This is a genomic window from Burkholderia sp. BCC1998, assembly GCF_905339875.1.
GTDB lineage: Bacteria > Pseudomonadota > Gammaproteobacteria > Burkholderiales > Burkholderiaceae > Burkholderia.
The window spans coordinates 1-57,671 of sequence record NZ_CAJPHE010000007.1; the positions used below are offsets into that span (position 1 = coordinate 1).

Annotated in this window: 51 protein-coding genes and 1 pseudogene (1 of these 52 running past the window's edge); 43 read left to right on the forward strand and 9 right to left on the reverse strand. The window is 65.9% G+C overall.

Annotation, left to right across the window (positions count from 1 at the left end; translation table 11 throughout):
* The 15 genes from U5A56_RS14295 to U5A56_RS14365 form a co-directional block, all read left to right on the forward strand.
* A partial coding sequence (locus tag U5A56_RS14295; RefSeq protein WP_287780816.1) for a 4Fe-4S dicluster domain-containing protein occupies positions 1-140 on the forward strand: 140 nt, incomplete at its 5' end.
* Positions 141-188: 48 nt separating this feature from the next.
* Positions 189-1,382, forward strand: coding sequence for a beta-ketothiolase BktB (bktB, locus tag U5A56_RS14300; protein ID WP_044848466.1), 1,194 nt, complete (start codon positions 189-191; stop codon positions 1,380-1,382).
* A 38-nt stretch (positions 1,383-1,420) separates the two neighbouring features.
* The gene (locus tag U5A56_RS14305) at positions 1,421-2,275 is read left to right on the forward strand and encodes a 3-hydroxybutyryl-CoA dehydrogenase (RefSeq protein ID WP_124485735.1); all 855 of its coding nucleotides are present in this window, start codon (positions 1,421-1,423) and stop codon (positions 2,273-2,275) included.
* 549 nt (positions 2,276-2,824) lie between these two features.
* On the forward strand, positions 2,825-4,114 hold the full coding sequence (locus tag U5A56_RS14310) for a quaternary amine ABC transporter ATP-binding protein (protein WP_044848468.1): 1,290 nt from the start codon (positions 2,825-2,827) through the stop codon (positions 4,112-4,114).
* On the forward strand, positions 4,111-4,998 hold the full coding sequence (locus U5A56_RS14315; protein ID WP_124521614.1) for an ABC transporter permease: 888 nt from the start codon (positions 4,111-4,113) through the stop codon (positions 4,996-4,998). Before U5A56_RS14310 ends, U5A56_RS14315 begins: the two co-directional genes overlap by 4 nt.
* Before the next feature lie 153 nt (positions 4,999-5,151).
* The gene (locus U5A56_RS14320; RefSeq protein ID WP_124521615.1) at positions 5,152-6,033 is read left to right on the forward strand and encodes a glycine betaine ABC transporter substrate-binding protein; all 882 of its coding nucleotides are present in this window, start codon (positions 5,152-5,154) and stop codon (positions 6,031-6,033) included.
* A 137-nt stretch (positions 6,034-6,170) separates the two neighbouring features.
* A complete protein-coding gene (gene glyA / locus U5A56_RS14325) occupies positions 6,171-7,496 on the forward strand; it encodes a serine hydroxymethyltransferase (protein WP_321922946.1) in 1,326 nt (441 codons plus the stop codon).
* 162 nt (positions 7,497-7,658) lie between these two features.
* Entirely contained in the window at positions 7,659-8,546 is an 888-nt protein-coding gene (locus tag U5A56_RS14330; protein WP_321922948.1) for a dihydrodipicolinate synthase family protein, read from the forward strand.
* Positions 8,547-8,552: 6 nt separating this feature from the next.
* On the forward strand, positions 8,553-9,884 hold the full coding sequence (locus U5A56_RS14335) for an FAD-binding oxidoreductase (RefSeq protein ID WP_321922950.1): 1,332 nt from the start codon (positions 8,553-8,555) through the stop codon (positions 9,882-9,884).
* A gap of 16 nt (positions 9,885-9,900) precedes the next feature.
* Positions 9,901-11,394, forward strand: a complete 1,494-nt coding sequence (locus tag U5A56_RS14340) for an aldehyde dehydrogenase (protein WP_321922952.1) — start codon at positions 9,901-9,903, stop codon at positions 11,392-11,394.
* A gap of 494 nt (positions 11,395-11,888) precedes the next feature.
* A complete protein-coding gene (locus U5A56_RS14345; RefSeq protein ID WP_044848475.1) occupies positions 11,889-12,890 on the forward strand; it encodes a LysR substrate-binding domain-containing protein in 1,002 nt (333 codons plus the stop codon).
* A gap of 30 nt (positions 12,891-12,920) precedes the next feature.
* Complete coding sequence (locus U5A56_RS14350) at positions 12,921-13,850, forward strand: LysR substrate-binding domain-containing protein (protein ID WP_257774876.1); 930 nt, start codon at positions 12,921-12,923, stop codon at positions 13,848-13,850.
* Positions 13,851-14,029: 179 nt separating this feature from the next.
* Positions 14,030-15,286, forward strand: coding sequence for an aromatic ring-hydroxylating dioxygenase subunit alpha (locus U5A56_RS14355; RefSeq protein WP_321922956.1), 1,257 nt, complete (start codon positions 14,030-14,032; stop codon positions 15,284-15,286).
* Between the two features lie 414 nt (positions 15,287-15,700).
* Entirely contained in the window at positions 15,701-15,835 is a 135-nt protein-coding gene (locus U5A56_RS14360; RefSeq protein ID WP_260427395.1) for a hypothetical protein, read from the forward strand.
* A 278-nt stretch (positions 15,836-16,113) separates the two neighbouring features.
* Positions 16,114-19,635, forward strand: a complete 3,522-nt coding sequence (locus U5A56_RS14365) for a pyruvate carboxylase (protein WP_321922959.1) — start codon at positions 16,114-16,116, stop codon at positions 19,633-19,635.
* Between the two features lie 384 nt (positions 19,636-20,019).
* On the opposite strand, the gene U5A56_RS14370 is transcribed toward U5A56_RS14365, so the two are convergent.
* Positions 20,020-20,880 (reverse strand): PhzF family phenazine biosynthesis protein, encoded by an 861-nt coding sequence (locus U5A56_RS14370; RefSeq protein WP_321923291.1) that lies wholly within the window; start codon positions 20,878-20,880, stop codon positions 20,020-20,022.
* Positions 20,881-21,214: 334 nt separating this feature from the next.
* Between U5A56_RS14370 and U5A56_RS14375 the strand changes: the two genes are divergently transcribed.
* Entirely contained in the window at positions 21,215-21,904 is a 690-nt protein-coding gene (locus tag U5A56_RS14375; RefSeq protein WP_321922961.1) for a CoA pyrophosphatase, read from the forward strand.
* A 57-nt stretch (positions 21,905-21,961) separates the two neighbouring features.
* On the opposite strand, the gene U5A56_RS14380 is transcribed toward U5A56_RS14375, so the two are convergent.
* A complete protein-coding gene (locus U5A56_RS14380) occupies positions 21,962-22,933 on the reverse strand; it encodes an AraC family transcriptional regulator (RefSeq protein WP_321922963.1) in 972 nt (323 codons plus the stop codon).
* Between the two features lie 94 nt (positions 22,934-23,027).
* Here U5A56_RS14380 and U5A56_RS14385 point away from each other — a divergent pair, with 94 nt between their 5' ends.
* The 5 genes from U5A56_RS14385 (at position 23,028) to U5A56_RS14405 (ending at position 28,768) form a co-directional block, all read left to right on the forward strand.
* Positions 23,028-23,861, forward strand: coding sequence for an oxidoreductase (locus U5A56_RS14385; RefSeq protein ID WP_321922965.1), 834 nt, complete (start codon positions 23,028-23,030; stop codon positions 23,859-23,861).
* A gap of 330 nt (positions 23,862-24,191) precedes the next feature.
* On the forward strand, positions 24,192-25,028 hold the full coding sequence (locus U5A56_RS14390; protein WP_044848485.1) for an alpha/beta fold hydrolase: 837 nt from the start codon (positions 24,192-24,194) through the stop codon (positions 25,026-25,028).
* Between the two features lie 681 nt (positions 25,029-25,709).
* On the forward strand, positions 25,710-27,215 hold the full coding sequence (locus tag U5A56_RS14395; protein ID WP_321922967.1) for a hypothetical protein: 1,506 nt from the start codon (positions 25,710-25,712) through the stop codon (positions 27,213-27,215).
* A gap of 31 nt (positions 27,216-27,246) precedes the next feature.
* Positions 27,247-27,573, forward strand: a complete 327-nt coding sequence (locus U5A56_RS14400) for a hypothetical protein (RefSeq protein ID WP_321922969.1) — start codon at positions 27,247-27,249, stop codon at positions 27,571-27,573.
* A gap of 139 nt (positions 27,574-27,712) precedes the next feature.
* Positions 27,713-28,768 carry an AraC family transcriptional regulator gene (locus U5A56_RS14405; RefSeq protein ID WP_321922971.1) on the forward strand — a complete coding sequence of 352 codons (1,056 nt, stop codon included), beginning with the start codon at positions 27,713-27,715 and terminating at the stop codon, positions 28,766-28,768.
* 62 nt (positions 28,769-28,830) lie between these two features.
* On the opposite strand, the gene U5A56_RS14410 is transcribed toward U5A56_RS14405, so the two are convergent.
* Both U5A56_RS14410 and U5A56_RS14415 read right to left on the reverse strand, forming a co-directional pair.
* Positions 28,831-30,237, reverse strand: coding sequence for a 3-deoxy-D-arabino-heptulosonate 7-phosphate synthase (locus tag U5A56_RS14410; RefSeq protein WP_321922973.1), 1,407 nt, complete (start codon positions 30,235-30,237; stop codon positions 28,831-28,833).
* A gap of 134 nt (positions 30,238-30,371) precedes the next feature.
* Positions 30,372-31,133: a 2-keto-4-pentenoate hydratase gene (locus U5A56_RS14415; protein ID WP_321922975.1), complete on the reverse strand. Its 762-nt coding sequence runs from the start codon at positions 31,131-31,133 to the stop codon at positions 30,372-30,374.
* A 265-nt stretch (positions 31,134-31,398) separates the two neighbouring features.
* Here U5A56_RS14415 and U5A56_RS14420 point away from each other — a divergent pair, with 265 nt between their 5' ends.
* Complete coding sequence (locus tag U5A56_RS14420) at positions 31,399-31,878, forward strand: universal stress protein (protein ID WP_321922978.1); 480 nt, start codon at positions 31,399-31,401, stop codon at positions 31,876-31,878.
* A gap of 12 nt (positions 31,879-31,890) precedes the next feature.
* The gene (locus tag U5A56_RS14425) at positions 31,891-32,082 is read left to right on the forward strand and encodes a DUF2964 family protein (RefSeq protein WP_124485744.1); all 192 of its coding nucleotides are present in this window, start codon (positions 31,891-31,893) and stop codon (positions 32,080-32,082) included.
* A 487-nt stretch (positions 32,083-32,569) separates the two neighbouring features.
* Here U5A56_RS14425 and U5A56_RS14435 read toward each other — a convergent pair whose 3' ends face one another.
* The gene (locus U5A56_RS14435) at positions 32,570-33,625 is read right to left on the reverse strand and encodes an AraC family transcriptional regulator (RefSeq protein WP_321922980.1); all 1,056 of its coding nucleotides are present in this window, start codon (positions 33,623-33,625) and stop codon (positions 32,570-32,572) included.
* 291 nt (positions 33,626-33,916) lie between these two features.
* Here U5A56_RS14435 and U5A56_RS14440 point away from each other — a divergent pair, with 291 nt between their 5' ends.
* The 9 genes and pseudogenes from U5A56_RS14440 to U5A56_RS37170 all read left to right on the forward strand — a co-directional run.
* The gene (locus tag U5A56_RS14440) at positions 33,917-34,702 is read left to right on the forward strand and encodes an enoyl-CoA hydratase/isomerase family protein (RefSeq protein WP_321922982.1); all 786 of its coding nucleotides are present in this window, start codon (positions 33,917-33,919) and stop codon (positions 34,700-34,702) included.
* Between the two features lie 51 nt (positions 34,703-34,753).
* Positions 34,754-35,995, forward strand: a complete 1,242-nt coding sequence (locus U5A56_RS14445) for a thiolase family protein (protein WP_321922984.1) — start codon at positions 34,754-34,756, stop codon at positions 35,993-35,995.
* A gap of 10 nt (positions 35,996-36,005) precedes the next feature.
* Entirely contained in the window at positions 36,006-37,163 is a 1,158-nt protein-coding gene (locus U5A56_RS14450) for an acyl-CoA dehydrogenase family protein (protein WP_415749150.1), read from the forward strand.
* 23 nt (positions 37,164-37,186) lie between these two features.
* Positions 37,187-37,963, forward strand: a complete 777-nt coding sequence (locus tag U5A56_RS14455) for an SDR family NAD(P)-dependent oxidoreductase (protein WP_222155336.1) — start codon at positions 37,187-37,189, stop codon at positions 37,961-37,963.
* A gap of 74 nt (positions 37,964-38,037) precedes the next feature.
* Positions 38,038-39,630: a class I adenylate-forming enzyme family protein gene (locus U5A56_RS14460; RefSeq protein ID WP_321922988.1), complete on the forward strand. Its 1,593-nt coding sequence runs from the start codon at positions 38,038-38,040 to the stop codon at positions 39,628-39,630.
* Between the two features lie 58 nt (positions 39,631-39,688).
* Complete coding sequence (locus U5A56_RS14465) at positions 39,689-40,438, forward strand: electron transfer flavoprotein subunit beta/FixA family protein (protein WP_321922990.1); 750 nt, start codon at positions 39,689-39,691, stop codon at positions 40,436-40,438.
* A gap of 16 nt (positions 40,439-40,454) precedes the next feature.
* Positions 40,455-41,399, forward strand: a complete 945-nt coding sequence (locus tag U5A56_RS14470; RefSeq protein WP_321922992.1) for an electron transfer flavoprotein subunit alpha/FixB family protein — start codon at positions 40,455-40,457, stop codon at positions 41,397-41,399.
* A gap of 532 nt (positions 41,400-41,931) precedes the next feature.
* Entirely contained in the window at positions 41,932-43,356 is a 1,425-nt protein-coding gene (locus tag U5A56_RS14475; protein ID WP_321922994.1) for a PLP-dependent aminotransferase family protein, read from the forward strand.
* Positions 43,357-43,624: 268 nt separating this feature from the next.
* Positions 43,625-43,813: pseudogene (locus U5A56_RS37170) on the forward strand (helix-turn-helix domain-containing protein); the annotation flags it as partial.
* A gap of 17 nt (positions 43,814-43,830) precedes the next feature.
* Here U5A56_RS37170 and U5A56_RS14480 read toward each other — a convergent pair.
* Positions 43,831-44,856, reverse strand: coding sequence for an AraC family transcriptional regulator (locus U5A56_RS14480; RefSeq protein WP_321922996.1), 1,026 nt, complete (start codon positions 44,854-44,856; stop codon positions 43,831-43,833).
* 291 nt (positions 44,857-45,147) lie between these two features.
* Here U5A56_RS14480 and U5A56_RS14485 point away from each other — a divergent pair, with 291 nt between their 5' ends.
* From U5A56_RS14485 to U5A56_RS14500, 4 genes are read left to right on the forward strand one after another with little or no spacing between them, the layout of a single operon-like run.
* The gene (locus U5A56_RS14485; protein WP_321922997.1) at positions 45,148-45,453 is read left to right on the forward strand and encodes an enoyl-CoA hydratase-related protein; all 306 of its coding nucleotides are present in this window, start codon (positions 45,148-45,150) and stop codon (positions 45,451-45,453) included.
* Positions 45,362-45,568 carry an enoyl-CoA hydratase-related protein gene (locus U5A56_RS14490; RefSeq protein WP_321922998.1) on the forward strand — a complete coding sequence of 69 codons (207 nt, stop codon included), beginning with the start codon at positions 45,362-45,364 and terminating at the stop codon, positions 45,566-45,568. Before U5A56_RS14485 ends, U5A56_RS14490 begins: the two co-directional genes overlap by 92 nt.
* Before the next feature lie 51 nt (positions 45,569-45,619).
* Positions 45,620-45,769 carry a hypothetical protein gene (locus U5A56_RS14495; RefSeq protein WP_321923000.1) on the forward strand — a complete coding sequence of 50 codons (150 nt, stop codon included), beginning with the start codon at positions 45,620-45,622 and terminating at the stop codon, positions 45,767-45,769.
* Positions 45,770-45,798: 29 nt separating this feature from the next.
* Positions 45,799-46,188 (forward strand): BON domain-containing protein, encoded by a 390-nt coding sequence (locus tag U5A56_RS14500; RefSeq protein ID WP_321923001.1) that lies wholly within the window; start codon positions 45,799-45,801, stop codon positions 46,186-46,188.
* A gap of 417 nt (positions 46,189-46,605) precedes the next feature.
* Here U5A56_RS14500 and U5A56_RS14505 read toward each other — a convergent pair whose 3' ends face one another.
* Positions 46,606-47,697, reverse strand: coding sequence for an AraC family transcriptional regulator (locus tag U5A56_RS14505; protein ID WP_321923002.1), 1,092 nt, complete (start codon positions 47,695-47,697; stop codon positions 46,606-46,608).
* Between the two features lie 237 nt (positions 47,698-47,934).
* Here U5A56_RS14505 and U5A56_RS14510 point away from each other — a divergent pair, with 237 nt between their 5' ends.
* From U5A56_RS14510 to U5A56_RS14535, 6 genes are all read left to right on the forward strand, one after another.
* Positions 47,935-48,351, forward strand: coding sequence for a hypothetical protein (locus U5A56_RS14510; RefSeq protein ID WP_321923003.1), 417 nt, complete (start codon positions 47,935-47,937; stop codon positions 48,349-48,351).
* Positions 48,352-48,509: 158 nt separating this feature from the next.
* Positions 48,510-49,634, forward strand: coding sequence for a porin (locus tag U5A56_RS14515; protein ID WP_321923004.1), 1,125 nt, complete (start codon positions 48,510-48,512; stop codon positions 49,632-49,634).
* Between the two features lie 432 nt (positions 49,635-50,066).
* Positions 50,067-51,101, forward strand: a complete 1,035-nt coding sequence (locus U5A56_RS14520; protein WP_321923005.1) for an MBL fold metallo-hydrolase — start codon at positions 50,067-50,069, stop codon at positions 51,099-51,101.
* 134 nt (positions 51,102-51,235) lie between these two features.
* Positions 51,236-51,730 carry a hypothetical protein gene (locus U5A56_RS14525; RefSeq protein WP_321923006.1) on the forward strand — a complete coding sequence of 165 codons (495 nt, stop codon included), beginning with the start codon at positions 51,236-51,238 and terminating at the stop codon, positions 51,728-51,730.
* 145 nt (positions 51,731-51,875) lie between these two features.
* Complete coding sequence (locus U5A56_RS14530) at positions 51,876-53,612, forward strand: site-specific integrase (RefSeq protein ID WP_321923007.1); 1,737 nt, start codon at positions 51,876-51,878, stop codon at positions 53,610-53,612.
* Positions 53,613-53,761: 149 nt separating this feature from the next.
* Positions 53,762-54,682 carry a hypothetical protein gene (locus U5A56_RS14535; RefSeq protein WP_321923009.1) on the forward strand — a complete coding sequence of 307 codons (921 nt, stop codon included), beginning with the start codon at positions 53,762-53,764 and terminating at the stop codon, positions 54,680-54,682.
* A 30-nt stretch (positions 54,683-54,712) separates the two neighbouring features.
* Here the strand turns inward: U5A56_RS14535 and U5A56_RS14540 are convergent, their stop codons facing one another.
* Complete coding sequence (locus U5A56_RS14540; protein WP_321803519.1) at positions 54,713-55,864, reverse strand: branched-chain amino acid ABC transporter substrate-binding protein; 1,152 nt, start codon at positions 55,862-55,864, stop codon at positions 54,713-54,715.
* 36 nt (positions 55,865-55,900) lie between these two features.
* On the reverse strand, positions 55,901-57,130 hold the full coding sequence (locus U5A56_RS14545; RefSeq protein ID WP_321923012.1) for an NAD(P)/FAD-dependent oxidoreductase: 1,230 nt from the start codon (positions 57,128-57,130) through the stop codon (positions 55,901-55,903).
* A gap of 231 nt (positions 57,131-57,361) precedes the next feature.
* Between U5A56_RS14545 and U5A56_RS14550 the strand changes: the two genes are divergently transcribed.
* Positions 57,362-57,671 carry the start of a PLP-dependent aminotransferase family protein gene (locus U5A56_RS14550; RefSeq protein ID WP_044848130.1) on the forward strand. 1,103 nt of this gene lie beyond the right edge of the window, so only the first 310 of its 1,413 coding nucleotides appear in the window; it begins with the start codon at positions 57,362-57,364; its stop codon lies off the right edge, out of view.

The window sequence follows — 57,671 nt, forward strand, 5'->3', positions numbered from 1 at the left end:
TCGACGACGGCAGCGACCGCCTCGTGATCAACGCGCAGAACTGCGTGCACTGCAAGACCTGCGACATCAAGGACCCGACGCAGAACATCGTGTGGGTCACGCCGGAAGGCGGCGGCGGGCCGAATTACCCGAACATGTAACGCAACGCATCCCCGCGCCCGCGGGCGCGAACGAACCGGAGTGAGACGATGAGCAATGCAGCGAAGGAAGTCGTGGTGGTGAGCGGTGTCCGTACCGCGATCGGCGATTTCGGCGGGAGCCTGAAGGATTTCTCGCCGACCGATCTCGGCGCGAAGGTCGTGAGCGAAGTGCTGTCGCGCGCGAACGTGCCGGGCGATGCGGTCGGGCATGTCGTGTTCGGCCACGTCGTGAACACCGAGCCGAAGGACATGTATCTCGCGCGCGTCGCGGCGATCAACGGCGGCGTCGCGCAGCACACGCCGGCGCTGACCGTGAACCGCCTGTGCGGCTCCGGCCTGCAGGCGATCGTGTCGGCCGCGCAGACGATCATGCTCGGCGACGCCGACGTCGCGATCGGCGGTGGCTCGGAGAACATGAGCCGCGCGCCGTACACGGTGCCGGCCGCGCGCTTCGGCCAGCGCATGGGCGACGCAAAGCTCGTCGACATGATGCTCGGCGCGCTGCATGACCCGTTCCAGACGATCCACATGGGCGTGACCGCAGAGAACGTCGCCAAAAAGTACGGCATTTCGCGTGATGCGCAGGATGCGCTCGCGCTCGAATCGCATCGTCGCGCGGCGCGCGCGATCGCCGAAGGCCGCTTCAAGGACCAGATCCTGCCGATCTCGATCCGCACGAAGAAGGGCGAGGTCGCGTTCGACACCGACGAGCACGTGCGTCACGACGCCGGCCCGGACGACTTCACGAAGCTGAAGCCGGTGTTCGTGAAGGAGGACGGCACGGTGACGGCCGGCAACGCGTCGGGGATCAACGACGCGGCCGCCGCGGTGCTGATGATGAGCGCGGATGCCGCGCGCGCGCAGGGCGTGAAGCCGCTCGCGCGTCTCGTCGCGTACGCGCACGCGGGTGTGGATCCGGCGTACATGGGCATCGGCCCGGTGCCGGCCACGCAGAAGGCGCTCGAGCGCGCGGGCCTGAAGATCACCGATCTCGACGTGATCGAGGCGAACGAGGCGTTCGCCGCGCAGGCGTGCGCGGTCACGCAGGAGCTCGGCCTCGATCCGGCCAAGGTCAACCCGAACGGCTCGGGCATTTCGCTCGGTCACCCGATCGGCGCGACCGGCGCATTGATCACGGTCAAGGCGCTGTACGAGCTGAAGCGCATCGGCGGGCGTTACGCGCTCGTGACGATGTGTATCGGCGGCGGCCAGGGGATTGCGGCGATCTTCGAGAACATCTGATAATCGACCGCTCAGCACCCGAATACACAGGAATCGTCATGGCAATCGAAACCGTCGGCGTCGTGGGCGCCGGAACCATGGGCAACGGCATTGCGCAAACCGCGGCCGTTGCAGGACTCAACGTCGTGATGATCGACGTCAGCGACGCGGCGCTCGACAAGGGCGTCGCCGCGCTGAAGGGCAGCCTCGAGCGGCTCGTGTCGAAGGACAAGCTCGACGCCGGCGCACGCGACGCCGCGCTCGCGCGCATCACGACGTCGACCGACTACGCGAAGCTCGCCGCGGTGGACATCGTGATCGAAGCCGCGACCGAGAACGTCGAGCTGAAGAGCCGCATCCTGAAGCAGATCGAGTCGGTCGCGCGGCCCGACGCGATCATCGCGACCAACACGTCGTCGATCTCGATCACGTCGCTCGCGGCGCTGCTCGCCGATCCGTCGCGCTTCGTCGGCATGCACTTCTTCAACCCGGTGCCGCTGATGCCGCTCGTCGAGATCATCCGCGGGCTGCAGACGAGCGACGCGACCGCGTCGGCGGTGCGCGCGCTGACCGAGCGTTTCGACAAGTCGCCGATCGGCGTGCGCAACGCGCCGGGCTTCGTCGTGAACCGGATCCTCGTGCCGATGATCAACGAAGCGTTCTTCGTGCTGGCCGAGGGCATCGCGTCGGCCGAGGAGATCGACGCGGGGATGAAGCTCGGCGCGAACCATCCGATCGGGCCGCTCGCGCTGGCCGACCTCGTCGGGCTCGACGTGTGTCTCGCGGTGATGGACGTGTTCCTGAAGGACTTCGGCGACACGAAGTACCGTGCGTGCCCGCTGCTGCGCGAGATGGTGTCGGCAGGGCGGCTGGGGCGCAAGACGGGGCGTGGGGTGTACGACTACAGCAAGTAAGCGGCGCATCAGTGCCTCTTCGCGCGGCCGCCTTCGGGCGGCCGCGTGCTTTGCGCGACGCGCTTACGCGTCGAGCGCCGCGAGGTCCCGCGGCAAGGGACGCTTGAACATCGCGAGCATCTGCCGGGCCGCCCTGCCGAGAGCCGGCCCGACGGCCATGTGCGCCGTCGAATGCGCGTCTTCCTGGTAGTTTCCCTTAAGTCCCCTCGTCGGGATTTTCCCCTAGCGCACCCCTGCGCACGCCACGCACGCCGCCTCGGCGCAATTCTCGTCCAATCCCGCACAGCCGCACCGGCACTGGTTTTCACGTCATTCGCACGGTTTCGGGGCAGTCATGCCTTTTTGCCCGCATTCGATGCATTACCAAAGGTATGGAAAAGCGCACAGAAAATGTATCTGGAGCGACGAAATTGGATTGATACGCTGCAGTCACTGAATCAGCGCCGTCAACCACGCGAGCGCGGCATCGAGCTCCGGCAGCAAGCGGGCAATCGATGGCGACACGTGCGGAGTTCGCGGTTTCCGTTACCAGTTAGTCGGGATGACAGAATGGCCCCAAATCTGACGTTTGCACCGGGCGACGTACTTCCCCCCGGAGCAATCTCCACCGACGGTGCGCCGTCGATCGCCCGGTCGAGCATCGCGACCGGAACCGACATCCTGACCGTCAAGCACCTGTCGAAGATCTTCGGTCCGAAGCCCGAGCGTGCGATCGAGCTGATGAAGCGCGGCGTCGGGCGCAACGAGATCTTCGCCGAAACCGGCAACATGGTGGCGGTCGACGACGTGAGCCTGAGCGTGCGGGCCGGCGAGATCTTCGTGATCATGGGGCTGTCGGGCTCCGGCAAATCGACGCTGGTTCGTCTGCTCAACCGACTGATCGAACCGACGTCCGGGCAGGTCGTGCTCGAAGGCCGCGACATCGCACCGATGTCGACGCCGGAATTGCGCGACGTTCGACGCCGGAAGATGGCGATGGTGTTCCAGTCGTTCGCGCTGCTGCCGAACCGGACCGTGCTCGACAACATCGCGTACGGGCTCGAGGTCGCGGGAATCAAGAAGGCGCAGCGCTACGAGGTCGCGCGTGCCGCGCTGGAGCGCGTCGGGCTCGGGTCGTACGAGAAGCTGCTGCCGAGCGAGTTGTCCGGCGGCATGCAGCAGCGCGTGGGCCTTGCCCGCGCACTCGCGGTGAACCCGTCGGTCCTGCTGATGGACGAGGCTTTCTCCGCACTTGATCCGCTGATCCGCTTCGAAATGCAGAACGAGCTGCTGCGCCTGCAGAAGGAAGAGCAGCGCACGATCGTGTTCATCTCCCACGATATCGAGGAGGCGGTGAAGATCGGCGGCCGCATCGGCATCATGAAGGACGGCTGCCTGATCCAGGTGGGCACGCCGGCCGAACTGATCCAGACACCGGCGGATGCCTACGTGCAGGACTTCTTCCGCAATGTCGACGTATCGCGCTTCCTGAAGGCGTCGAGCCTGCTGACGAAGATCGAGCGCGGGCTGATTCAGTGCGACGCGGGCACGTCGTCCGACCGCTACCTGAACCGGTTGATCGACAGCGGCGCGGAATGCGGCTACGTGTGCGACGAGGCCGGCCATTACCTCGGCTGCGTGACGGCCGCCACACTGCACCGGTCCGGTGTCCGGCCGATTCGCGAGGCATTCCTGCCCGACTTCCATGCGGTGTCGATCGATACGGATCTGCATCGGCTCGCGTCGATCGCGCTGACCCGGCAGCACGACGTGCCGGTGACGGACGCGGCGGGACAACTGGCGGGCGTCGTGTCCTGCCGGACGATACTCAAGCAGATGATGCAACGGAGGGCAGCATGAACGCGTCGGTGATCGGGAAGTTCGCGGAAGACTTCGTCAACTTTCTGTTTCTGCATTTCCGCGGTGGTTTCGACACGTTTTCGGCTGGGCTCGGCGCGGTCGTGAAGCTGCTCGAAGACGGTCTCGCCGCCGTGCCGTTCATCGCGATGGTCGTGATCATGGTGGGGCTCGCGCTGTGGCGCCGCGGCATCGTGTTCTCGATCTTCGTCGGCCTCGCGCTGCTCGTCATCCATTACATGGGCTTGTGGGCACAGACGGTATCGACGCTCGCGCTCGTTACCGCGGCGACCTTCTTCAGCCTCGTGATCGGCGTCCCGCTGGGGATCTGGGGCGCGCGCAACAACCGGATCGGCATGATCCTGCGCTCGCTGCTCGACTTCATGCAGACGATGCCCGCGTTCGTGTACCTGATCCCGGCCGTGATCCTGTTCGGGCTCGGACGCGTGCCGGCGGTGATCGCGACGATCGTGTTCGCGATGCCGCCCGTCGTGCGGCTGACGACGCTCGGCATCCGGCAGGTCCGCGAGGAACTGATCGAAGCCGGCCGCTCGTTCGGCAGCACCGACTGGCAGCTGCTGTGGAAGATCCAGTTGCCGAACGCGCTGCCGTCGATCATGGCCGGCGTGAACCAGACGATCATGATGGCGCTGTCGATGGTGGTGGTCGCGTCGATGATCGGCGCGGGCGGCCTCGGCGAATACGTGCTGAGCGGCATTCAGCGTCTCGACATCGGGATCGGCTTCGAAGGCGGGCTAGGCGTCGTGCTGCTCGCGATCGTGCTGGATCGCCTGACGGAGAGCTTCGGCGTGAAGGCGAAGAAGAAGGCGAAGAAGCCGATCGTGCGTGCCGGCAAGGCCGGCCCGCGTGGCGCGGCACGCACCTGACGAACAGGGCGGTCGAAGGCATTTGAAGGACGATGAAGCGTCGCGGCCACGGTGCCGAGGCGGAACCGGTGTAGCAGTGCGTGGAGACCGGAAACGCCGATCGAAGGCGTTCCTCACCCTTGAAAGACTCGCGTGATTAAAAAGGAGTACTAGATGAATACCCATACGTTCAAGTCGCTTCTGGCGAAACTTGCGGTATCGACGGTGGTGGCCTGCAGTGCAGGTGTGGGCGCGGCATCGGCGGCCGAGCCGGTCAAGATCGCGGTGACCAACTGGGCGGACGTGCTCGCGGTGGCGAACGTCGCGAAGTACGTGCTCGAGACGCAACTCAAGCAACCGGTGCAGTTCGTCCAGGCCGACATCGGCATCCAGTACCAGGGTGTCGCGCGTGGCGATCTCGACATCATGGTCGGGGGCTGGCTGCCGGTCACGCACGGGACCTACTACGCGAAGTACAAGAACGACCTGGACGACGTCGGCATCATCTACACCGGCGGCAAGAATGGCTGGGCGGTGCCAACCTACATTCCGGAATCGGAGCTGTCGTCGATCGCCGACCTGAGCAAGCCGGAAGTCAAGAGCAAGCTGAACGGCACGATCCAGGGCATCGAGCCGGGCGGCGGCCTGATGCAGGCATCCGAGAAGACCATCAAGGCGTACAACCTGGACGGCTACAACCTCCAGGCGTCGAGCGAGGCCGGCATGCTGGCGAGCGTGTCGCGTGCGTACCAGTCGAAGCAGTGGATCGTCGCAACGGTCTGGAGTCCGCACTGGCTGTTCCAGAAGTGGCAGATGCGTTACCTGAAGGATCCGAAGGGCACGCTGGGAGGCGAAGAGCAGATTCATGCGTTCGCGTCGAAGAAGTTCGCGGGCAAGTTCCCGCGCGCCGACGTGTTCTTCAAGCACCTGAAGCTGACGCTGGCCGACGTCGAGGCGATCGAGTTCGAGGGGAACAGCACGAACGACTACGCGAGCGCCGCGAAGAAGTTCGTCGATGCACACCCGGAGAAGCTCAAGGCCTGGCTGCAGCAGTAAAGCCGCGCCCCGGTGGCGCAGACGATGCGATCGGCGTCGTCCGCGCTCACCGGCGGGGCGTATCGCCCGAAGCCGATGGCCCGAGCCGTAACGATCGCGCCGGCCTCGCGATGTGCGGTACGCGCGGTCCATGCAGCATGTCACGAATCGCGTCGCGGAGTCAGCAAGTGAACGAGAACGCCCGCTTTTTTTCCGAAACGCTTCAGAGCCGGGATCCGGTGATCGCGTCGGAGATCGCGCTGGAGCTGCGTCGCCAGCAAACCCAGATCGAACTGATCGCATCTGAAAACATCGCGTCGGCGGCGGTGCTGGAAGCACAGGGCACCGTGCTGACGAACAAGTACGCGGAAGGCTATCCGTCGCGGCGGTACTACGGCGGTTGCGACCATGTCGACCGGATCGAGGCGCTCGCAATCGATCGCGCGTGCGCGCTGTTCGACGCGAGCCACGCCAACGTCCAGCCGCATTCGGGCGCGCAGGCCAACGGCGCGGTGATGCTCGCGCTCGTCAAGCCGGGCGACACGGTGATGGGCATGTCGCTCGATGCGGGCGGCCACCTCACGCACGGCGCGCGGCCCGCGCTGTCGGGGAAGTGGTTCAACGCGGTGCAGTACGGCGTGAACCGCGACACGCTGCGCATCGATTACGACGACGTGCGCCGGCTCGCCGAGCGGCATCGCCCGAAGCTGATCATCGCCGGTTACTCCGCGTATCCGCGGGCGCTCGACTTCGCCGCGTTTCGCGAGATCGCCGACAGCGTCGATGCGAAGCTGATGGTCGACATGGCGCACATCGCGGGCATCGTCGCGGCCGGTCGGCATCAGAATCCGGTGCCGTTCGCCGACGTGGTGACGTCCACCACGCACAAGACGCTGCGCGGCCCGCGCGGCGGCTTCATCCTGACGAACCACGCCGAGGTCGCGAAGCAGATCGATTCGGCGGTGTTTCCGGGGTTGCAGGGCGGGCCGCTGATGCATGTCGTCGCCGGCAAGGCAGTGGCCTTTGCGGAAGCGCTTCGGCCGGAATTCACCCGCTATATCGAGCAGATGTTGCGCAACGCGCAGGCGCTCGCGCGCGTGCTGACGGCCGGCGGCCTGACGCTCGTCACGGGCGGCACCGACAACCACCTGCTGCTGGTCGACCTGCGCGCCCGGCGCATCGCCGGCGCGCAGGCCGAGAAGGCACTGGAGCGCGCGGGCATCACCTGCAACAAGAACGGGGTTCCGTTCGATACGGAAAACCCGACCGTCACGTCCGGCATCCGGCTCGGTACGCCGGCCGGCACCACGCGCGGCTTCGGAACCGCGCAGTTCGAGCAGATCGGCGAATTGATCCTGGCAGTGCTGGCTGAGCTCGAGCGCGATCCGAACGGCGACGAAGCGGTCGAGCGGTCGGTACGGACCCGCGTGCGCGACCTGTGCAGCCAGTTTCCCGTCTATGCGCACGCGGAGGCGTTCGCCTGATCCGGGAACCGGTCTGAACCTCGAACATCGTTCGGATCACGTAGTGAATCGATCGGCGTCGCTGCGCGTATGCAGCGACATACCGACGACGTTGTGTCGAATTGCCGGTTTCCTGCCTGACGGGCGGGAACCTGGTGCAACCACTTGATTGAGGAATCGAAAATGAGCTTCGAGGGCGTACACACTCCGCTGGTCACCCCGTTCGACGCGGACGGCGAAATCAACCACGAACTGCTGGGCCGGCATGCGGCCGATCTTGCGGGCCGGGTATCCGGCCTGGGCATCGGCGGGACGACGGGCGAATACTACGCATTGAGCTTCGACGAGCGCGTGCGCACGTTCGACACGGTCGCCGCCGCGGCCGGCGGCAAGACGTTCCTGACCGCGGGCATCAACGCGACCACGACGAAGGAGGTGCTGCGCCTCGGCCGTGAAGCGAAGCGCGCGGGGCTGAACGCGTTGCTCGTGGCGGCGCCGTACTACGCGCAGCCGACCCAGCAGGAACTGCTCGCGCACCTGCTCGCGGTCGACGACGCGCTCGACATGCCGATCATGCTGTACAACTTCCCGGCCCGCACGGGCACCGAAATCGGCGACGACATTCTCGAGACGCTGCTCGAGCGCAAGAACTTCGTCGCGATGAAGGAAAGCACCGGCGACATCGCGCATCTGCATCACCTGTCGACGCATTTCAGCGGCCGGCTCGTGCTGAGCTGCGGGATGGACGATCAGGCGCTCGAGTTCTTCGCGTGGGGCGCGCGCAGCTGGGTCGGCGGCGCATCGAACTTCCTGCCGGAAGCGCACACCGACCTGTTCGACGCATGCGTGAAGCGCGGCGATTTCGCGACCGGTCGCACGCTGATGGCCCGACTGCTGCCGGTGCTCGAACTGCTCGAGCGCAGCGGCAAGTTCATTCAGTACGTGCGCTACGGCTGCGAGCTGGCCGGGCTGCCGGTCGGCGTCGCGCGCGCGCCGCTCGGGGCGTTGTCGGGCGACGAGCGCGACGCGTTCGCGAAGCTCGTCAAGCCGCTGCTGCGCGACGGCCGGTAATCCGTCATGGGCTCGACTCTGGAATTCGCGCGGTTTCCGGCGCCGGACGGGATGAACGGGTGGTGGGAGAGTCTTCCGCCCGCACCGGACGCCAATACCGTCAAGTCGGACAGCCGGTTCGACTGGGTCGTCGTCGGCGGCGGCATCACCGGGCTTTGTGCCGCGCGCCGGCTGGCGGAGCTCGCACCCGGTGCGTCCATCGCGCTCGTGGAGGCCGACCGGATCGGCCGCACCACGTCCGGGCGCAATTCCGGATTCTTCGTCGACCTGCCGCACGACATCAGCAGCGAAAGCTACTCGCGCAGCATCGACGAGGATCGTGCGGACGTGCGGTTTCAGCGGCACGGCATCGACTATGTGCGCGAGATCGTGCGGCGTTTCGGCATCGACTGCGACTGGCGCGACGACGGCAAATTCCACGCGTCGGTCAACCGGAAGGGCGCGGCCGCGCTCGCGCATTTCGCCGACGGGCTGTCGCGCATCGGCGAAGCATTCGAATGGCTCGATCAGCCGGCGATCCAGGCCGTGACCGGCACCGGGTTCTACACGGGCGCGCTGTTCACGCCGGGCTGCAGCACCGTGCAGCCGGCGGCGCTGATGCGCGGGCTGGCGGCGACGCAACCGGCGAACGTGACGGTGCTCGAGCTCAGCCCGGTGAAGCGGATCGAACCGCGCGGCGACACGCGCGTACTGCATTTCGCCGGCGGCACGATCGTCGCGAAGCAGGTGATCCTGTGCACCAACGCATACGCGGCGACCTTCGGCATGCATTCGAACGGTTTGCTGCCGGTCTATACGTTCGCGTCGCTCACGCGCCCGATGAACCCCGACGAAGTGGCGAGACTCGGCGGCACGCGCTCGTGGGCGCTGATTCCGGCCGATCCGATGGGCACGACGGTGCGGCGCCTGGTCACCGATCGCATTTGCGTGCGCAACCATTTCGCGTTCCGGCCGGACGTGAAGCTGTCGCAGGCCGATCTCGCGAAATCGCGGCATCTGCATCAGCGCTCGTTCGAGCGCCGCTTCCCGATGCTCGGCGGCGTCGAGCTCGAATATACGTGGGGCGGGCCGCTGTGCCTGTCCTCGAACAACGGTGCGCTGTTCGGCAGGCGCGACGACGGCCTCTACGAGGCGATCGGCTGCAACGGCCTCGGGCTGAGCCGCGGGTCGGCCTCCGGCAAGCTGATCGCCGAATACGCGCTCGGCGAATCGAACAGCCTCGTGCAGCAGTTGCTGAAGCAGCCGCATCCGCGTCCGCTGCCGGTTCGGCCGCTCGTCGACCTGGCCGTGTCGGCGACGATCTGGGCCAAGGAATTCTCGGCTGGTGCCGAGCTTTGATTTTTGAGGAAACGACATGACGACCCATCAGGATTGGAAACAGAAGGCGAACGCGTTGTCGCTCGACGGTCGCGCGTTCATCGCGGGCGAGCGCAGCGCGGCGGCGTCGGGCGAGACGTTCGCGACGCTCAACCCGGCGTCCGGCAAGGTGCTTGCCGAAGTGGCGCGCTGTAGCGACCGCGACGTCGATCGCGCGGTCGCGGCCGCGCGCGAAGCGTTCGAGTCGGGCGTCTGGTCGAAGGCCGCACCCGCGCATCGCAAGGCGGTGCTGCTGCGCGTCGCGCAGCTGATCGACGAGCACGCGGAGGAACTCGCGCTGCTCGAGGCGCTGGAAGCCGGCAAGCCGATCGGCGAATGCCTGGGGCTCGACATTCCCGAGTCGGCCGCGTGCATCCGCTGGCATGCGGAAGTGACGGACAAGCGCTACGACGCGTTGTCGCCGTCCGGTGCGGGTGTCGTGAGCATGATCACGCGCGAGCCGATCGGCGTCGTCGGCGCGGTGCTGCCGTGGAATTTCCCGGCGCTGATGCTCGCATGGAAAATCGGCCCCGCGCTGTCGGTGGGCAACAGCGTGGTCGTGAAGCCGGCCGAGCAGACGTCGCTGTCGACGCTGCGCATCGCCGATCTCGCGATGGAAGCCGGCGTGCCGCCGGGCGTGTTCAGCGTCGTCACGGGGTTCGGCGCCGAGGCCGGCGAGGCGATCGGCCGGCATCCGGACGTCGATCTCGTCGCGTTCACCGGTTCGACCGCCACCGGCAAGCGGTTCCTGCACTACTCGGCCGATACGAACCTGAAGCGCGTCGTGCTCGAGTGCGGCGGCAAGAATCCGCAGGTCATCCTGCCGGACGTCGCGAACCTCGACGCGGTGGCCGAGCAGGCAGTTGCGGCCGCGTTCTGGAACATGGGCGAGAACTGCAGCGCCGGCTCGCGGATCCTCGTTCCGTCGAGCCGCAAGGCGGAACTGCTGGAGAAGGTCCAGGCGGTGCTCGCCGGCTGGAAGACCGGCGATCCGCTCGATCCGGACGTGAAGCTCGGCGCGCTGATCGAACAGAAGCATTACGAGAAGGTGCTCGGCCATATCGAACAGGCGAAGGCGGAAGGCGCGCGCGTGGTATGCGGCGGGCGCGCGATCCTCGCGGAGACGGGCGGCTGGTTCGTCGAGCCGACGATCTTCGATCAGGTGACGCCGGAGATGCGCATCGCGCGCGACGAGGTGTTCGGGCCGGTCGTGTGCTTCATCGAATACGACGACGTCGACGACGCGGTGCGGATCGCGAACGATACGTGCTACGGGCTGGCCGCGTCGCTGTGGACCGACAACGTGAACAGCGCGCACAAGGTCGCCGCGCGGATTCGTGCGGGGACGGTCACGGTGAACTGCTTCGGCGAAGGCGACCTGTCGACGCCGTTCGGCGGCTTCAAGCAGTCGGGGTTCGGCGGCCGCGACAAGTCCGTGTACGCACACGATCAATATTGCGAGTTGAAGACCACCTGGTTGAAGCTCGACTAAGTGGGGCGCGCCGCGCACGCTGCACCCCGGGGCCGCGCGGCCCAGGCTGCAGGTTGCGGCGAAACCGTTTCAGCGGCTTGTCGAGCCGCCGATCGGCTGCGATGTTGTCCTGCACCATGTCGCGCGAGTATGGCCAGCGGCCGCTCGGCCGGCGAGAATGGCGCACGCGGCGCGTGACAGAACGAACGACGCTACGCCGCGTCGGCATCGCGTATGGTGCGCTGCGCCCCCGCGCCACGCAGTGGCCTGGCGCGGGGGCGGATGGGCGGCACCACCGTGCGCCTTGCCGTCTCCATCATCGCTTCCGATAATGGCGACGCAGTGCACAATCGATCAAGAATGACGTCATCGCGACGCCGCCCGGCCGACTCGCAAGCCGTAATATTCAGATAATCGAAAGGTTTGCGATGAGCCTGCTCGCAGGCAGCCGATGGGGACTGCCGTCGACGAATGCGCCGACGCTGCGTCCGACCTCCGTTTTGAGAGTGAAAGCCATGTTGAAGAAGCAATTGTTTGCAGACCGACTCCTCGCGCAGATGCCGTCGCTTCGGGCGCTGCGGTGTTTCGTGACGGCGGCGCGCTACGAGAGCTTCACCCAGGCGGCCGAGGTGCTGTGCGTGACGCAGGCCGCGATCAGCCGGCAGATCAAGGAACTCGAGGATTCGCTCGACGTCGCTCTGTTCGAGCGCACCGGCCGGCATATCGCGCTGACGGATGCGGGGCGCGTCCTCTACAACGCGTCGTACCTGTCGATCATGAACATCGCCGAGGCGGCGGAGGCGGTGCGCCGCACCGACAGGCACGCGCTGATGATCTGCGTGTCGCATACGTTCTCGGCGCTCTGGCTGTCGTCGCGGCTGCCCGCGTTTCGCGAGCGGTTTCCGGATATCCGGCTGAACGTGATCGTCACCGAACACTTCATGGAACTCGACGGGCTCATCGAGCCCGATGTGATCATCACGAAGAACCCGCCGCGCGAGCCCGAGTTCGAAGCCGAGCCGCTGTTTCACGATATCGTGTATCCGGTTTGCAGCCCGTCCTTTCACGAACGCCATTTTCGCGGCCGGTCGCTGAAGCCGCTGGACCTGCTGTCGTGCCCGACCCTGAACCTGTCGATGCTCGGCCGCGCGCAGGTGTGCGAGCACGTCGACTGGCGCGTGTGGCGCAACTGGTTCCAGCAAGGCGACGGTACCGACACGCTGACCGAGAACAAGTATCTGGAAAGCAACGACTACCGGTTGCTCGTCGCCCAGGCCGAGGCCGGCGAGGGGACGCTGCTGGGCTGGCATCACCTCGTGCACCGGCAGATCGAGCAAGGCACCCTGGTGCGTCCGGTACAGGACGTGCTGGTGTTCCGCGATCGCCATCACTATCTGATCACGCACCGGAATGCCCAGCCGCGCGAGGAATACCGGCTGTTCCGGAAGTGGCTGGGCGACGAGGTCGGCGTGATGATGCGCGGCTGGCTAGATGCCGGGGTCGAGATCGGTCAATAGCACGCTGCCCCCGCACCACGCGTTCGTCAGATGAAACCTGCGTCCGCAACCCCCAAAGGCTATCGCCGTCTGATCCCGTCCGTGACGGCGCTCGTCGAGTTCGAGGCGGTCGCCCGCCTCGGCAGCTTCACGCTGGCCGCGCACGAACTCGGCGTCACGCAGGCCGCGGTGAGCCGGCAGATCAAGTTCCTCGAGGACCTGCTCGGCACGCGCCTGTTCCATCGGCTGCATCGCTCGATCGAACTGACCGACGAGGGTGCGGCGCTGTACCGGGTGATGGCCGAGTCGATGCAGAAGATCGCCGGCGTGTTCGACCGTCTGACGAGCGGCCCGATCCGGCAGGAACTCGTCCTCGCGGCGACCTCCGCGTTCTCGCATTTCCGGCTGCTGCCGCGGCTCGCCGCGCTGAAGGCCGCGCAGCCCGAGTTGCAGTTGCGTCTCGCGACGCTGATGTTCACCGCCGATCTGCGCCACAACGAAATCGACATCGCGGTGCGCTACGGGAACGGTCGCTGGGCCGACGGCACCGCGATCCGCCTGTTCGACGAAGAAGTCTTTCCCGTCTGCTCGCCGGCCTGGCTGCGGCAGCACGGCGCGCCGGAATCGCTGGCGGAACTCGCCGCCGTCGCGCTGGTGGAGTCCGATTCGACGTCCGAGGGCTGGATGGGGTGGGAGGCGTGGTTCCATGCCGCCGGCTTCCGGCCCGACCGGTTGAATTACGCGCTGCGCTGCAGCTTATATACCGATGCGATCGATGCCGCCCGCTATGGTCATGGTGTCGCGCTCGGCTGGGGGCGGCTCGTCCACGACCTGCTCGACGCCGGGGAACTGGTGCGGTTGCCGGTGGCGTCCTTGCAGATGACGGACGCCTACTACATCGTGGTGCCGCACGGGAAGACGATCACGCCGGCGATCGACGGCCTCGTCGACTGGCTGCGCGCGGACGTCAGGCAGGACTGACGCAGGCACGCCGGCAGACTTTCGCGGCGATTTTCGCTCTGTCCGCTTCGCATGATCCCAGGTAATACCAGAACGAAAATAAAGCGCGTTGACGCTCTTTTTCATCGATCCAATACTGAAATCGACGCGGAACATTCGAAGCCGCGCGATTTCACGAACCTTGGGATTGGAGAAAGACGATGTCCGAAGTGCAAGTCAAGGCGCACGGCGACCTGATCCGCAGCCGCCAACCGGGCCACGGGATGCCCGGTGAACTGTTCGGCCGTCAGGACGTCTTCGAAACGGATGTCGAGATCTTCTTCCGGAAGCACTGGATCCTGGTTGGCGTGACGGCCGACGTTCCGGAGCCCGGCGACGTGTCGACCGTCGACATCGGCAAGTCGTCGATCTTCATCGTGCGCGACGACGACGAGAACGTCCGAACCTACCGGAACGTGTGCCGTCACCGTGGCGCGCGCCTGAAGGAGGCGGGGAAGTCGACCGTTGGAATGCTCGTGTGTCCTTATCATCAATGGACGTACGACCTCGATGGCACGCTGCGCCACGCGACGCACATGGGCAAGGATTTCGACACGACCTGCGGCAGCCTGATTCCGGTGAAGACGCGCATCATCGGCACGCACATCTTCGTGTGCCTCGACGACGATGCACCCGAGGACATCACGAAGCTCGAGGACACGATGGCGCCGCGCTTCGCGCCGTACGACCTGCGGCATACAAAGATCGCGTTCGAGCAGGAGATCGTCGAGCACGGCAACTGGAAGCTGGTGATCGAGAACAACCGCGAGTGCTATCACTGCGCGGGCACCCATCCCGAGCTGACCGCGTCGTTCCTGCCCGAGGATTTTGGCTTCTGCCCGGAAAACCTCACGGACGAACAGCTTCGGGCGTTCGAGGAATACCAGGCGCGCAACGCCAGCTGCCAGGCGAACTGGGCGCGCGAAGGCTTCCTCGGCTCGGCCGTCGAATGGCTCGATGAGGATGCCGTCACGCAGTTCAGGACGCAGCAGCTCGTGATCGCCGGCGCGGGCGAATCGCAGACGATCAGCACGAAGGTGGCGAGCACGAAGCTGTTCGGCGACCTGCAACGGCGCGATCTCGGCGATACGCATCTGTGGACGCACAATTCGTGGACCCACGTGATGAGCGATCACGCGGTGATTTCGTACATCATCCCGCTCGCACCGGACAAGACGCTCGTGCGCACGAAATGGCTCGTCCATGCCGACGCGGTCGAGGGCGTCGATTACACGCTGTCGGATCTGACCGAGGTATGGGTCGCGACGAATACGCAGGACAAGCACCTCGTCGAGATCACGCACGCGGGCACCCAGGATCCTGCGTATGCGCCGGGCGTGTTCTCGCCGTTCACCGAGGCTTACGTCGACCGGTTCTCGCGCTGGTACGGCGCGCGGTTGAGCGCGCACGGGATCTGATGGAGGTGAGACGCGTCGGGAGGGCGATTTCGGATCCTTTCTCAGCGGTGTGCGATGCCGGCCCGATTGACGTTGACTTCTCCTGGCCCATCGGTCCGCTCGGCTGACCGGTCCCGGCTGGCGGGATTTCAGAATTGAAACTTCGATTCCATATCTGAGCCGGTACGAGGCCGGCCTGCGCGCCCGAGCCCCATCCATCAACGCCGCCCGTTCGATATTCGATGTGGCCTGCTTTTTGCCTTTACGAGACGACATGCTCGATGTGCTCTCGTCCGACCGTTCTTTCCTGACGAAACGAACCGCACAGTTCGAGGCGACCCGCTTTTCAATCGTAAGGTGAATGCAATGACTGGCTACGGCAAACGAAACACGGTTTCCGGGAACGATGCGCGTCGCGTTGCGCGCGAACGCGCGGTGGAAGCAGATCGATCCGCGACGACGCGCGAATCGTCCGGTGAACGCCGCCGCGATACGAACTGGGCGTGGGCAAAGGGAACGGCCGGCTACGACTGGATGGATCACGCACCGCTGTTCGATCACCGCGATTGATCCTGTCGCGAGCGCGGTTCATGCCACGGGCTCGCCGTGGTTCGATCGACGACCGGACCGGCCGGCGAGCCCGTCCCTTATTTCCGGTTGGTCGGCTGGATGCTATTCGTCGTCGCGATGTCGATAGCGGCTATCCGGCGATCTGGCGAACATGTCGACTGGCGAAAGCCGCGACGATGCAACCGCGAATGACCGACGCGACGATCCGCACGCCGCCCAATGAAGCAGGCGGGCGGAGCACGGCGCGTCGGCGAACTCAATTCAACCATTCACTATCCATGGCCGCCGTGACGCCTACCCCCATCCAGTCCATCCTGATCGCGAACCGCTCGGAAATCTCGATCCGCGTGATGCGTGCCGCCGCCGAACTGAACATGCGTACGGTGGCGGTGTATTCGAAGGAAGACCGCCTCGCGCTGCATCGCTTCAAGGCGGACGAGAGCTACCTGATCGGCGAAGGCAAGAAGCCGCTCGCCGCGTATCTCGACATCGACGACATCCTGCGCGTCGCGCGGCAGGCAAAGGTCGACGCGATCCATCCGGGCTACGGCTTCCTGTCCGAGAACCCTGATTTCGCGCAGGCCGTGATCGACGCCGGCATTCGCTGGATCGGCCCGTCGCCGGACGTGATGCGCACGCTCGGCAACAAGGTTGCCGCACGCAATGCGGCGATCGCCGCCGGCGTGCCCGTGATGCCCGCGACCGCGCCGCTGCCGGACGATCTCGACTCATGCCGCGCGCTGGCCGCGCAAGTCGGCTATCCACTGATGCTGAAGGCGAGCTGGGGCGGCGGCGGACGCGGGATGCGCGTGCTGGAAAACGATCAGGACCTCGAAACACTGTTGCCTGTCGCACGCCGGGAGGCGCTGGCCGCGTTCGGCAACGACGAGGTATACGTCGAGAAGCTCGTGCGCAATGCGCGGCACGTCGAGGTGCAGGTGCTCGGCGACCTGCACGGCACGGTCGTGCATCTGTACGAGCGCGACTGCACGGTGCAGCGGCGCAACCAGAAGGTCGTCGAACGCGCACCGGCGCCGTATCTCGATCACGACGGCCGGCAGGCGTTGTGCGAATCGGCGCTGCGCCTGATGCGCGCGGTCGGGTACACCCATGCCGGCACCGTCGAATTCCTGATGGACGCCGACACCGGCCAGTTCTATTTCATCGAGGTGAACCCGCGTATCCAGGTCGAGCATACGGTGACCGAGATGATCACCGGCATCGACATCGTGAAGGCGCAGATCCGCATCACCGAAGGCGGCCGGATCGGCCTCGCGGAGGACGCGACGGACGGCGACGGCGCGCTCGTCGCGCGCGCGGCCGGCGTGCCGGAGCAGCAGGCGATTCCGCTGAATGGCAACGCGTTGCAATGCCGGATCACGACCGAGGATCCGGAGAACGACTTCCTGCCCGACTACGGGCGGCTCACGGCCTATCGCAGCGCGGCGGGCTTCGGCGTGCGCCTCGACGCCGGCACCGCCTACGGCGGCGCAGTGATCACGCCGTACTACGACTCGCTGCTGGTCAAGGTGACGACCTGGGCGCCGACGGCCGCCGAATCGATCCACCGGATGGATCGCGCGCTGCGCGAGTTCCGGATCCGCGGCGTCACGTCGAACCTGCAGTTCCTCGAGAACGTGATCAATCACCCGGCCTTCATCGCGGGCGACGTGACGACGCGCTTCATCGACAGGACGCCGGAGCTGCTCGCATTCGCGAAGCGCGGCGATCGCGCGACGAAGCTGCTGCGCTATCTCGGCGAGCTGAACGTGAACGGCAATGCGGAGATGAACGGCCGCACGCTGCCGGCATTGCCGCTGCCGAAACCCGTGCTGCCGAAGGTCGATACGGCGGTGGCGATTCCGGCCGGCACGCGCGATCGACTGCGCGAGCTCGGCCCCGAGAAGTTCGCGCGCTGGATGCTCGACCAGAAGCAGGTGCTGCTGACCGACACGACGATGCGCGACGCGCACCAGTCGCTGTTCGCGACGCGCATGCGCACGGCAGACATGCTGCCGATCGCGCCGTTCTACGCACGCGAGCTGTCGCAGCTGTTCTCGCTCGAATGCTGGGGCGGCGCGACCTTCGACGTCGCGCTGCGCTTCCTGAAGGAAGACCCGTGGGAGCGCCTCGCGCTGCTGCGCGAGCGCGTGCCGAACATCCTGTTCCAGATGCTGCTGCGCGGCTCGAACGCAGTCGGCTACACGAACTACGCGGACAACGTCGTGCGCTTCTTCGTGCAGCAGGCCGCACGCGCGGGCGTCGACGTGTTCCGCGTGTTCGATTCGCTGAACTGGGTGCGCAACATGCGCGTGGCGATCGATGCGGTCGGCGAGAGCGGGATGCTCTGCGAAGGCGCGATCTGCTACACCGGTGACCTGTTCGACACGTCGCGCTCTAAATACGACATCAAGTATTACGTCGGCATCGCGCGCGAGCTGCAGCGGGCCGGCGTGCACGTGCTCGGCATCAAGGACATGGCCGGCATCTGCCGCCCGCAGGCGGTCGCGACGCTCGTGAAGGCGCTCAAGGAAGAAACCGGGCTGCCCGTGCATTTCCATACGCACGACACGAGCGGGATCGCCGCGGCGTCGGTGCTCGCGGCGGTCGAAGCGGGCTGCGACGCGGTGGACGGCGCGCTCGACGCGATGAGCGGGCTCACGTCGCAGCCGAACCTGTCGAGTATTGCGGCGGCGCTGGCCGGCAGCGAGCGCGATCCCGGGCTGGATCAGGACCGCCTGCACGAAGCGTCGATGTACTGGGAAGGCGTGCGCCGCTATTACGCGCCGTTCGAATCGGAGATCCGCGCGGGCACGGCCGACGTCTACCGTCACGAGATGCCCGGCGGCCAGTACACGAACCTGCGCGAGCAGGCGCGCTCGCTCGGCATCGATCATCGCTGGACCGAGGTGTCGCGCGCGTATGCGGACGTCAATCGCCTGTTCGGCGACATCGTGAAGGTCACGCCGACGTCGAAGGTGGTCGGCGACATGGCGCTGATGATGGTCGCGAACGACCTCGGCGTGGACGACGTGCGCAATCCGGACAAGGACATCGCGTTCCCCGAGTCGGTCGTGTCGCTGTTCAAGGGCGAGCTGGGTTTCCCGCCCGACGGCTTCCCGGCGGACCTGTCGCGCAAGGTGCTCAAGAGCGAACCGCCGGCGTCGTATCGTCCCGGCGACCAGCTTCCGCCGGTCGACCTCGACGCGGCACGCAAGCAGGCCGAGACCGCGTGCGAGCGCCCGCTCGACGACCGGCAGCTCGCGTCCTACCTGATGTATCCCAAGCAGACGGTCGACTACTACGCGCACGTGCGTGCCTACAGCGACACGTCGGTCGTGCCGACGCCGGCGTTCCTGTACGGACTGCAGCCGCAGGAAGAAGTGGCGATCGACATCGAGCCGGGCAAGACGCTGCTCGTGTCGCTGCAGGGTCAGCATGCCGACGCGCAGGACGGCATCGTGAAGGTGCTGTTCGAACTGAACGGCCAGTCGCGTTCCGCGCTGGTCGAGCAGAAGAGCATCGTGCAGGCGGGCAAGGAGCGTCATGGCCTGCAGCGTGCCGATCCGGCCAATCCGCTGCATGTCGCCGCGCCGATGCCGGGCTCGGTGGTCACGGTCGCCGTGCAACCGGGGCAGCGTGTGTCGGCCGGCACGACGCTGATCGCGCTCGAGGCGATGAAGATGGAAACGCACATCGCGGCGGAGCGCGACTGCGAGATCGCGGCCGTGCATGTGAAGCCGGGCGAGCGAGTCGCGGCGAAGGATCTGCTGATCGAGCTGAAAGACCCGGCGCAATGACGGTTGCCGCGCCTGGTCGAATTCGCGAAGCCGATCCGGTGCAGCCGCGAGGATCACGAACCGCGCGAGCGGTTCGGCCAGATGCGCGAGCATGTGATGGAAGCGCTGCTGCTCATGCCCTACGCGCGCTCGACGAGCGGCTACACGGCTGCCGTGCCGAAGCACGCGTTGCAGGCGGCGCACGACGTGTGCGCGATTTCGGCGGCCGGGTCGTTGATGTCGGCGATCGGCTCGGGCGGGCGATGCGTGCAGCATGGCAAGCGCGGCGACGCCTGGCGTGCGTCGATGCCCCGGCCGTCGATCGCTCCCGCGCCGGCCCGCAGCACGCACGACGCATGGATGGCGGCGTGTCGCGCGCGCGTCCGGCGTCGCAGGTCGTTGCGTCTACACGTTGATGACGCCGCGTCCGAGCTCGACCACGCGACCGCCGACGCTGATTTCACCGTTCGAGCTGACCGACAACCGCAGCAGGCAAGGCCGGCTGACGGCTTCGCCCTGTTCGACCTCAAACGCGGCGGGCAGCGCGTGATGGGCCGCAAGCAGCCAGCCGCCGAGATTCGCGCAGGCCGACCCCGTGCCCGGGTCTTCGAAAATCCCGCCGCCCTGTTTCGCAAAGAAATAGCGGGAGACCACTTTCCCGGGACGATGCGGGTCGAACGCGAACACATAGGCGGTCTTTCGACCGAGGCTGTTGGTCGGCCAGCGCTCGAGGCAGGCGCTGTCGGGCCGGGCGCGGCGCACGGCGGCGGGGTTCTTGACGGCGACCAGCAGTTGGTCCGCGCCTGTGTCGACCCAAAGCGGCGGCGCGAGAAAATCGTCCGTCGTCAGTCCCAGCATGGCCGCCGTATCGGTATCGGGCAACGCGCAAGGCGCCGTTTTCGGCATGCCCGCGTGCGGGGCGGTGAACGTCCACACGTCGTCGCCGGCTTTGACGTCGACCACGCCGGCCTTGAATTCGAGCGCGAGTGTGTCGCCTGCCTTCAGCAGGTCGCGCACGACATGCGCGGTACCGAGCGTCGGATGGCCCGCGAACGCCATTTCATGGCCGGGCGTGAAGATGCGCACGCGGGCATGCGCATGCGCCGACGGCAGCACGAACGTCGTTTCCGACAGGTTGAACTGCACGGCCAGTGCGCGCATGGTCGCGTCGTCCATGCCGCGCGCATCTTCGAACACGCATAGCGGATTGCCGCCGAACGTCGATTCGGCGAATACATTGAGCAGGCGGAACGCGTACTGGGTCATCTCGATCTCGTGTGAGAGGGGCGTGCTGGTCGGGGCGTGCGAGCATCGCCCGGATGTCGGGATGCTTCGGCACGATCCTGCATTCTGCCGGACCGAGTGCATCGATCGATGCGCGGTCGCTCGGCATTTCAATTTTCGTGCATCATCAGGGTTCTCCGCTTCGGCCCGGTCACGCGAATTTTCGCAACGATCGCGCCAATTTTTTCGCCGGAGCCGGCGGCCGCCTGCGAATCCGGAACCGGCCGGTTCAAACACAACGACGCCGTGCCCATGCAACACAGGTCGGGTTCCGTGTCGCTCGACGCTTGCAGCATTCTGCATGCAGGAGGAAGACATGGCATCCGACGGAAGCCACCTGAAAACCGGGGGTGGACTCGCGAACGCATCGGCGGGCACCGCTTCGCCGCAAACCATGCTGGACGCGCTCGCACGCGGCGTAGAACACCTGCTGATCCCGGCCGACACGCCGTGGCCCACGGCGCAGCTCTACCTCGCGGACAACGACCGACCGTGGAAATTCTCCGCTGTCCTGGTCGCGATCGTCGCGCGGCGCGAGCCGACGATCCTGCTGACCAAGCGATCGTCGGGGCTCAGCGAATACTCGTCGCACGTGAGTTTTCCCGGCGGACGTCCGGCGGAATCGGACACCAGCATCGGCGCGACCGCGCTGCGCGAGGCGTTCGAGGAAATCGGCCTCGCGCCCGATGCGGTGCGGATGATCGGAAGCTTGCCGATTCATAAAACGAGAAAGCGCAATCACGCCATTTTTCCCGTGATCGGCTTCGTGTCGGAAACAGCCGCATGGGAAGCCGCACCCGCTGAAGTCGAGGCGATTTTCGAGTTTCCGTTTTCGACGCTGCTGAATCCCGATCTGCCGCGGCAATACGGCGACGGCGAACGCGCCGGCGCCTGGTACTGGGCGGATCAGACGCAGGACATCTGGGGCGTGACCGCGTTCATCCTGAAATCGCTGGCGGGTCTGGTGCGCGATGCCGCGGGCGGAGAGTGTGCACGTACCGACTAGTTTCACGCGCGGGGCCTCGGGCCCGCCGAGTCACGCGTGCCGCTCGCGGCGCGTCGCTCAGTGTGACGACACGAACACCGCATCCTCGAACGCCGCCGGAATCGCGAACTGCGCACGCATGCGCTTCGTCTCCTGCGCGGGCGTGAGCCCGAACAGCCGCTTGAATTCCCGGCTGAACTGCGACGGGCTCGCATAACCGACCGCATGGCCGGCCGCCTCTGCGGTCAGGTCCTGGCGCACCATCAGCAAGCGCGCCTGATGCAACCGCGTCGACTTCAGGTACTGCATCGGCGACACCTGCGTGATCGCCTTGAAGTGGCTATGGAAGCTCGGCACGCTCATGCCGGCTTCCGCGGCCAGTTGCGCGACGTCGAGCGATTGCGCGTAGTCGGCGTGGATCAGGCGCAGCGAACGGCCGATCCGGCCGAACTGTCCGCGCATCGCCAGCGCGTTGCGCATGGCGCTGCCCTGCGCGCCGGTGAGCACGCGGAAATACAGTTCGCGCAGCAACCCGCGGCCGAGTATCGCCGCTTCGAGCGGCCGGTGCAGCGCCTCGACGAAACGCAGCACGGTCGCCTGCATCGCGTCGTCCATCGGCGTCGACATCATGCTTCTCGGCGCCTGCACGGGTTCGGCGATCCCTTCGCGGTCGATCTGTGCGGCCAGTTCGGCGGCCATCGGGAAATCGAGGTGCAGATACAGCGCGAGCAGCGGGTGCGCCGCCGTTGCGTCGGTTTCCATGCTGAACGGGACGGGCACCGAGACGGCCAGGTAGTGGGCCTCGTCGTACAGGTAGCGTTCGCCGCCGAAATAGCCGCGCTTGCTGCCCTGGCAGACGATCACGATGCCCGGGTCGTACAGCACCGGCGTGCGCGACAGCGCGCGGTTCGAGCGCAGGATGCGCACGCTCGGCAGTGCGGTCAGGTTGTAGCCTTCGTCCGGCGCCAATGCATGCAGCAACGCGATCAGGCGTTGACGGCTGCGCGCGGGCAGCTGCGGCGATCGGGACGAAGAGGGCGCGGTGCTCATAGTTTTGTGCAAGAAAATCAGCGGAATCGAGCTTAATTTGCGTAGATCGTCAGACTAGTATGCATGCTTCGATCGACATTCGGGAGAAGCTCACATGGCATCCGGCACTATCATGCTCATCACCGGCGTCAGCAGCGGTTTCGGCCGCGCGCTCGCACAAGCGGCGCTGGCCGCGGGTCATACGGTGGTCGGCACCGTGAGAAGCGAAGCGGCGAAGCGGGCGTTCGAAGCACTGTCCCCGCATGCGGCCATCGGGCGCGTGCTCGACGTGACCGACTTCGAGCGCATCGACGGCGTCGTCGCGGCGATCGAGTCGAGCGTCGGGCCCGTCGACGTGCTGGTGAACAACGCCGGTTACGGGCACGAAGGCATCATGGAGGAGTCGCCGCTGTCGGAGATGCGCCGACAGTTCGACGTGAACGTATTCGGCGCCGTCGCGATGATGAAGGCCGTCGTACCGTTCATGCGCGCACGCCGGCGCGGCCGCATCCTGAACATCACGTCGATGGGCGGCCACATCACGATGCCCGGCATTGCCTATTACTGCGGCAGCAAGTTCGCGCTGGAAGGGATTTCCGACACGCTCGGCAAGGAGCTCGAGCCGTTCGGCATCGCGGTGACCGCCGTGGCGCCGGGCTCGTTCCGCACCGACTGGGCCGGCCGCTCGATGACGCGCACGCCGCGCTCGATCGCCGATTACGACGCGCTCTTCGAGCCGATCCGTCACGCGCGCGAGGAGAACAGCGGCCGTCAGTTGGGCGATCCCGCGAAGGCCGCGCGTGCCATGCTCGCGGTCATTGCGGCGGACCATCCGCCGGCCCATCTGTTGCTCGGCAGCGATGCGCTTCGGCTCGTGCGCGCCAAATGGTCGGCGCTGGACGACGACATGCGCGCGTGGGAGGCGCTGACCGTGTCGACGGACGGTTGAGGCACGAGGGTTGGGGCGTGCGAAATCGCACGGTTAGTTGCGTTGAATGGTCAAGTCTCGGGATGCGAGCACACCGCTGCGAGGTTGTGCTCGTCCGGACCGGTGACGAACGCGGCATGGTCGTTCGCGCCACACATCGTCGTTGCCCGCGGAGAACCGATAGACGGCGGTATGCAATTGGCTTCATGACACGGTCGCGGTTTTCCGCTACAACACTCAGGTGCCGCATCGACCGGCGCGGTGTGCCGCCGCGCCGCAGTTCGACACCGACATCCGCCCGGGTGGCCGGCCGGCACGTGACGTTCACCTACCCCAAAGGAGCCTGAAGCCATGCCTTACATCACCACGAAGGACAGCGTCGACATCTTCTACAAGGACTGGGGCCCGAAGGATGCGCAGCCGATCATGTTCCACCACGGCTGGCCGCTGTCTTCCGACGACTGGGATGCCCAACTGCTGTTCTTCGTTCAGAAGGGCTATCGCGTGGTCGCGCACGATCGTCGCGGCCACGGCCGGTCGGCACAGGTTTCCGACGGCCACGACATGGATCACTACGCGGCGGACGCGTTCGCGGTGGCCGAAGCGCTCGACCTGCGCAACGCGGTCCATATCGGCCACTCGACCGGCGGCGGCGAAGTCGCGCGCTACGTGGCCCGCCACGGCGAGCCGGCAGGCCGCGTCGCGAAGGCGGTGCTGGTCAGCGCGGTGCCGCCGCTGATGCTGAAGACCGACGCGAACCCGGAAGGCCTGCCGCTCGAGGTCTTCGACGGCTTCCGCAAGGCGCTTGCCGACAATCGCGCGCAGTTCTTCCTCGACGTGCCGTCGGGCCCGTTCTACGGCTTCAACCGGCCGGGCGCGACGGTGCACCCGGGCGTGATTCAGAACTGGTGGCGCCAGGGCATGATCGGCAGCGCGAAGGCGCACTACGAAGGCATCAAGGCGTTCTCGGAAACGGACCAGACCGAAGACCTGCGGTCGATCTCCGTGCCGACGCTCGTGTTGCACGGCGAAGACGACCAGATCGTGCCGATCGCCGATTCGGCGCTGAAGTCGGTCAAGCTGCTGAAGAACGGCACGCTGAAGACGTATCCGGGCTATTCGCACGGGATGCTGACGGTCAACGCCGATGTGCTGAACGCCGACCTGCTGGCCTTCGTCCAGTCGTAACGCTGGCGGCGCAAGCCCGTTCTCGCGGGCTGCGCCGCGCTGGCCGGTGATGCCGGCCAGCTCCCTTTCGCTTCGCCGGCGGGTTTGACCGGCTACGCGGAACGATGCTGCCGGCACGACACCGCGAAGTCGCCACGGCGCAGCGTAGCGTCCGGCTCGCTACCGTGGATTCCCCCTCGATGCACCGCACGATTGCAGCCGCTGCCCGCTGCCCGCTGCCCGCTGCCCGCTGCCCGCTGCCCACCGCCCACCGCCCACCGCCCACCGCCCACCGCCCACCGCCCACCGCCCACCGTCCACCGTCCACCTCACGCTGTCCACCGCACGCCGCCAACCGCCCGCCGCGGCAATCCGCATCCGCGCATCACCGGCTCATGCGCGTGCCGACACCCGGCGAAATGCATCTCCACTCACTGTAGACGCAACCCCACCTTGATTCCGGATCGTATGAATTAAGATGCAGCCGGCACTTCGGGGTGTCCGGCGTTGGGCGACAGAGGCAGTAAGCAAGCCGTCGTCCGTACCGGAAGCAAAGGCCGTCCGCGCGATCGAACAGGGCGAGGCTCGACGAAAGCGCGGCATTCCATATCCATTGAATGGCACTGCTTATCAATATGCGCGGCAGGTTCGACCTGCTGCACGGGCAAGCACATGCCGTCAATCCAGAACAAGAGGATTGTGATGAAACCCGTTACCTGGACGGCCATGGCCGTCGTTCTCGCGTTGACCGCATGCGGCGGCGACGACGTCTCGACCAAGAGCGGTGCGTCGCAGTCGACGCCGACCTCCCCCGGATCACCTTCAGGCACGACATCGCCCGGCGGCGGCTCGAATGGCGGGCCGACCGGCGGCGGAACCACGCAGCCGCAGGCCGGCTGGTCGACGGCCGTCGCGGTGGACGGCAAGGGGCCGGAAGGCGACCCCAGCGTGACGATCGACGCGAGCGGCAATGCGCTCGCCACCTGGATGACCGTCGACCCGGCCAGTCCGTACGGCAACGAAATGTGGGGCGCGCGCTATGTCCCCGGTTCGGGCTGGCAAAGCGCGACGCGGCTCGACACGAGCGACGGTACGCATTCGATGAACGGATTGACCGGCGTTCCGCCGCAGCTGGTCGGCAATGCGAGCGGCCAGGCGGTCGCGTTCTGGACCGAATGGATGCCGGGCCCCAACACGTACGCATTGTGGGCGCGCCCGTACAGCCCGGGCGCCGGCTGGGGCACGGCGTCCGAACTGGCAGCGGACATGAGCGGTTCGTCCTATACGGCCGGGATCGACAGCCAGGGCAACGCGCTCGTCGCCTGGACGCAGTCGATCAGCCTGCTCGATACGCGCATCGCCTGGACGCGTTATACGCAGGCGGGACAGTGGTCGCCCACGGCGCTGATCCAGATGCCGGTGCAGACCGGGCCGGGTGCGGTGACCGGCGATACGGACAACGTGAGGCCGATGATGTCGGTTCTGTCGTCCGGCCGCGCGGTGCTCGCGTGGCGGCAGACCAACCATACGCATTCGGCGCTGTGGACGGCCACGTACGACCCGACCAACGGCTGGACCGACGTCAACCAGGCCGTGTCGAACACGAGCCTGTTTACGACGATCATCTCGCCGGCGGCCGGCATGGACGCGAAGGGCAACATCACGCTGGTGTGGGGGCAGCTCGACGTGACCGGCGGGCATCTCGAGACGACCACGATGGCGCAACGCTTCGTCGCCGGCACCGGGTGGCAGCCGGCCGCGCCGGTGGCGCCGGCGATCACGGAGCCGACCGGCTTCATCGCGACGCCGATGCTGACCGTCAACGACAACGGCATCGCGGCCGTGATGTGGGCGGAGGGCGGCGCGGCGCTGCAGGCGAGCGTGTCCGATGCCGGCGGAAACTGGGGGCCGCTGCAGCGGCTGACGGAACACCTGAACGGGGCGGCCGCCCAGTACCCGCCGCTGGTGATCGACGCGGCGGGCCACGTGACGGTCGCATGGCAGGACACGGGCTTGCCGGGCGCGTCGGCCGTCATCGCGGCCCGCTACCGGGACGGGGCGTGGAGCGCGTCGACGGTGGCGGCACAGAGCGCATCGTGGCCGGCGCTGGCCGTCAACGCGACGGGGTCGATGGCACTCCTCTGGCAATCGTACGTCGCGAGTATCGGCAGCCAGCTGCAGTCCAGTTTCTATACCCCGGGCTCGTGATCGCGTTGCACGGGAAACCGAAGGAGAAGCCATGAAGAAGACCTTGCTTTGCACCGTACGGACCGCGCTGGGCGCCGCGGCCGCCAGCCTCGCGCTGGCCGGTTGCGGCACGACGCAGATGAACATGACCGACGTGCAGACATCGACCGCGAAGACGATCGGCCTTGCGTCGTCGGACGAAATCACGATCGCCAACGTGCAGTACGGGAAGAAGAACGGGCTCGGCGGCCAGCCGGTGAGTTACGACGCGACCACCGGCAAGGGGCGGCGCTTCACCTGCACCGTGTTCATGATTCCCGGCCTCACGCCGATCGACCGGCCGACGTACAACGACTGGGAATGCCACCCGCGTCGCTGACGCCCGCGCTGCCCGCCGCGCGCATGTCGATCGACGGCGCGGCGGGCACTGCGACGAACCCGCTGTCCACCGCCGCATTTTGGTCCGATAATCGACGAACCGATCCCTTCCTTTCCTGTCGGCTCGAATGAAAACTGCCATGGATCAAGCGGATGCCATCCCCGTCTTCAAGTTTCGTACCACCGACTATCCGGTGCGGGACCGATTCCACGTGTGGGTCAAGGACATGCTCTGCGACTACCGGCTGGACGACCTCGGCGGCTACGGCGCGTTCAACGCGGAAGCGACCGGCGCGGCGCTCGGCCCGCTGATCTTCTCGAGCCGGTGCTGGCGGTCGCGCGCGCCGACCTACTCGGTGCACCGCACGACGCGGCGGATCCGGCTCGACGGCCAGGATTCGATCCGCTTCACGCTGCTGCTGGGCGGGCATCTCACGTGCCGCACCGGCGGGCCGGAACTGGTCAAGCGTGCGGGCGACCTGTTCGTCTATGACGTCGCGCAGGTCAACGATTGCCGGGTCGAGGCCGGCGACGTGATCAGCCTCGTGGTGCCGCGCTATCTGCTGCCGGCCCATGCGGCGAACGCGCACGGGCAGACGCTGGCGAGCGGTGTCGGGCGGCTGCTCGGCGACCAGATGCTGTCGCTGCACCGCAACCTGCCGAACCTGCGCACGCACGAGTTGCCGAGCGTCGTGCAATCGTTGCTGCTGCTCATGAGCGCGGCCGTCGCCCCGAGCGCACAGGCGTTCGACGAGGCGCGCGGACCGATCGACACCGCGCTGATCGAGCGCGTGCGGCGCTATATCGACGCGCACCTGCTGGAGCCCGACCTCGCACCCGAGCGGATCTGCCGGGAAATCGGCGTGTCGCGGGCGCGGCTTTATCAGCTGTTCAAGGAAGAGGGCGGCGTGATGCGGCAGCTCACGCGCAGGCGGCTGCGTCACGCGTACCACGTGCTCGGCGATCCGCAGCGCCGGCACCAGCGCATCGCGGAGATTGCATGGGCGCACGGCTTTCCGGACGAGAAGTACTTCCATCGGCTGTTCAAGGCCGAGTTCGGCCATACGCCGAAGGAAACGCCGGCATGCGCGGCGGTGCCGGTTCTGCTGCCGTTCGGCGCGGACGATGAAAGCCGCTGGGGAGACGGCGGGCGACTGAAGGGGTGGACGCTGCCGTTCGGGGTACTCAACAACTGAGCGGATCACGCGTGATGATTCAACGCGGAAGTCGCGCCATTCGTGCAATTCGCGCTCGCACGTCATGCCTCGTTCGCAGCGCTTTCGCCCATGTCGCCTTCGATCGCGGCCATCAGATCGTCGACGCTCACCATCAGCGCCCGAACCTGCCGCAGCGATTCGTACTGGTGCAGCACCGTGCGCCATGACGGCAGTTCCAGCAGCGCTTGCCAGACGGCGCCGAGGCCATGCGGATCGGCATCCGCGCACTGCGCGAGCGCGCTCGCGTATTCGAGGCTCGCCGGCGCCGACAGCAACTGCATCCGGCTTGCGGCACCCAGCAGGCGCGGCGCCGGGTCTGCCGACGCATCGCAGCAGTACAGCACTTCGCGCTGCAAGGCCGCGTCGTCGATCGTCAGCGCGCGCAGCGACGCGCCGTGCAGGCGTACCGTGCCTTCGCGCGTGTCGAACGCATAGACGGTGTCCGGATCGGCTTGCGCGAGCAGGCTCAGGCCGCGCAGCAGGCGCGGCAGATCGGTCGTCGCCGCATCCGCGGACGCTTTCGCTTCGACGAGAAACACGACGTGCCACGCGGCCGACGGATCGTCGCCGCGCGCGCGAGCGAGCAGCACCGCATCCCACTCGGTTTTCGCGCGGTCGTGCTTGGCCGGTATCGAGGCCGGCACGCGCATCGACGTGACCACGCGATACGTGCGCTGTGCATCGCTCGCGTCGAGCTGCGCGGCCAGGGCGTCGAGCGCCTGCGCGGCCAGCGCCTCGACGGCCGCGCCCCGCTGTTGCGACGTGACACCTTGCGCGACGGCGAGCGCGCTGCCTTCGAGCGGACCCTGGCGGCTCCACAGCGTGCGGTACTGCCGGACGTCCGGATCCGGCGCCAGCGCATCGAGACGCCGCAGCCGCGCGAGTGCGGCGCTGTCCTTCAGTCTGGCGATGTCCTGTTCGAACGCGGTGTCGGTCGCCATCTCCGGCTGCGCGAGCAGTTGCCGCAGCGCGGCGTCGAGATCGTCCCACGACGCGCCGGCCGCGGCCGCATGCAGCCGCGCGAGCGGTTCGCGTTGCCATGCCTGCGCATGCCGCTCGAGCCGGGCCGGATGCGCGATCGTGTTGACGGCCGAGCGCAGCGCGCGCCGGTCCTGCTCGGCATGCGCGGCGAGCGATGCGTATTCACGCACGGCCGCCGCGCGATGCCGAAGCACCGCGGCCTGGAAGGCGGGGTCGCCGGTTTGCGGGTCCATCGCGTCGCCGATCATCCGCGCGAGCGCATCGATGAAGCGGCGTTGCAATGCGGGGTCGGGCGTGCGGCCGTCGGCCTGCATCCGGCGCGCTTCTTCGATCGCGACGGCGATGACGACGGCCGGGTTCGCGGCGTCGGCCAGCGACGGCGCGCGCACGAGCGGCGGCAACCGGTAGCGGCGATCGACGGTGCGCAGGACTTCGTCCAGCAGGGCGGGCAACGGTGTCGGCGGCATGGCGAATGACGGAAAGGCACGCGGTTCAAGCGTGACGGGCGTTGTGCAACGGTATCACGCAGCGTCGGCAGGCGGGGCGGGCGCCGCGTTCGTCGCGAGCCGCCCCCGCCGCTGAACGTCAGGCTGTCAGCCCGTCAAGCCGTCAGCGTCACCGACAGGCTGCCGAGTTCACCGAAGCGCACCGTCAGCGCATCGCCGAGCGGCACGTCGATCGCACCCGCATACGAACCGGTCGTCACGATCTGGCCGGCCCGCGCGCCGTCGCCGCGCGATGCGAGGAAATTGACCAGCCATACCAGCGGCTTGAGCGGATCGCCGTCCGGATGGCGGCCGTCGATCGTGCGATTCAGCGCACCCTCGAACGACAGCGCGAGCGTCTCGAGCGGCACGTTCAATCCGTCCGGCACGACGGGACCCACGCACAATCCCTGGTTGAACTGCCCGTCGGCGAGCAGTTCGAACTTCGATGCGCGCGCGGGCTCCGCATAGCGGCAACCCAGCACCTCGAGCACGATGCGCACTTCGCGGATCGCGCCGCGCACGTCGTGCTCGTCGTACGGCTGCGCGCGGGCGGGCAGGTCGCGATCGAGCACGAACGCGATTTCCGGCTCGATCCGCACGATCGGGCCGCCGACGACGCGGTACGGCGCATCGGCCGCGCGGATCGTCGACGCGAAGATCGGCGCGACGATCACGCGGTCGGGCGGCGGCAGCGCGCATTTCCATCCGCCGATGGATTCGCCGAGCAGGTCGGCGACGCGATGCTGGATCGCGAGTGCGGTATCGACGTTCTCGGGGCGCAAGGCGTCGGGCAGCAGCGGGCCGGGCGTGCCGGCATGGCGGGCGGCGACGAGATGCTGGGCGGCGCCGTCCACGCGTTCGGTAGTCGTTGTCATGTCGGTTGAGCGAGTTGAAAGTGAGCCGGCAAAAAAGGGCCGGACGAAGGTCGTAACGTCGATGATAGCGCCTTCGGCGGCATGGCCGCTCGGCAGCCCGGTTCGGCCACCGGGACGGCGCCCCGGCTGCTCCGCGTGGCGCTTTGCCGCACGACCCGCTGTCGGGGAATCTTGATCGCCGTCAACCTTCGAACCGGCCGTCCGCCGATGATGGGCACATGACCGCGCGCGACCGCGCCCGGCAACTCACCCCAGCGAGGTTCGCATGTACAAGAAGATCATGGTGGCCGTCGACGGCAGCGCTTCGTCGAAACAGGCGCTTGCCGAGGCAGTGAAGGTGGCACTGGCGGGCGATACGCACGTCAGCGTCGTCTATGTGGTCGACAAGTCGGTGCTGTTCACGTACGCGGGCCGTTTCGACCCGCACGCGCTCATCGAGGAAATCCGCGACGACGGGCGCAAGGTGCTGCGTGAAGCCGAACAGATCATCGCACTGGCCGGCGCGAAGGGCGAGGCCGAGCTCGTCGAAACCGAGAGCATCGGCGAGGACGTCGCGGAACGCCTGCAGCGTTACGTGAAGGAGCACGGGATCGACCTCGCGGTGGTCGGCACGCACGGGCGGCGCGGCATCCGGCGCGTGCTGCTCGGGAGCGTCGCCGAGCGCTTCGTGCGCGGCGCGAAGTGCCCGGTGCTGCTGATTCGCGGCGACGATTCCGGCGAGCCGGCGTCCGCCGCGGCAGCCTGACGCGAGCGCGCGATGATACGTCGCCAGTACCGGATCGTCGTCGCGGCGATCGCCGTGTTCGTGTCGCTCGCGGGGATGATGGCCGTCGTGACCGGGCTGCTGTTCGACACGACGATCGCGCTGCGCGGCGGCGCGATCGCGTTGATCGTCGGCGTGGCCTGCTTTGTCGTGATGCTCAACCCGGGGCCGAAGGGCGAGGGGTGACGCGCGGCCCGCGTCGGCTCTGCCCGTCAGTGGCGCCCCGACGCGCCCCGTTCCCTCTTGCCATGCCGCCGCTTTTCGCGGGCCCTGGCCCGTCTGTCGTACCCGACGCATTCGCGTCGTCCCGCTCCAGCCGCTATCGCGTCCCGCTTCGGCACGTCTGCCGGCTCAATGGTGTGCCCGGCCGGCGGCCGGAATTGCGTCGCACGCGTTGCGCGGTCTTCCATGAACGAACCGGCGCAGCGCGGCGATCCCGGATGGCCGTCTCCGCGCACTCGACGCATCATGCTGCATGCGGATCACGCGCGATGCCGCGACTGCCGGCCATCCCGCGCACTTCGGCGGCTTCCTGCCGCCGATCCTCTCGACCTGCTGCGCGTGCGCATGACCTGCTTCATGTTCCTGTACGGGACCGTGTGGGCGTCGCTGGTCCTCATCTACCTGTCCGAGGTGCGGCGCACGCGCGTAATGGGATGGGGGATAGGCGACGTTACCGGGACAAAACCTCCTGCTCGGCTGGGGCGTCCCGGAATTGCGTAGGCGACATGCCCGTCCATCGCTTGAACGCGCGGGCGAAATTGCTGGTGCTGGTGAATCCGAGCAAGAACGCGATTTCGGTGACGGAGCTCGTGCGCTGCCGGACGTAGTTGCAAGCGAGCTCCCGGCGCGTGTCGTCCATGATCTGCAGGAAATGGGTGCCGCGCTGCGCCAACCGCACCTGCAACGTAGCGGGGCTCACACATAGCGCTTCGGCCACCTTCTCCCTGCTGCAATCGCCGGAGGGCAGCAATTCGATGATCTTCTGCGTGACGCCGGTCACCACGTCGCTCTTGTCCAGCCGTGCAAGATATTGATTCGCGATGTTGTCGTTGACCAGTGCCAATTCCGGGCAGGCGCCGCCGAGCGGCTGCATCAACGCGTGCCTGTCGAAAGTCAGCGTCGTGGCCCGATTCGAAAAGCTGACCGGTGCGCGCATCAACGCGCGGTACGGCTCGTCGCCTTCACGCGGCATCGCACGATGGAATTCCACGGACAGCGGGTTGAACCCCGGTTTGTACAACAGTCGCATCGTTTGAACCAGGAACCCGACGAATGCGTCTTCGGTTTCGCCGCAGACCTCGACCTTGAAATCGGTGACGCGCACGGCGATCGTGTCGGCGTCTTCGATGACGCGAACGGTTGCCGCCTGCGATACCAGCCGGAAGTACTGTTCCAGTCGGCGACAGAAGTCCAGCAGCGTGCTGCTGGCGGCAAGCGCATAGCCGAGCGCGTGCAGATTGGAGATGTGGATGTGCCGCGCGACCGACAGGCCGAAATACGGATCGTGGGTGGCCTCGACGCACGCACGGTATAGCCGGGTCAAGGTGGACACCGGCAGTCGGACCATCGGGCCGTTCACCATGTCGGGTTGCACGCCGACGGAGCGGAAAATGCGCTCGCTGTCCATTCCGCTGGCTTGCAGGGTCTTGGCGATTGCCGTGCAGTACCCCGCTATGGTCGTCGCTTCCTGTGTTGCGACGAGGGCGGGCTGGCGGTCGGGTTTCACGGCGCGGTGATGTCGATAGACGGTGGTGCCGCCGATTCTACACCGCCGCTGACCCGTCCAACGCACGCTCGTGGCGGCCGCCAGCCGGCCGTGCCGGCGCGTCGATCCTTCCTTCCATGGTCACCGCTGATCGGCGCGTGTCATCAACGATCGCGGCCGATCGCTCTGCGGAATGCACTTTTCGCTCCAAAGAGCCGCGCGGTCATTTCCCCCTGCCTATGATCACTTCCTATTGCGGGCAGGTCTTTCCCTCTCCGCCACGACAACATTCCAAGACAATCCGGAGACGTCATGACCGAAGAAGCATTGCTGTTTGAAACGACTGGCGCGGTCGCGCGCTTGACGCTGAATCGCCCCAAGGCGATGAACGCGATGAACATCGCGCTGCTGACCGAACTGGACCGCAGGCTGGCGCAGATCGCCGATGACGATGGCATTCGCGTCGTGGTGCTGACTGGCGCAGGTCCCGCCTTCTGCGCCGGCGCGGACTTGAAGGAGGTGCTGGCCGGTCAGAAGGCGGAGGCGGGCGAAACCGATTTCCTCGACCGTGCCGACTCGACGCTCGCGCGCCTGCGCAATTTCCCGAAACCGGTGATCGCCGCACTCAACGGCGTCACCATGGCCGGGGGCCTCGAGTTGGCCATGTGCGCCGACATCGTCATCGCGGCTGAAAGCGCCGCCATCGGCGACGCCCATGCGAACTTCGGCGTCTATCCCGGCGCGGGTGGCGCGGCGGTCTTGCCGCGGCTGATTCCTCAGAACATCGCGATGTATCTGCTGCTGACCGGCAAGACGCTTTCGGCGACCGAGATGAAGGCTTACGGTTTGGTATCCGAAGTGCATCCCGACGCCGACTTGTCCGACGCGGCGATGAAGCTGGCCGGCCGGATTGCTGAAAAGAGTCCTATCGTGTTGCGGCGCATGAAGGAAGTCGCGCGCACCTCCGCCGACAAGCGCCGTGACGACGCGTTGCTGCACGAGCAAGTCATGCTGCGTCGCCATCTGCGCAGCTTCGACCTGCAGGAGGGTTTGCAGGCATTCGCGGAAAAGCGCGCGCCGCGATTCCAGGGCCGTTGAGCCTCCCCGGTTTCTTCAATCCGTATTTCTCATTCCTCTTTCGGGAATTACATGAACGATATCTATGTTGCCGGTGTCGGCATGACGCCGTTCGGCCGCTTGCTGGAGCGCAGCGTCTACGACCTGGTCGGCGAGGCTGTCACGCTGGCGTTGAAAGATGCCGGCGCGGAAGCTGCCGACATCGGGTCGGCATTCTATGCGACGCTGACCAATGGCCTGTTCCAGGGGCAGACCGCGATTCCCGGCCCGATCGCCATGCGCCGCGTCGGCATCGAAGGCATTCCGGTGTTTACCGTCGAGAACGCCTGTGCATCGGGCGCGTCGGCATTCAACCTGGCCGTGCAGGCGCTGCGGGCCGGGGCTTGCGACATCGCGCTGGCCGTCGGCGCGGAAAAGATGAACATTGCCGACAAGGCGAAGATGTTCAGCGCGTTCGACGGCGGCTGGGACGTGTCGACCGTCGAGGAAAACAAGACGACGCTGCTGGCGATGGGCGAAGGCGTCGAGCCGCCGCCCGGCACCATGTCCGAGCGTCCCTACAGCGTCTTCATGGATGTCTATGCGGCGATCGCGCGCAACCATATGAAGCGCTACGGCACCACGCAGCGCCAGATCGCCGCGGTGGCCGCCAAGAATCACCAGCACTCGGTCCATAACCCGCTCGCGCAATTCCAGCAGCCCATGACGATCGAGCAGGTGCTGGATTCGGCACCGATCGCCTACCCGCTGACGACGGCCATGTGCTCGCCGATCAGCGACGGCGCCGCCGCCGCGGTGCTGTGCACGGGCGCCGGACTGAAGCGCCTGCAGGGTGAGGCCGGCCGTGCGGTGCGGGTCCTGGCCAGCGTCATCCAGACCGGTACGACGCGTGGTCTCGACGAGCCGCACAAGATCATCGCGCATCTCGCGGCGAAGAAGGCCTACGAACAAGCCGGCGTCGCGCCTGAGGACGTCAGCGTGGCCGAAGTGCATGATGCGTCGGCGATCGGCGAGATCCTCAACGCGGAATCGCTGATGCTGGTGCCGTTCGGTGCGGGCGGCCCGGCGGCCGAGCGCGGTGACTTCACGGTCGGCGGACGCATCCCGATCAACCCGTCCGGCGGGCTCGAATCGAAAGGGCACCCGATCGGTGCGACCGGTCTCGGCCAGATTCACGAACTGGTGACCCAGTTGCGCGGCGAAGCCGGACAGCGTCAGGTTCAAGGTGCACGCATCGCCATCCAGGAAAACGGCGGCGGCCTGTACGGCCTCGAAGAGGCCGTGGTTGGCGTCAACATTCTGGGAAAACAATAAGGAGACCGTCATGGGATATGTATTCCGCACCGAAGAGCAGCAGGCTGCCGTCGACGGACTGAAGCGCTTCCTCAATGCCGAGATCGATCCGATCTTCAGCAAGCAATACCGCGACAAGTTCGTGCCGCGCGACAAGATGGCCGACATCATGCGCCGGCTGACGGAATTCGGGCTGGTGTCGGGCATCGCGAGCGAAGCCAACGGCGGGATGGGCCTGGATTGGCTGACGTCGCTGATGCTGTTCGAGGAGGTGGCGACCACCTCGGCCGACCTGTCGGTGCCGGTGCTGATCAACTCGTTCGGCGTCGTGCTGCTCGAGAAGATCGCGCCCCCGCATTTGCGTGAACGCTACCTGCCCGGCCTGTTGAGCGGAGACAGTTTCGTCTCGATGGGCATTTCGGAACCCGACGTCGGCTCCAACGTGCTGGAAATCAAGACGCGTGCGCGCCGCGATGGCGACCATTTCATCATCAACGGTGAAAAGACCTGGATCAGCAACGGTGAGTATTCCGACTTCCTGATCTGCACCTGCCGCACCAGCGACGATCCGCGCAAGGGGCTGACGCACTTCCTGCTCGACCGCAACGAACATCCGTACGAAGTACGCGGCATCCACAAGATCGGCTTCAACAGCCAGTCCACCGCACAGATCTTTTTGACCGACGTGCGCGTGCCGGCCTCCAACATGATCGGCAACGAAGGCGAGGGACTGCGCAATACGCTCTCGCTGTTCGAACGGTCGCGCGTATTCGTCGCCGCCCAGGGGCTGGGCATCGCTCGCCGCGCGCTCGAAGAGGCGGTTCGTTATGCAACGGAGCGGCGCCAGCACGGCAAGGTCATCGCAGGTCACCAACTGATCGCTGCGATGCTGGCCGAAATGGCGACTGGCGTGGACGCCGCGCGCCTGCTGACCTATCGCGCGGCGTCGATGATCGAAGCAGGCGTGTCGGCGGAGATGGAAGCGGCGATGGCCAAGTATTTCGCGTGCGAAGCAGCCGTGAAAATCGCCCGCCAGGCCGTGCAGATCCACGGGGGCAACGGCGTCACGACCGAATTCCTCGTCGAGAAGCTCGCCCGCGAGGCGATCATCGCGCCGATTCCGGAAGGCACGACCCAGATCCAGCAACTCATCATCGGCCGCGCGTTGACCGGCGTGCCGGCGTTTTAAGCACCATCGCGACAGGACACATCATGCGCATTGAAGGAAAAGTCATCGTCATTACCGGCGGCGCTTCGGGCCTTGGCCTCGCCACCGCACGTTATCTGGTGCAGGAAAAGGGCGCGCGCGTGGCCATCTTCGATCTGAACGCCGAAGCCGGAGCTAAGGCTGTCGAAGAGATCGGCGCCGAACATGCGATGTTCGTGCAAACCGACGTCGCCAGTGAGGAGTCCGTGCAGAACGCGGTCGCAGCCGTGACGGCCCGGTTCGGTACGGTTCACGTCTGCATCAACTGCGCGGCGTTGCCCACGCCGTGCAAGGTGTTGGGCAAGGACGGCAAGGCCACACCGTTGGCCAAGTTTGCGCAAGTGACGGCGGTCAACGTCAACGGCGTGTTCAACGTCATGTCGAAATGCGCCGAGCAGATGGCCAGAAACGAACCGGAGGTCGGGGAGGAGCGCGGCGTGGTCATCAACATCTCGTCGGGTGCCGCCTATGAGGCACAAATCGGTCAGGTCGCCTATGCCGCCTCCAAGGCGGCACTGCTCGGCATGAACATGCCGGCGGCGCGGGAACTCGGCGACGTCGGCATCCGTGTCAATGCCATTGCGCCGGGCCTGTTCCTGACGCCGATGGTGCAGACGCTCGACGAGAAGATCATCGCTGCGTTGAAGACGCAGATCGAAGCCCCGAGACGCCTCGGCGACATGCGCGAGTTCGCGCACTGCTGCGCTTTCATCATCGAAAACGCCTACCTCAACGCGCACACCATCCGTCTGGACGCAGCATCACGGCTGCGCGCACGCTGAACGCGCCGCACCGGCGACAGTGCCGCCCTTCCTATGAAGAAGAGGGAGGGCAAAAGAACAGAGGAGACAAATCCATGAAGATGAACTTTTGCCGCATCATGTGCCTGATGACGCTGCGCTTTCGCGACCGGCAAGCAATCGTCAATGTGGAGCGTGGCCGTAGCTACAGCTATCACGAATACCACCTGTTGACCAACCGTATCGCCGATGCGCTGCGCAACGCGCTCGGGGTCGGCAAGGGTGACAAGTTCCTGCTCATCCTGGAAAACGACAACCTGAGCCTGATGATGCTGCCGACCGTCCTCAAGCAGGAAGGCACGGTGGTCATGACCAACCTGCGCGATGCGCCGGAAGAGCATGCGCGCCAGATCGAACTGGTCAAGCCGAAGGTCGTGTTCATTGAAACGCGCATGCTCGACGGCTACTACGACATGCTGCGTGCAGCCGGTTGCGAGATCGTCGTCATGGACAACCCGACACCGGAGCAGGCCTCGCGCCCCGGCGTACGCGCGTTCTGGCATCTGGTTGACGCTGCGTCCGAACTCGACGCCGACGTGGAGCTGGACGACGATGAGCACATCTGCATGTTGCGCTTCACCGGCGGCACGACCGGGCAGGGCAAATGCGCGATGTACTCGATCGACAATCTGATGGCTTGCTGCGATGGCGGCTTCCGCAACCCGGATTTCGGCTTCAACGATCGCACACGTATGTTGCACGTGGCGCCGCTCTCGCATGGCGCCGTGGTCGCTTTCATACTGACTTTCTATGCCGGTGGCGCCAACATCACGCTCAATCAGCTCGATCTCGAGCAATGGCGGGAAACGGCCGAGCAGCAGGGCGTGACCCATTCGTTCCTGGTGCCGACCGTGCTGTACCGTCTGCTCGAGTTGCAGCGCACGAACCCACGCAATCTCTCTTCGCTGAACACCCTGATCTACGCCGCGGCGCCGATGAGTCCCGCCAAGCTCGATGACCTGATCACGTGCTTCGGCCCCATCTTCGCGCAAGCCTACGCCGCCACGGAAGTCCCCATGTTCGTGTCGACGCTCGACAAGGCCGAGCACGAGACCGCGCATACAACGGGCAGCGGCACCAAGCGCCTGTCTTCGGCTGGCCGCACAACGCCGGGCGTCGAGGTTTATATCACCGATGAGCAGGGCAACCCACAGCCAACCGGCCAATGCGGCGAAATCCGCATCCGGAGCCGAGCTGTTATCAAGGGGTACTACAACAATCCTGAAACGACGGCCGCCGAGTTCTCTGACGGGGCATGGAAATCGGGCGACCTCGGCTACATCGACGAGGAAGGCTATCTGTACATCGTCGACCGGTTGAAGGACATGATCATCAGCGGCGGCTTCAACGTCTATGCGGTCGAAGTTGAAGCGGCGCTGGCTTCCCATCCGGCCGTCATGATGTGTGCCGTAGTCGGCATACCGCATCAGGAGTGGGGTGAGGCCGTGCACGCGGAAGTGGTGCTGCGTCCTGGTGCTTTGGTCGAGGCCGCTGAACTTATCGCACACGCCAAGGAAAAACTCGGGAGCTACAAGGCGCCGAAGTCGATCGTATTTGTCGAACAATTGCCGACCTCGGTGGTCGGCAAGGTTCTGCGACGCGTGGTCAAGGACAGGTACTGGCAAAACATGCAGCGCAAGGTCAGCTAGGCACATCGATGCGTATGCTTTGAGTGAGTGGGGCGATATTGAGATTCAGGAGAATGCCTTGAAGATTCTTGTTGCTGTAAAGAGAGTGGTCGACGCGAACGTGAAGGTCGGCGTGAAGTCCGATCAATCCGGTGTCGATGTCGCAAGCGTGAAGATGTCGATGAACCCGTTCGACGAAATCGCGGTGGAAGAAGCGGTGCGCCTGAAGGAAGCGGGTGTCGCGACCGAAGTGATCGCGGTGTCGGTCGGCGTGACGCAAGCGCAGGAAACGCTGCGCACGGCGCTGGCGATCGGCGCGGATCGCGCGATCCTCGTCGAGTCGAACGACAGCGTCGAGCCGCTGGCCGTCGCGAAGATCCTGAAGGCGCTGGTCGACAAGGAACAGCCGCAGCTGGTGATCCTCGGCAAGCAGGCGATCGATGACGATTCGAACCAGACGGGCCAGATGCTGGCCGCGCTGGCAGGTCTGCCGCAGGCGACGTTCGCGTCGAAGGTGACGATCGCCGACGGCCGTGCGACGGTCGCGCGCGAAGTCGACGGCGGCGCGGAAACGCTGTCGCTGTCGCTGCCTGCAGTTGTTACCACGGACCTGCGCCTGAACGAGCCGCGCTACGTGACGCTGCCGAACATCATGAAGGCGAAGAAGAAGCCGCTGGAAACGGTGAAGCCGGAAGACCTCGGCGTGGACGTCGCGCCGCGTCTGAAGACGCTGAAGGTGGCCGAGCCGCCGAAGCGCGCGGCCGGCGTGAAGGTGCCGGACGTGAAGACGCTGGTCGAGAAGCTGAAGACCGAAGCCAAGGTGCTGTAAGAGGGAGCGGAAAGAAATGACGATTCTGGTGATTGCAGAACACGGCAACGCGTCGATCAAGGCCGCGACGCTGAACACGGTGGCAGCGGCAGCGAAGATCGGTGGCGACATCCACGTGCTGGTCGCGGGCCACAACGCGCAAGCGGCGGCCGATGCAGCAGCGAAGATCGCAGGTGTGTCGAAGGTGTTGCTGGCCGATGCGCCGCAACTCGAAGCGGGCCTCGCGGAAAACGTCGAAGCGACCGCGCTGAACATCGCGAAGGACTACTCGCACATCCTGGCTCCGGCTACCGCCTACGGCAAGAACATCGCACCGCGTATCGCCGCGAAGCTGGACGTCGCGCAGATTTCGGACATCACGGCGGTCGACAGTGCCGACACGTTCGAGCGCCCGATCTACGCGGGCAACGCGATCGCGACGGTGCAGTCGAGCGACCCGATCAAGGTCATCACGGTGCGTGCGACGGGTTTCGATCCGGTGGCAGCCGAAGGCGGCAGCGCAGCGATCGAGAAGATCGAAGCCGCGGCAGACGCAGGCAAGTCGCAGTTCGTGAGCCGTGAAGTGACGAAGCTGGACCGTCCGGAACTGACGTCGGCGAGCATCATCGTGTCGGGTGGCCGCGGCCTGGGCAGCGGCGAGAACTATACGAAGGTTCTTGAGCCGTTGGCCGACAAGCTGAGCGCCGCACTCGGCGCATCGCGCGCGGCAGTCGACGCCGGCTACGTGCCGAACGACTATCAGGTCGGCCAGACCGGCAAGATCGTCGCACCGCAGCTGTACATCGCGGTCGGCATCTCGGGTGCGATCCAGCATCTGGCCGGCATGAAGGATTCGAAGGTGATCGTCGCGATCAACAAGGATCCGGAAGCACCGATCTTCAGCGTGGCCGACTATGGCCTCGTCGGCGACCTGTTTACGCTTGTGCCGGAGCTCTCCAGCGAGTTGCAGTCGAATTCATGACTCGCTTGCCGAAACGGCTTGCCAGTGTTATCCGATGTCATTTGTGGTTCACGTAAACGCGATTCTGGAGCAAGAGGTGAATAGCCGGGAAAGGTCGCTAAGCAGGCTGGTCGACAAGTGGTTCGGTTGCGAAAGTATGCGGCTTACTCGTTTGACACGTCTTGATTGCAGCATCCATAAATCATGGCGTGGTGTCTGCATCGAGGCAGAGTATGCATCCGGCACGTTCTCGATCGTATTTTTCCGTCATGACGATGGCTCATGGTGCGTTTACCCGCCTCAGGGGCGACGCCCTTTCATGGCTGTGACGAGTCCGATGCCGCCGGTTGTGACCGAATCCTGCGCTGCATGACGCGTGCGCAATTTCTTGTCTGGATAACAGAGTCGCCAGAGTCAATCGTGCTTCGGGCCAGATTTCTGAGATGCCAATCGGGGAATGCGGCTGATGCCATTCTAGCCGGCTGTTGAATACACTCGTCCGACACGGCAGGTTCTCGCAAAGAGCCGCCGCGCCGGTTGGTGGGGAGCGGGCATGAAACTCTACGAAAAACTTGCGGACGATATAGAACGCTTGGTCCGTCAGGGCGTGTATCGACACGGCGATCGTGTGCCGTCGGTGCGGCAGGCGAGCCAGCAGCACCGGATCAGCATCACAACCGTGCTGCACGCGTATCTGCTGCTGGAAAGCCGCGGGCTGCTGGAGAGTCGCCCGCAGTCCGGCTATTTCGTTAACCTGCGGCGCGACGATGGCCATGCACCGGTGCGCGAACTGCGGCCGTCGAAGCCGATCGCGATCTCGTCGTCGGTGGACATGAGCCGGCTCGTGCTGTCGACGCTGCGCTCGATCGGTACCGACGACGCGGTGCCGCTCGGCTCGCCGTATCCGGACCCGAGCCTTTTCCCGTTCGAGAAGCTGAACCGCTATGCGTACGCCGCCGGCCGCGACAAGTCGCAGTGGGGCGTGACGGACGGACTGCCGCCCGGCCATCCGCAGCTAATCCGGCAGATCGCGCGGCGCTACCTGGAAAACGGGATGGCGGTGGACCCGAACGAGATCATCGTGACGGTCGGCGCGACGGAGGCGATCAACTTGTGCCTGCAGGCGGTCGCGAAGCCCGGCGATACGATCGCGGTGGAATCGCCGACGTTCTACGCGATGCTGCACGCGATCGAGCGGATGGGGATGAAGGCGATCGAGGTGGCTACGCATCCGGAATACGGGATCGATATCGCGGCGCTGGCCGCGATCGCGAAGTCGCAGCCGATCGCCGCGTGCATGGTGATGCCGAACTTCCAGAACCCGCTCGGCTTCCAGATGCCGAACGAGCGCAAGCGCGAACTGGTCGAATTCGCGACGCGGGTCGACATGCCGATCATCGAAAACGGTGTGTATAACGAACTGTATTTCGGCGAGTCGCATCCGAGCACGCTGAAGTCCTATGACCGCAACGGGATCGTGCTGCACTGCGCGTCGTTCTCGAAGAGCCTGACGGCCGCGTACCGGATCGGCTGGGCGCTGCCGGGCCGTTATCGCGATCAGGTCGAGAAGCTGAAGTTCCTGAACACGCTCGCGACGCCGTCGCTGCCGCAGCTGGCGATCGCCGAGTTTCTCGAACGCGACGGCTACGAGCATCACTTGCGGCGCCTGCGCAAGGCGTATGCGCAGCAGGCGAACCTGATGCGCGCGATGGTGTCGCGGTTCTTTCCGGAAGGCACGCGCATCTCGAGCCCGGCGGGTGGCTACGTGCTGTGGGTCGAGTTGCCGGCGCAGGTCGATGCGATGCGGCTGTACCAGCTCGCGCTGGAGCAGGGGATCACGATCGGGCCCGGCTACATGTTCTCGATCACGGACAACTACCGGAACTTCATCCGGCTGAACTACAGCAGCCCGTGGTCGCCGGAGATCGAGCAGGCCGTCATCACCGTCGGCAAGCTCGCGACGGCCAGCGCCGGCTGACCGCGCGGCGCGCCCTGCGTCACGTCAGCCAGTACGATTGCTCGTCCGTGCCCGCGAGCTTTCCACCGTCAACGATCAGGTGCTGTTATATAGCGCGCTGATGGTGGCGATGCGCAAGGTGGGTTGGCAGCACAACATCGGCGCGGCCCGGGCGGGGCGCCGCGGCCGATTGAGGGGCACGGTCTGGGCGGTGTTCAGGCCGGGCCAAATTCCATGATGCCGTCGTCCAGCCGCCCCAGCTTGAGTACAAGGATGTCGAGTCTTCGAAGCGATGGGGCTGTCGCCCAGCCGCTATGTCCGCCAGCGGCGCTTGGAACGGGCGCGCGAATTACTGGCCACCAATTTGCCTATCGATGGCGTTGCGTTTGAATGCGGGTTCCGGAACCAGAGTTATCTGACTACGTGCTTCCGTTCGGAATTTGGATTGACGCCGGCCCGTTTCCGGCGCGCGGCATAAGTGACCCTGAACCAGAGTTAGTCCCGGAATTGCGTAGGTGACATACCGGTCCATCGCTTGAATGCGCGGGCGAAATTGCTGGTGCTGGTGAATCCGAGCAAGAACGCGATTTCGGTGACGGAGCTTGTCCGCTGCTGGATGTAATTGCGCGCGAGGTCTCTGCGCGTGTCGTCCATGATCTGCAGGAAATGGGTGCCGCGTTGTGCCAGCCGCACCTGCAAGGTAGCCGGGCTCATGCATAACGCTTCGGCAACCTTCTCCCTGCTGCAGTCGCCGGAGGGCAGCAATTCGATGATCTTCTGCGTGACGCCGGTCACCACGTCGCTCTTGTCCAGCCGTGCGAGATATTGATTCGCGATGTTGTCGTTGACTTGTGCCAGTTCCGGGCAGGCGCCGCCGAGCGGCTGCATCAATTCGTGCCGGTCGAAAGTCAGCGTCGTGGCCGGATTCGAAAAACTGACCGGTGCCCGCATCAACGCGCGGTATGGCTCGTCGCCTTCGCGCGGCATCGCACGATGGAATGCCACGGACAGCGGATTGAACCCCGGCTTGTACAACATGCGCATCGATTGCACCAGGAACCCGATGAATGCATCTTCAGTTTCGCCGCAGACCTCGATCCTGAAATCGGTGGCGCACACGGCGATCGTGTCGACGTCTTCGACGATACGAATAGTGGCCGCCTGCGACACCAGCCGGAAGTACTGTTCCAGCCGGCGACAGAAGTCGAGCAGCGTGCTGCTGGCGGCGAGCGCATAGCCGAGCGCATGCAGATTGGAGATGTGGATGTGCCGCGCGACCGACAGGCCGAAATACGGATCGTGGGTGGCCTCGACGCACGCACGGTATAGCCGGGTCAAGGTGGACACGGGCAGTCGGACCATCGGGCCGTTCACCATGTCGGGTTGCACGCCGACGGAGCAAAAAATGCGCTCGCTGTCCATTCCGCTGGCTTGCAGGGTCTTGGCGATTGCCGTGCAGTACCCCGCTATGGTCGTCGCTTCCTGTGTTGCGACGAGGGCGGGCTGGCGGTCGGGTTTCACGGCGCGGTGATGTCGATAGACGGTGGTGCCGCCGATTCTACACCGCCGCTGACCCGTCCAACGCACGCTCGTGGCGGCCGCCAGCCGGCCGTGCCGGCGCGTCGATCCTTCCTTCCATGGTCACCGCTGATCGGCGCGTGTCATCAACGATCGCGGCCGATCGCTCTGCGGAATGCACTTTTCGCTCCAAAGAGCCGCGCGGTCATTTCCCCCTGCCTATGATCACTTCCTATTGCGGGCAGGTCCGTCCCTCTCCGCCACGACGACATTCCAAGACAATCCGGAGACGTCATGACCGAAGACGCATTGCTGTATGAAGCAACTGGCGCGGTCGCGCGCTTGACGCTGAATCGTCCCAAGGCGATGAACGCGATGAATATCGCGCTGCTGACCGAACTGGACCGCAGGCTGGCACAGATCGCCGATGACGACGGCATTCGCGTCGTGGTGCTGACTGGCGCAGGTCCCGCGCTTCTGCGCCGACGCCGACTTGTCCGACGCGGCGATGAAGCTGGCCGGCCAGATTGCCGCAAAGAGCCCCATCGTGTTGCGGCGCATGAAGGAAGTCGCGCGCACCTCCGCCGACAAGCGCCGTGACGACGCGTTGCTGCACGAGCAAGTCATGTTGCGTCGCCATCTGCGCAGCTTCGACCTGCAGGAGGGCTTGCAGGCATTCGCCGAAAAGCGCGCACCGCGATTCCAGGGCCGTTAAGGCATCCCGGTTTCTTCATACCGAATTTCTCATTCCTCTTTCGGGAATTACATGAACGATATCTATGTTGCCGGTGTCGGCATGACGCCGTTCGGCCGCTTGCTGGAGCGCGGCGTATACGACATGGTCGACGAGGCCGTCACGCTGGCGTTGAAAGACGTCGGTGCAAGCGTGAGTCAACGCAAGGTGATGGCGTCCTGATCCCGTCCTTCACAAAAACGGAGTAGTCGATGAAAAGTATTCACGTACGCGCGTTGGCGATTGTCGCATTGATTCTGGCCGCGTCCGGCCACGCATGGTCGCAGCCGGGCCAGGCCGCCAGTGCGCCTGTAGGCATGCCGGCCGCTTCCGCTTCCACTGCCGAAAGCGTGGCCGCTCCTGTCAGCACGAGGAAGGCCAATCGCGCGCTGCGTCGAAAGGTGTATGCCGCCATCGGCAAGTACAAGAAGATTAGCGCCGGCAATATCAGCGTCGTAGCCAGAGGCGGCGCGGTGACGCTGAGCGGCACGGTCACGGATACTGCGCAGGTCAATGAGGTTGCCCAGATCGCGAAGGGGGTGCCAGGGGTCACCTCCGTGACCAACAAGCTCACTGTGCAAAAGCCGTTCGACGGTTCGTAACAAGCTCGCACATCGGGGGAAGCAGGCACGAGCGTGAAAGCGCTGGCGGGTTCCAGTGTTGGAGTCGATCCGCCAAGGGCACCCGGCCGGAATTCCATGCTTCTCCCGACTACTTGCTCGCGTCTGTTCGCGACCGGTGCGATTGCTATGTCACTGAGGTTGCCTGGCCGTGCCGCGAACCCGATGTAAAGGCACACCTTCACGGCGAGTGCCTCTTGCCTGCACCGCGCTGACCTCGCGACGGTGGGCGTCGTTCCAGCTGACGTCATGCTCCCCAAACGGAAGCTCGTTGCGCGCAATCCCTGCGGCGCCACGACGAGTGTGTTCGCCTGACATTCCCGTCAATGGATGATTTCGACCACACGCGCCATTCCGGGCAGTCACGTCACTTCCGGCAAACGTTTACGAATCAGGGCGTCAGGACGTGCTCTGCAGCTGATGCAGATTGTCTTGCGTTGATCGCGAGGCCGTCTTGTCGCCCCGGAAGTCCGACGGCGAGTGTCCGGTCCAACGCTTGAAGGCGCGCGTGAAATTACTGCTGTCGGTGAAGCCGAGCAGAAAGGTGATTTCGGTAATCGATCGCGCCGGCTGCAACACGTACTGACAGGCCAGATCCTTGCGCGTTTCGTCGAGCAGCGACTGGAAGCTCGTATCGTGCCGAGCGAGGCGAGCCTGCAGCGTGCTCTCGCTCGTGAGCATGGCATGGGCCACGCGTTCGCGCGTGCATTCGCCCGTGGGCAGGAATTCGATGATCTTCCGACGCGTCGCGGCAACGACGTCACCCTTGTCCAGGCGAGCGAGATACTCCAGCGCGAGACTATCGTTGTGAAGGGCGAGTTCGGGGCATGCACCGGCAAGCGGTTGCAGGAGCGCGCTCATGGGCAGCGTCAACGCCGAGCGCGGTGCGTCGAACGTGACGGGCGCGCGGAACAGCCTGACATACGCATCGTCGCCCTGCGGCGGCGCGGGATGATGCATGGCCACGTGCAGCGGATTGAAATCCTGTTGGTGAAGCATCCGCATCGACAGCACGAGAAAACCCAGGAATGCATCCTCGGTCTCCCCGCACACGGTGGTCAGATGCTCGACGCGCATCAAGACCTCATCGTCGCGCTGCTCCAGGGTCACTTCTCCAACCTGCGACGCGAGCTTGAAGTACCGTTCGACCCGCTTCAGAAAGTCCATCAACGTGCTGCTGGCAGCCAGCCCGAAGCCCAGCGCATGCAGATTCGAGATGTGGATGAAGCGGGCCACGGTGAGCCCGAAGTACGGATCCCCCGTGACGTCCACGCAGGCCTTGTACAGCTGCGTCACAGTATCGACCGGCAGGCGCGACATCGGATCGTTCGCGATGGCCGTGTCGATATGAAAGGCGCGGAACAGCTGCGCCGGGTCCACGCCGTAGCTTTTCAGGGCTTTCGCGATCGCCAGTGCGTACCCGCCAATCGTCGTCAGCGAGCACGTCCGGAGTCTTGGGCTGGCCGCGCGTGGCGAATGGGGGGCAGGCATGGTGTCCGCGCAATCACAAAAATCTCATTCTTTTGCACGTACCACGGCCTGTCAAGGCCGCTGTTCGAGACCGGATTTCCTCGCGTTCGCACGCATTCCTTCCGGAAGACCGAATGTCGATCGCAAATGACCGGCGACTGCCGGCGTACAGGAATAGTGTTTTGTCCAAGGGAGCGGGGTGAATCGGTGGCATGTACCAACAGCATGCTTCCGCATGCGCGCCTCGAAGGATGAAACATGAATTTGCAGGAACTGCATGGCGTTGCCGTCGCCGCCTGGCTTGTCGTTCTCGCGGCGGAGGCCGCTGTCGAGGTGCAAGCGCGAGCGCCCGGGGCGCACCCCGCCGTCGCGGCCATGCATGGATGGATCGGGCTGCTGGCGGAGGCGCCGCTGATCGCGATCACCGTGGTCACGGGGATGCTGCTGATGATGCGCATGTGGCCGGTTTCAACACTTGTCCTCGTCAAGGCCGGTTTGGGCCTCGTCGCGGCCGCTGCCAACAAGTTTCGCGTAGTGCTGGCCGCGCCCCGCATCTGTGTGGACGACGACGTGAAGCGCATCCGGTTGACGCGCCGGATCACGCTGGCCGGAACGGCAGTCCCGATCGGTGCCGCCGCCTGGTTTATCGGGTACTTGTATTTGCACGGGGAGTAGCGGGAGAACGCTGCTTCCCGTGCCACACCGAACTAGTAGCACAGCGCGACTAGCAAGCCCTCGACGAGCTGAATGGGCGTCGAGTCTAAACATCCGACATAACCAGTACGTACAGCGGTCGCAACAGGCCGCTTCAAAGCAAAAAAACCGGAGACGCAATGAAATTGAAATGGATCGCTGCAGCCGTTTTGGCGGCAACAGGTGGTGCAGTGCACGCACAGTCTTCAGTGACGCTGTATGGCGTCATCGATTCTGGGATGTTGTATCAGAGCACGTCGGCGGCAACGTTGAGCCCGACGGCGCCGAACCTCGGCAAGGTCTATCGCTACAAGGATGGCGGTATCTTTGCGAGCGCATGGGGACTCAAGGGGGTGGAGGACATCGGTGGCGGCTATCACGTCAATTTCAAGCTGCAGGGCGAGTTCGACAGCGGCAGCGGCAGGTTCAACCTGTCCGATACGCCGGGCGCGGCGGCCCAGTTCAACCAGATCGCGACCGTAGGCGTGTCCGGACCGTTCGGCACAGTAAACCTCGGTCGACAGATCGTGCCGATTGCCTATGCAATGGCTGAGACCGACGTACGGGGAGCTCACTATTTCGGCAGTATCCTGACAGGGTGGCTCGGCATGAACCAGGCTGCCGGCTGGCATGGCGCCAGCACCAACGCGCCAATCGGCGCGTTGTACGACAGCAATGCAATTGTCTATGAATCTCCGAAGTTTGCCGGCCTGTCCGCGGCACTCGAGTATGCCCCCGGTGGTGTACCGGGCAGCTTTCAGGGCGGGACGAGGGAGTCCGCCGTACTGAAATATTCGAACTATGGCCTTCGTCTTGCGGCTGGCTACTACGTTGGCCATGACACGAACCCCGGCCCGACGACGGTGGCCACCGGGCTAGCCAATAACCGCCTGCTCTACGTGGGCGCGCTATACACGTACCGTGCATTCTCGGTTTCCGCATCGTATTCGAACGGCAGGAATCCGGCGCATTCCGACCTGATCAACATCGACCTGTATTCGGCCGGCCTCGGCTACCAGTTCTCGCCTGCCTTCAAGGTGACCAGTGGCGTGTACTACCTGAAAGACCGCAACAACTCGACCAACAAGTCGACGGAAGTCGCGGTCGGCGCGGAGTACAGCTTGTCGAAGTCGACGCTCGTCTATGGCCAGGTGGGGCATGTGAACAATCGGGGAACGATGACGCAGCCGATCACATTCGGACAGCCGGTGGCGCCGGGCGTGAGCACGACCGCGGCCATGCTGGGCATTCGTCACGCATTCTAGCGACTGCCGCGTCGCCAGGTTGGACGAACGGGTGCACCGTGACGCGGGACCGATTCACGCGTTTGGCTTCGAGCCGATGTCATGGTTGATCCGCGCGTGCGGCACGCGGCGAGCGTCCACGCAGCCGTGCTCGCTCGCGCGCAATCGCCTGCGGGCGGCCGGTGATGACGCACGGCTGATCCGGGATGCTGCGCGGACCGGTGAATTGGCTCCACGGACCGGTGCGCGCACGATTTTTTTCCTATCATCGGCCACCATGCGTGACACCGCCGTCGGCACGATCGATGACGATCCGTCGGGTACGCACCGGGCGCACCGAACAACGACGGTGCGGTTTCCTTGCCCCTGTATTCCCGAGTCCTGCCACGTGGGTGCTCAAGCCCTACTCCGTAGGATGGACTTCACGGGAATCTGACTCACTCGATCGACACCATGGCACTTCTGTACCCATTCGCCGCTCCGTTGCCGCGCCACACGGTCGAGGTTGCCGCCGGTGTGCGCTGGATCCGGCTGCCCATGCCGTTCAAGCTCGATCACATCAACGTATGGGCCATCGACACCACCGACGGGTGGGCGCTGGTGGACACCGGCCTGAACTCCCCCGACACCGTGGCAGACTGGTTGGCGCTGACGGCGCAGGGGCCACTGTCGCGGCCGCTCCAGGGGGTGTACGCCACGCACATGCACCCGGATCACATCGGCCTGGCAGGGTGGTTCACGCGGCGCACGGGTGTACCTCTGCACATGAGCCGCCTCGAATACCTGTCCTGCCGGGTATTGCATGCCGACACGAACCGCGAGGCCCCGCGCGACGGCGTGCAGTTCTGTCGGCGCGCCGGATGGTCGGAGGCTGCCATTGAGGGCTATCGCAGCCGCTTCGGCAGCTTCGGCAAGCATATTCACGCGCTGCCCGAAAGCTATCGGCGACTGCAGGACGGCCAGCAGGTCCGGCTGGGCGGGAACGACTGGCGGATCATCACGACCGGTGGCCACTCGCCCGAGCATGTCTGCCTGTACTGCCCGGATCTGAAGCTCCTGATCTCCGGCGATCAGGTGCTCCCGAAGATCTCGTCGAACGTGTCGGTGTTCGCCAGCGAGCCGCAAGCCAATCCGTTGCAGGAGTGGTACGCGTCGCTCGGCAAGCTGATGAGCGGCGTGCCAGATGACGTGCTCGTGCTGCCTTCTCACAACGAGCCCTTCTACGGTTTGCATGAACGCCTGGACTCGCTCAAGGCCGGACAGGACCGTGCCCTCGATCGACTGCGCGGATCATTGGCGGCCGGGCCGCAGCGGATCGTCGATGCGTTTGTCGCTTTGTTCGGTCGCCCCATCGGGGAACAGGATGCGCACCAACTGAGCCTTGCCACCGGCGAAGCGATGGCCTGCATGAACTATCTCATTGCCCGACGCGTCGTGAAGTGCGTGGTGGACGAAAACGACGTCGCCTGGTACTCGCTGGATACTTGACGCGGACGCATGCTTCGAATGGTCGAACCGACCCACTCGCTCGTAACTTTGCGGGTGTTGATTGTCCTCTCATGTTCTCCCGTGTCGCCGGCGTCACCGCGATCCGGGGCCACACCTTCAGAAGGAGTCGTCCCATGCCTCATCCCGTTTCTACTTTGGGCGCGGTTCACACCATCATCAGCCTGGTGACGGTCGCCGCAGGTCTCTACAGCTTGGTCCGATATCACGGGATCGACAGCACAACCCGGTCCGCGAAGATTTACGTGGCGGGGATGGTGGCATCCGTATTCACATCGTTTGGCTTGTCCAGCACCGGCGGCTTCAATGTCGGGCATGCGCTCGGCATCGTGGCGCTGCTCGCGACATTGGGTGGACTATTTGTCCCGCGAATCAAGGTCATGTTGCCGGCGCGGCCGTACCTGTCCCAGTTCGCGTTTACGTTCAGTTTCTTTCTGCTGTTGGTCCCCGGGATCAACGAGACGCTGACACGACTGCCGGTCGGTCATCCTCTCGCGTATGGCCCCGACTCCCCGATCGTGCGCGGATCACTCGCCGCGTGGCTAGGGATGTTCGTGCTAGGATCGACGTTGCAGTTCTTTTGGCTTCGTGCGGACCGCAGCCGTACATGAAACAGCCATTTCGAGGCGCAGGCCGCGGCTTCCTGACGCGTTATTGAATCGCGAATGAATCGGCGGCCGTCGAATTGTGGGGTTTTCAGGACAGTATCGACTGTTTGTGCGCGGCCGCACCCGCGGTTCTGTCAAACTGGCGCCCATGACACCGCGCCTCGCCTCACCGCCTTCCTCCGAATCCGCGCCTGCGCCAGCGGGCTTTCCCGACGCCGACGAACTGGCCGCGCTGCGTGCGTGGTATGCGGGCATGACCGTGCGTCAGGCCGTCGAGCGCTATCTGCCCGATCGTCTCGGCGACGGGCGGTCGGCGCGCGGCGTGATCGGCGGGATTCGTCGCGGCCTCGTGCGCGTCGCGCGGCAGGCCGGGCGACCCGACCTCGCGGAGCAGCTCGGTCATGCCGACAGCGCGCGCATCCGGATGGCGAAGGCCGCGACCGATGCGATCGGCGTGCTGCGCCATGCGCGCGCGCCGGTGCCGCAGATCAGCGACGACGTCGGCTTGTGGCTGCCGGCGCGCGCCGTCGTCGCGCTGCGTGCGCACGGGATCGCGACGCTGGCCGACCTGACCGTGCGAATTCCGAGACGGCGTCAGTGGTGGCGCGCGATCGCGGGGCTCGGCATCGCGAGCGCGCGGCATATCGAGGCGTTCTTTTCCGCGCATCCCGACCTGACCGAGCGGGCGCGCGCGCTGATCGCGGCGACGCCGCGCAGCGGCATCGTGCCGTGGGAGCAGCTGAAGCTGCCGCACGAAGTCGACGGATCGAACGGCACGTTCCGCGCGCCGCGCGCAACCAGCACGCTCGACGCGGACAACGATTACGCGGCCGTGCACGCGTGGCTGTCGCTGCACGAATCGGCCGCGACGCGCCGCGCGTACCGGAAGGAGGCCGAGCGGCTGATCCTGTGGGCGATCGTCGAGCGCGGGCGCGCGCTGTCGTCGCTGACCACCGAGGATGCGGTCGCGTATCGCGCGTTCTTGCGCAACCCGGCGCCGCACGAGCGCTGGGTCGGGCCGGTGCGGCCGCGCGGCGCGCCGGACTGGCGGCCGTTTTCGGGCGGGCTGTCCGCGCGCTCGGCCGCGTACACGCTGTCGGTGCTCGGCGCGCTGTTCCGCTGGCTGATCGAGCAGCGTTACCTGCTCGCGAATCCGTTCGCGGGCGTCAAGGTGCGCGACACGCGCGGCGCGAATGCGCTCGACACGTCGCATGCGTTCACCGAAGGCGAGTGGCTGCTCGTGCGCACGATCGCGGACGGGCTCGAGTTTCGCAAGGACAAACCGTCCCGCGCGCCGCAGTCCGGCTGGACGCCGGCCGCCGCGCAACGGCTGCGCTTCATCCTCGATTTCGGCTATGCGACCGGGCTGCGTGCGAGCGAGCTGGTCGGCGCGACGCTCGGCGACATCGAAACGGACGCGCACGGCGATGCATGGCTGAAGGTGATCGGCAAAGGCAGCAAGGCCGCGCGTGTCGCGCTGCCGCCGCTCGCGCGCACGGCGCTCGACCGGCATCTGGTCGCGCGGCGGCTGCCGGTGACGCCGGTGCGCTGGCGGCCGGATACGCCGCTGATTCCGAGCCTCGCGGAAGACGGTGCGGCCGGGATCACGAGCGTGCGGCTGTGGAAGGTGATGCAGCGGTTCTTCGCGCAGACGGCCGCGCTCGTCGATGACGACAATCCTGCGCTCGCGCAGAAGCTGCGGCAGGCCAGCCCGCACTGGATGCGCCATACGCACGCCACGCATGCGCTCGCGCGCGGCGCGGAGCTGACGACGGTGCGCGACAACCTGAGGCATGCGTCGATCTCGACGACGTCGATTTATCTGCACGGGGACGACGTGAAGCGGGCGCGGCAGATGTCGAGTGCGTTTTCGGCTGACAAATGAGCTTGGGGAGCAAGCGGGAGCAAGCGAGCCGGTGCACGGACGCTTGCATGCGAAACGAACGGAACGACAGGGCAGCGATGGCGGTCAGACGGTTTATTCGGTAACGCAACGGGCACGCAATCCCTGCGCGCCCCCGCTGGAGCACAAGAATGGAGACATCCACATACCCGCAAGCCCCGCGCTACGCCCGCCGCGCCTGGCACGCGCTCGTCGCGGCGCTATGCGTCGGCTGGAGCGCGCTGTCGTTCGGCGCGGACGGCGCCGACGGCGCGGCGGCCCTGCTCGACCGTTACCACAGCCTCGGCGAGCAACTGAAGAACAACCCGTTCCACCGCCCGCTGTACCTCGAATCGTCCGAGGCATCTTCATCGCTGAAGGGCGATATCTACGCGGTCGTCGACTATCCGTTCGCCGTCGTCAACGGCAAGCTGAACGATCCCGCGCAGGGCCCCGCGAACTGGTGCGCGGTGCTGATCCTGCACCTGAACACGAAGTACTGTCACGCGTCGACCGGCGGCAACGGCCCGGTGCTCGACGTGAACCTCGGCCGCAAGATCGAGCAGAAGCTGTCGGACACCTACCGCGTGCAGTTCCGCTACCGCGTGGCCGCCGCGACGCCCGACTACTTCCAGGTCGACCTGACCGCCGACAGCGGCCCGATGGGCACGAAGGATTACCGGATCGCGCTGGAGGCCGTGCCGGTCGGCGCGTCGCGCACGTTCCTGCACCTCACGTATTCGTACGGCTTCGGCACGGTCGGCCGCATGGCGATGAAGACCTACCTCGCGACGGTCGGCAGCGACAAGGTCGGGTTCACGGCCGCGAGCGGCGCATCGGCTGCGCAGCCGCAATACATCGGCGGCGTGCGCGGCTTGCTGGAGCGCAACACGATGCGCTACTACCTCGCGATCGACACGTATCTCGCGACGCTCGACAAGCCGCTCGACCAGCGCCTCGCGCGCTGGTTCGACGCGACCGAGCAGTATCCGCAGCAACTGCACGAAGTCGAGCGCGGCGCGTATCTGCAGATGAAGGCGCAGGAGGTGCAGCGGCAGCAGACGGCGCGATGACGCCGCCTGCCGCGTGCTGCCCGGCGTCGATCAGTTCGACGCGCCGCCGACCGTGCGAATGCTGTGCCACTGCCCCTGTTCGACGCGGAACAGCGTGTAGGGCGGCTTGATCAGGTCGCCGCGCTCGTCGAACGAGATCTTCCCGGTCACGCCCGTGACCGACACGCCCGGCAGGCTCGCGACGATCTTGCTGCGGTCGAGCGAATCGGCCTTGCGGATCGCCGCGATCATCGCGAGCGTCGCGTCGTACGCAAACGGCGCATACAGCTCGACGTCCTGGTTGAAGCGCGCCTTGTAGCGCTGCGCGAACGCGATCGCCGACGGCAGCTTGTCGAGCGCCGGCCCCGGCTCGAGATCCTGCGTGCCTTCGCCCGCGTTGCCGGCGATCTTCAGGAACGCATTGCTTTTCAGCGCGCCGGCGCCGAACAGCTGCGCGCGGATGCCGAGCGAGCGCATCTGCTTGACGAGCATCGCGCCCTGTTCGTCGAGGCCGCCGAAGAACAGCAGGTCGATGTTGTTGCTCTTCATCGTGGTCAGGATGCCGCGGAAATCGACCGCCTTGTCGTTCGTGTATTCGCGGCCGACGATGGTGCCGTGCGCGTCCTTCACGCCTTTCTCGAATGCGTCCGCGAGCCCCTGGCCGAATGCGGTGCGGTCGTCGATGATGCCGATCCGCTTGGCCTTCAGCTGCTCGACCGCGAAGCGTCCGGCGACCACGCCGCCGACGCCGTCGTGCCCCATCGTGCGGAACACGTTCTTGAAGCCCTGCATCGTCAGTTGCGGATTGGTCGAGCCGGGCGTGATCATCGCGACGTTCGCCTGCTTGTAGACGGCCGACGCGGGGATGCTGCAGCCCGAGTTGTAGTGGCCGACCACGCCGACCACGCCGTCGTCGACGAGCTTCTGCCCGACCTGGATCGCGATGCGCGGATCGGCCTGGTCGTCCTGCACGTCGAGCACGAAGCGCACGGGCTTGCCGCCGATGGTCGGATGTTTCGCGTTCTCCTCGTCGAGCGCGAGCTGCGCGCCGTATTGCAGGTCCTTGCCGACGCGCGCGACCGGGCCCGTCAGCGGGCCGGCGAAGCCGATCTTGACGGTTTCCGGGTCCGCGGCCTGCGCGGACGCGGTGACCGTGCCGATCGAGCAGACGGCCAGCCATGCCAGCCAGTTACGACGATTCATGATGCCTCCTTGCAGTGGTGGAAGTGGCGGCGCGCGTCAGAATCGCGCGGCCCGGTATGGGGTGAGATCCAGCGGCGGCGCGCGTTGCGCGACGAGATCGGCGACGATCCGCCCGGTGATGCCGGCGAGCGTGACGCCGAGATGCTGGTGGCCGAACGCGTGGATCACGCGCTCGCTGCGCCGCGCGCGGCCGATCACGGGCACGCCGTCCGGCAGCGTGGGCCGAAAGCCGAGCCAGCTGCGCGTCGGCGCGCCGAGCGATGGCAGTGCCTCGCGCGCGGAGCGGGTGAGCAGCGCGACCAACGAGCGGTTCATGCCGGCGTCGAAGCCGCCGAGTTCGACGGTGCCGGCCGCGCGCAATCCTTCGTCGAGCGGCGTCATGTAGAACCCGCGCTCGGCCCAGCCGACCGGCCGCGTGACGATCTGCTCGCGCGCGGCGAACTGCACGTGGTAGCCGCGCTCGGTGTCGAGCGGTACGGCGTCGCCGCACGCGGCGGCGAATGCGCGCGAGCGGGCGCCGGCGGCAATCACCACATGATCGAAGCGGCGCACGGTGCCGCCCGCATGCAGGCTCACGCCGTCGCCGACGGGCTCGATCCGTTCGACCTGCGCGCGTTCGAGCGTCGCGCCGCCGGTTGCCAGGTGCGCGAACAGTTCGCCGAGAAACCCGCAGGGATCGGAGAAATGCCAGCTCCCGTGGAACAGCACGCCGCGCGTGAAGATCGGCGCGAGCGCGGGCTCGAGCCGGCGGATCGCGTCCGCGTCGAGCGTGTCGAACGGCACGCCGAGCCGGCGCCGCAGCGCGAGCGACGGCTGCGCGGCGTCGAACGACGCCTGCCGTGCGTACAGATACAGGCATTCGCGCGGCCGCACGAATGCCGCGAGCCGCGACGGCGCGAGCAACGGCGCATAGCCGTCGGCGGCGCACGTCAGCAGCGCGGCCAGCGCGCTCGCGCTGCGCGCGTGATGCGCGGGCGTCGACGCGACCAGGAACCGTGCGAGCCACGGCGCGCCGCGCAGCAGGTAAGGCCAGCGGATGCGCAGCGGGCTGTCCGCGCCGAACAGGAAGTGCGGCATGTCGCGGAACACGGACGGGCCGTTGACGGGCACGCAGCCATACGGCGCGAACGTCGCGGCGTTGCCGAACGACGCGCCATGGCCGACGCCGGCCGGATCGAACAGCGTGACGCGGTGCCCGTCGCGCTGCAGCCAGGCCGCCGCGCCGAGTCCGATGAAACCTGCACCCACGATGGCGATGTTCGCCATGTCGCCTCTCCTCCGGCACGCGTGATTCACACAAAGATGGGATAAAGAATCACACAGTAATTTTTTGTGTGCAATCAAAAAGCGATTGTATGGCGCTAGCGTTTACCCGATTTCAAGTCACTGTTTTGACTGACCTTTCGGCTGACGTTTGACCGGAAGGGGATGTCATATACAATCGCTGGGCAGGCTTGAACGGCAGACAAACGCTTTTTGTGTGGATACAGGCGACGAATGGCAGCAGACAAATTTTCCGGTGAGCGCGACGGCGACGCGCCCGCGCAGGCGAAGCGGCCGACCTATGTCGAGGTATCGAGCTCGATCGAGGCAGAAATCCGCAACGGCATGTACCCGCCGGGCAGCCGCCTGCCGCCGCAGCGCCAGCTCGCGACGGAGCTCGGCATCAACGTGTCGACCGTGTCGCGCGCGTACAAGGAACTGCAGCTGCGCGGCCTCGTGATCGGCAGCAAGCGGCGCGGGTCGCTCGTCACCGGCGGCGCGATGCCGAGCATCGAGCCGGCCCGCGCGTCGCTCGCGGCGGGCA

Excerpts from the sequence above, each read along its gene's own strand:
- bktB (WP_044848466.1), top strand. The coding sequence starts at position 189 with ATGAGCAATGCAGCGAAGGAAGTCGTGGTGGTGAGCGGTGTCCGTACC.
- U5A56_RS14305 (WP_124485735.1), top strand. The coding sequence starts at position 1,421 with ATGGCAATCGAAACCGTCGGCGTCGTGGGCGCCGGAACCATGGGCAAC.
- U5A56_RS14310 (WP_044848468.1), top strand. The coding sequence starts at position 2,825 with ATGGCCCCAAATCTGACGTTTGCACCGGGCGACGTACTTCCCCCCGGA.
- U5A56_RS14315 (WP_124521614.1), top strand. The coding sequence starts at position 4,111 with ATGAACGCGTCGGTGATCGGGAAGTTCGCGGAAGACTTCGTCAACTTT.
- U5A56_RS14320 (WP_124521615.1), top strand. The coding sequence starts at position 5,152 with ATGAATACCCATACGTTCAAGTCGCTTCTGGCGAAACTTGCGGTATCG.
- glyA (WP_321922946.1), top strand. The coding sequence starts at position 6,171 with ATGTCACGAATCGCGTCGCGGAGTCAGCAAGTGAACGAGAACGCCCGC.
- U5A56_RS14330 (WP_321922948.1), top strand. The coding sequence starts at position 7,659 with ATGAGCTTCGAGGGCGTACACACTCCGCTGGTCACCCCGTTCGACGCG.
- U5A56_RS14335 (WP_321922950.1), top strand. The coding sequence starts at position 8,553 with ATGGGCTCGACTCTGGAATTCGCGCGGTTTCCGGCGCCGGACGGGATG.
- U5A56_RS14340 (WP_321922952.1), top strand. The coding sequence starts at position 9,901 with ATGACGACCCATCAGGATTGGAAACAGAAGGCGAACGCGTTGTCGCTC.
- U5A56_RS14345 (WP_044848475.1), top strand. The coding sequence starts at position 11,889 with ATGTTGAAGAAGCAATTGTTTGCAGACCGACTCCTCGCGCAGATGCCG.
- U5A56_RS14350 (WP_257774876.1), top strand. The coding sequence starts at position 12,921 with ATGAAACCTGCGTCCGCAACCCCCAAAGGCTATCGCCGTCTGATCCCG.
- U5A56_RS14355 (WP_321922956.1), top strand. The coding sequence starts at position 14,030 with ATGTCCGAAGTGCAAGTCAAGGCGCACGGCGACCTGATCCGCAGCCGC.
- U5A56_RS14365 (WP_321922959.1), top strand. The coding sequence starts at position 16,114 with ATGGCCGCCGTGACGCCTACCCCCATCCAGTCCATCCTGATCGCGAAC.
- U5A56_RS14370 (WP_321923291.1), bottom strand. The coding sequence starts at position 20,880 with ATGACCCAGTACGCGTTCCGCCTGCTCAATGTATTCGCCGAATCGACG.
- U5A56_RS14375 (WP_321922961.1), top strand. The coding sequence starts at position 21,215 with ATGGCATCCGACGGAAGCCACCTGAAAACCGGGGGTGGACTCGCGAAC.
- U5A56_RS14380 (WP_321922963.1), bottom strand. The coding sequence starts at position 22,933 with ATGAGCACCGCGCCCTCTTCGTCCCGATCGCCGCAGCTGCCCGCGCGC.
- U5A56_RS14385 (WP_321922965.1), top strand. The coding sequence starts at position 23,028 with ATGGCATCCGGCACTATCATGCTCATCACCGGCGTCAGCAGCGGTTTC.
- U5A56_RS14390 (WP_044848485.1), top strand. The coding sequence starts at position 24,192 with ATGCCTTACATCACCACGAAGGACAGCGTCGACATCTTCTACAAGGAC.
- U5A56_RS14395 (WP_321922967.1), top strand. The coding sequence starts at position 25,710 with ATGAAACCCGTTACCTGGACGGCCATGGCCGTCGTTCTCGCGTTGACC.
- U5A56_RS14400 (WP_321922969.1), top strand. The coding sequence starts at position 27,247 with ATGAAGAAGACCTTGCTTTGCACCGTACGGACCGCGCTGGGCGCCGCG.
- U5A56_RS14405 (WP_321922971.1), top strand. The coding sequence starts at position 27,713 with ATGGATCAAGCGGATGCCATCCCCGTCTTCAAGTTTCGTACCACCGAC.
- U5A56_RS14410 (WP_321922973.1), bottom strand. The coding sequence starts at position 30,237 with ATGCCGCCGACACCGTTGCCCGCCCTGCTGGACGAAGTCCTGCGCACC.
- U5A56_RS14415 (WP_321922975.1), bottom strand. The coding sequence starts at position 31,133 with ATGACAACGACTACCGAACGCGTGGACGGCGCCGCCCAGCATCTCGTC.
- U5A56_RS14420 (WP_321922978.1), top strand. The coding sequence starts at position 31,399 with ATGTACAAGAAGATCATGGTGGCCGTCGACGGCAGCGCTTCGTCGAAA.
- U5A56_RS14425 (WP_124485744.1), top strand. The coding sequence starts at position 31,891 with ATGATACGTCGCCAGTACCGGATCGTCGTCGCGGCGATCGCCGTGTTC.
- U5A56_RS14440 (WP_321922982.1), top strand. The coding sequence starts at position 33,917 with ATGACCGAAGAAGCATTGCTGTTTGAAACGACTGGCGCGGTCGCGCGC.
- U5A56_RS14445 (WP_321922984.1), top strand. The coding sequence starts at position 34,754 with ATGAACGATATCTATGTTGCCGGTGTCGGCATGACGCCGTTCGGCCGC.
- U5A56_RS14450 (WP_415749150.1), top strand. The coding sequence starts at position 36,006 with ATGGGATATGTATTCCGCACCGAAGAGCAGCAGGCTGCCGTCGACGGA.
- U5A56_RS14455 (WP_222155336.1), top strand. The coding sequence starts at position 37,187 with ATGCGCATTGAAGGAAAAGTCATCGTCATTACCGGCGGCGCTTCGGGC.
- U5A56_RS14460 (WP_321922988.1), top strand. The coding sequence starts at position 38,038 with ATGAAGATGAACTTTTGCCGCATCATGTGCCTGATGACGCTGCGCTTT.
- U5A56_RS14470 (WP_321922992.1), top strand. The coding sequence starts at position 40,455 with ATGACGATTCTGGTGATTGCAGAACACGGCAACGCGTCGATCAAGGCC.
- U5A56_RS14475 (WP_321922994.1), top strand. The coding sequence starts at position 41,932 with ATGAAACTCTACGAAAAACTTGCGGACGATATAGAACGCTTGGTCCGT.
- U5A56_RS14485 (WP_321922997.1), top strand. The coding sequence starts at position 45,148 with ATGACCGAAGACGCATTGCTGTATGAAGCAACTGGCGCGGTCGCGCGC.
- U5A56_RS14490 (WP_321922998.1), top strand. The coding sequence starts at position 45,362 with ATGAAGCTGGCCGGCCAGATTGCCGCAAAGAGCCCCATCGTGTTGCGG.
- U5A56_RS14495 (WP_321923000.1), top strand. The coding sequence starts at position 45,620 with ATGAACGATATCTATGTTGCCGGTGTCGGCATGACGCCGTTCGGCCGC.
- U5A56_RS14500 (WP_321923001.1), top strand. The coding sequence starts at position 45,799 with ATGAAAAGTATTCACGTACGCGCGTTGGCGATTGTCGCATTGATTCTG.
- U5A56_RS14505 (WP_321923002.1), bottom strand. The coding sequence starts at position 47,697 with ATGCCTGCCCCCCATTCGCCACGCGCGGCCAGCCCAAGACTCCGGACG.
- U5A56_RS14510 (WP_321923003.1), top strand. The coding sequence starts at position 47,935 with ATGAATTTGCAGGAACTGCATGGCGTTGCCGTCGCCGCCTGGCTTGTC.
- U5A56_RS14515 (WP_321923004.1), top strand. The coding sequence starts at position 48,510 with ATGAAATTGAAATGGATCGCTGCAGCCGTTTTGGCGGCAACAGGTGGT.
- U5A56_RS14520 (WP_321923005.1), top strand. The coding sequence starts at position 50,067 with ATGGCACTTCTGTACCCATTCGCCGCTCCGTTGCCGCGCCACACGGTC.
- U5A56_RS14525 (WP_321923006.1), top strand. The coding sequence starts at position 51,236 with ATGCCTCATCCCGTTTCTACTTTGGGCGCGGTTCACACCATCATCAGC.
- U5A56_RS14530 (WP_321923007.1), top strand. The coding sequence starts at position 51,876 with ATGACACCGCGCCTCGCCTCACCGCCTTCCTCCGAATCCGCGCCTGCG.
- U5A56_RS14535 (WP_321923009.1), top strand. The coding sequence starts at position 53,762 with ATGGAGACATCCACATACCCGCAAGCCCCGCGCTACGCCCGCCGCGCC.
- U5A56_RS14540 (WP_321803519.1), bottom strand. The coding sequence starts at position 55,864 with ATGAATCGTCGTAACTGGCTGGCATGGCTGGCCGTCTGCTCGATCGGC.
- U5A56_RS14545 (WP_321923012.1), bottom strand. The coding sequence starts at position 57,130 with ATGGCGAACATCGCCATCGTGGGTGCAGGTTTCATCGGACTCGGCGCG.